We start from the raw sequence: 57,671 nt of genomic DNA on the forward strand, positions 1-57,671 counted from the left end.
TGGCAATTCCCATTACTGACATCGCAATGCCAATCGATTGGGCGTTCCAGTGCAAGGTGGTCAGCAAGTAAATGGCCAGGTAAGGGCCCAATCCATCCCGGACGTCAGCCAGAAAGAAGTTGGCACTGTCCAGCGCTCGCAAACTTGCTTGACCCGAGTTATGGTGTGTGGCTGGGGAGGAGGTTGCTACCATTTCTTGAAAATGAAAAAGACCGCAACAACCATGAAAGCGAAACCGACGATGTGGTTCCAGGCCAGCTTATCGGTTTTGAAAAAATAGACGGTCATCAGGGTGAATACCGTCAGCGACACGGCTTCCTGAATGGTTTTCAGCTCGAAAAGTGAAAACGGTCCGCCCGTCTCGTTAGACCCCATCCGATTGGCTGGTACTTGAAAGACGTATTCAAAGAAAGCGACGCCCCAGCTCAGGGCGATAATTCCAAACAAAGATAGTTTGGCCAGAAAAGGATACTGTTTGAGCTGAAGATGGCCATACCAGGCCAGGGTCATGAACGTGTTGGAGACGATCAACAAGAGGATGCAATACAAGGCTCGCAAGGTGTGATGTGTGTTTGAAGTGGACGAAAGAACAGCGTGTGCGGTTGAATAGCAGGTCTTTAGAGAGGGGCCTGCTGTCGTTAGCTCACGGAAAATCCAACCATAATTACTACGTGGTGTTGCGTCGAAAGGCTCGATTTAATGACGATTTAATACCGGGCGGCAGTCCAGCATGAAGCGTATCGCCAGTGGTTGACTTTAGAAAAATTTTAATGATAAGAGACGTTAACGAACTCTTTTGACCGGAAAGTCCCGAAGTTAGCCCTCTTGTTGGGCTAACCTCGGGAATCGTCCTGCCACTAATTGCTCTTTAGCAACAGGTTTGTCAGCGTCATGCTAAGTTGGGGGGGCTAGCGAACGAGAAAAGTCTGCCCGTTGATGGTTACTTGAGTGGCCTGGACAATGGTTTGCTTTTTAAGTTGCACCTGCCCGTCAGCCAGCGGCTTCAGATACCCGCTCACCGAAATGGAGCTTCCCTTGGGGACCAAACCAACCAATTGATCGGCTACGTGGGGAGGCACTTTGATCAGGGTTTGATCTGTTAGCAGGAGTCCTTTGGTTCGTCCCTGTTTATCAAGCAGAAACTCGGCGACCTTCCCCTCAAACGTTTTGAGGCTGGGAACGGGCAAACCGGCGAGCGGAGTGGGCGGAGTGTCGGTGATTGTTGTTTTACCGGCCGTGAGGTTAATCAGGTGGAAAAAAGATTCTCCCTCGGGCGTTGTTTCCGAAAAACCCGAAACCGTTACCGGGCTGCCCGCTTTGGCAACGGCACTGATCGATTGACCCAGGTGGCTCGGAAAGCGAACAGCTACCGTCGATGAGCCTGTTCCAAGGGTAAAACCGTCGAGAATGGATTCATCATTGCCCGTTAATTGCTGAACGGTTCCTGATACAGTCGATAGCGAGATCATACCCGCATTGGCCGGACTCCGATGAACCAGTCCAGCCCGGGGGCCGGGCGGAACGGGTCCTCGGGCCAGGGGAGATGGTGGTACATCTTGTCCATAAAGCTGCGACAGGCTCAGCAGCAGACTTAAGGCGGTTGTGCTCATTAATTGATTCGTTTTCATAATTGCTTTGTTTTAGTTGCTCGCAAAGTTACCGGGACGGCATAAGGGGGGGCTGAAGATGAAATTAATTTGCCTTAAGCGGATCAAAATCAGAATGGCGAATGCAACAGTGGTCCTGTTTGAGGCCGTGAGCAAGGCATGGGTAGCAGCCAGAAAAATTCCTAATCAAACCCCCTTAAGAAAAGTTAATCTAGATTTAAGGCCCGCTTCAGGGTGAACGTGTAACTTGTTGCTACTAATGGCCTGGCATCTCTTGCATCGACTCATTGCGTTTTGTTTTCCGCTGTTTCTGATCAGCCCGTTTCTGTCAATGGCTCAGCAGACGGGCAGGGTAAAGGCCTACGACGTAAACCGGATCGGCGACTATGAAGGATTTCGTATTCGGACGGCAACGGGTGAAACGAGTGTGCATTTTCCACCCCATGTGGCCGAAGCGGTGCGAAAAGTGGCCCTTGTTGGCCAGCCAATAACGATCTGGGTAGAACCGCATCCGGGACCAGCCGAAGCTGGTTCATTAAACCGGCTTCGGCTGGTAAGTCTACAGCATCCACAAACCGGGCAACGGGTTCGGATAGCGGATTTGCCACCGCCCCCTCCGCAGGCCGGCAAGCGGATCGTGGTCCATGAGCCGCTTGCCGGTACCCTATCTGATGACCGGGGGCAACTAATTGCCATACGGACCGCAACCTACTTGATTGAACTAAAGCCACACCAGAGCGAAGCAATTCGGGCGGTTTTGGCCGGTAGCCGATCACTTCAGGTAGTGGGGTACGAGCGAACCGAGCGGGGGTTTGTCAACCAGACCGGATTACGGCTAATACGCCCTGCAACCTTGACCATTCACGGAAAAACGTTTGCGTTTTAATGAAAATTCTGATCATTGATGATGAGGAAAAATTGGCTCTGCACCTCCAGAAAGGGCTAAGCCAGGCGGGGCACGGGGTCGAAGTGGCCCTGACCGGAGCCCTGGGCATGGAACAGGCTGCGCTGGGCCAGTTTGATCTGATACTGCTGGATCTGATGCTGCCCGGCACGAACGGTTTTGACGTGCTCCGGAATTTGCGTGAATTTGGCATCGACACGCCGGTAATGATCCTGAGTGCCCTCAACCACGCCCAGCATGTCGTTCGGGGACTGGATTTGGGCGCTGTCGATTATCTCCGGAAACCGTTTGAACTGGACGAACTGCTGGCCCGCATTCGCACCGTTCAACGCGGACAGGCGGGCAGTCAGTTGCCTATCTGGCACGTAGGCGACCTGACTATGAACCTGACGACCCGCGAGGTAAGTCGGGCGGGCAAATCCATTGCGCTTACCCCGCGTGAATACCAATTGTTAGAACAATTCATGCGGCAACCGGGCCGGGTCTTGTCCAAGGCGCATCTTACTGAAAAAATCTGGGAATCCGATTTTGATAGAGGAAGTAACGTTGTTGAAGTGCATATGCACCAGCTTCGTAAAAAAATAGATCGGGGTTTCGATACGCCTTTGCTGGAAACAGTGGTGGGGGTGGGATACCGCCTTCGGGGCACCCTTACTGTAAGTGAAAAGCCATGACCTTAAAGCGGCCCACGCACAGCATTCGCTTAAAGATCGGTTTGGTTTTTGGGGCTACTTTTTTTCTGGGATTTGCCGGAGCGGGGAGCTACCTCTTTGGCCGGGTGCGGGCAGTACTCATCGAACAGGATAACCGTACTCTGGTTGACCGGGCCAACCGGCTGGCCGAACGGGTATCGGTTTATCCCCTTGTCATTCCATTGCCCGACCGGGGCGAGGTGCTGGCTCTGTGGTATACCACCGGTTCGTACACCAAACAACTTTATGAGTCGCCCCATTTTCCGGCCCTGGCCGACAGCCCGGCGGGGCAAGCCATCAGCGAGGCCGATACGTTCCGGCTGGCCCGGTTGAACCGCTCGCTGGATGGTGCCGGACAGCTCACGGTAGTAGTTGGGCACAGCAGTTATCCGCTGAATCGGGAAACGAACCGGATTGTCTGGCTGCTTGTGCTGACGTTGGTGGTTAGTGTATCCATATCGGGTTTCAGCGCCTGGTGGCTGAGTGGCTGGTTACTCGCGCCTTTGAGGGCTATTGTTCAGTCTGCTCAGACAGTCAGCCGGGCAGAACAGGCCCCCCCGATTCCGATTCCGGCTTCGGGCGACGAGCTACAGGAGCTGGCCGAAACCATCAATGCCATGCTGACCCGGATCCGGCAGTTTGCGGATACGCAGCACAACTTTTTTTCGGCCGCATCCCACGAACTGCGTACTCCGCTGAGTATTCTCCGAACCGAGATCGAAGTAGCGCTGCGCGAGACGGTAGATGACCGAAAGCGTCAGTTTCTTCATAGCCAACTTACTGAACTCCGCCGATTGAGCCGGCTGGTTGATGATCTGTTGGCGATGAGTCAGTTGCGGGCGGGCACCCTGTTTTTGCGTCCAACCCGGGTTGAATTGGACGATTTGACGCTTCAACTGATTGAACGCTATCAACGGTCGATCAGCCAGCGAGGCCAGTTTTTAACCATTGACCTGGACGATACCGTGGCGGCTTTTCCGGTTTGGGCCGATGCTGACAAGCTCACCAATGTGCTGCTGAATCTACTGGATAATGCGGTGAAATACGCTCCGGTACAGACACCACTTCAGCTGGGTTTGACTCTAGAAGGCGGGATGGTAAGCTGGTCGCTTACAAACAGAACCACAATCTCGTTACCCGATCCGGCGCGGCTTACGCAGGAGTATTACCAGGTTGAACCGAACAACGATGGCTACGGTCTGGGGCTGTGGATCAGCCATCAGGTGGTACATCAGATGAACGGTCAGTTAACGCTGGTGAGTAGTGACGGACACTTTCGAGCCACCGTTCGCTTGCCAATGGCAGAGTGAGGCTTTCTGGCCTACTGCGGTTTTTCGTTTATCGCTCAAATCGCTCCAGGACTTCGGTTCTAATTTTATAAATTTGCCCCGTGAATCTGCCCATACGCATACGCCTTACTGATCTTGACCGCTCCCCCTACCGAGAGCTCATTGAGACCATGATCCGTCAATGGGAAGAGGCAACCCTAGTGAATCAGGCATCGACGGATGTTGATTACTTTACCACCATTTGTACCCTGCTTCTGACGACCCAAAGTCCCGAACGTACACAGACTATTCTCCAGGCCGTTCTGAATCAGGCCATAGCACTTGAGAAAAACTCGGGTTGGGTGGAGCAGGAGCTGAAATTCGAGGGAATGATCGAAGGAGCCGATCGGGCCGACTTTCTCCTGTTTGAGCTTCACCAGGCCGGTGCGATCGATGATCAAATGCTGGACAGCTACAACCTGCGTCTGAATCGTTTTATCGAATGAGCGAGGGAGCAGCCAAGCCTCATTCTGAATCAAATTAGTGAGTGTTTGGGAATCGAGTCTGGCGAAATAAGCGATGTGTGATGAAAAAATTCAAAAATGGGAACCGGTTCATTCATACGGTTTGCCGGTAATAATCCTGCCCCATCTGAATCACAAAACCGGCTTTCTGGTAGAGATGCAGGGCCGATTCATTCGTTGAGTCCACTTCAATCATAATCGTTTTCGCGCGGGCATCATTTCGCAGCAGGCCGACGGTTTGCCATAAAATACGTTTGCCCAGCCCTTTGCCTTGCTGATCAGGTACTACGCCCAGGCCAATAATCCAGGCATTGGACTGCTCAAAATTGACGGCCACCATCCCGACGATCTGACCGTTGAGCATGGCTTTGTATTGAATCAGGTGGGGTGAAGAAAGCGTTGTTTCCAGAATCTGGCGGGCTTCTTCCGGAGTTCCTCCAAAAAGCATACGGCTTAATTCCGTTAAGAAGGGCAGGTCAGTCGTGGTGGCTTCAACCAGTTTCACGGAACTGTCGGTGGCGGGTAATGGAGTCGGTTGCCAGACCAGCTGGTACTCTGTATTGGAATAGGTAGCACCGAGGTGCCGAACAAACGCCTGCCCCGATGGGCAATCCCGCTCCGTAATGAGCAGTCGATGCGGATAGTCATACTTGCGGGCTTCTTCTGCGGCCACATCCAGGAGGGTGGAGAAGCAACCCTTTCGCCGGGCTTTTGGCAGCGTATAGCCACTGTATTCAATCTGGCTGATGGTGGGGGCAAAGGCTGATAACACGCTGATCAGTGCGTCGTCCTGGTACAAAAGAAACCAGTGCGGCATTGATTGAAAATAGTTCATGGACTTATCCCAGTGAATGCAGCCTTTCAACCCGTCTTCTTTTTTACAAAAAACTTCGAGGGCCTGAGCGGCCAGATATTGTTCCTGATTTAACTCGGTTAGCGACAGAATTTTCATGCCGCAAACATACATAAAATAAAAAGCCGGTTTCCAAACCGGCTTTTGCTTACAGGGTGTACGGTTTTAATTCCCGCTCGAAGCGCCCATCGGCGATCGCCCGTTTCGCCAGCCAGGCCAGCGGCCGTTGAATCAGGCTGAAAAAGCCGGGCATGTTCGTATCCGATAAAATGATGAATGTTCCCAGATGCCATAGCTTTTTGGGTTTACCGGATGGAGTCATGTATCCATCCGACGCCAGTCCGTAGGCAATTTTCAGGGTGTTTTCAAAACCGGTATGACCGGGATCGATGATAACCCGAAACCGGGTAGGCTGGGAGCTGGCATTGAAAAACCGGTGAATTGAACCGGCGGGTGCCGTGGCCATTTCGCCGGGCCGGAGTATACTAATTTCCTTGCCAACCTGAACGCTTAATTCACCCTCCATACACTCAAAATGTTCGGCAAAGGTTTTGTGGTAATGAAGTCCGTTGCCACCGCCGGGCTTCAATTCCACATCAATAATACTCTCAGAACTGCCGGATTCGCTGGCAAATTTGGTAAAGTGGACTTTGTCGCCGATCAGTGGGTTTTCAAATGTTCGTTTCATCGGTAGTTTGTTCGTCGTTAGTTGTTGTTTACGAAGCAAAACTAGCCGGTGACGAAGCGACGTGCCTACGCAAGGCGGAATTCAATCTATGCAAAACGGATTTTGTACCTGTTACTCTCCGGCGATGGGGTCCGGATCGCCATCGGGATCACCCGTAACAAAACCGCTCGTGGGAAAATCCCGTCCGCGGATTAATAACAAACCGGCCACGTGGGGAGAGGCCATTGAGGTGCCGGATAACGTGGCGTATCGGCCGTTCAGATACGTCGACGTAATTCGGACGCCGTAGGCGCACACATCAACGCTGGTGCCGTAATTGGAAAAGGAGGCAAACTGACCGCTTTGATCCATCGCCGAAACCGTGAATACATTGGCGTGATTGATGTTGGCGGGGGCGTACTTTTCGGCCGATTCGCTTTCGTTGCCGGCGGCAATCGCAAACAGAATGCCTTTGTTCGCGGCCTGGGTAATCGCCCGTTCGAGCGTAGTAGAGCGGCCTTCGCCCCCAATGCTGATGTTGACCACATCCCCGGCTTTTCCGTTCTGATAAACATGCGAAATGGCCTGAACCAGGGCCGATAACTTGCCTTCGCCCTCGTTATCGAGTACCCGCAGCCCAACCAAGGTAGCCCCCGATGCTACACCCGTTATGCCGATGGTGTTGTTTTTTGCGCCAATAATGCCCGCAATGTGTGTGCCGTGGCCATTCTCATCATCAACGGTTTTTCCGGTAAGAAACGATTGGCTGCGGGTGGCATCGACGTTCAGGTCAGGGTGATCCAGGTCAATGCCGGTATCCAGAATCCAGGCGGTTTTGTCGGTATTCAGGTCGCCCCGGCCGTAGCCGGTTTGCCGCACGTTCCAGGTTAGCGTGGACGTAACGGCGACATCGACGCAACTGCACAGGGAAATAATCCGGTCGGGTTCAACCAGTTCAACACTCGGGTCGGCTTTCAATTGCTGCGCTGCTGTTTCGCTGATGTGCGCCAGAAATCCGGTTTTCTCGCCCGAAAATAGCACCTGGAGGTTCGGGTCATTTACCCCGTGGCGCGTAAGGAGTTGCTGCACCGAGGAAGCTACGCGGGCGTTCGGAATGACCGGCAAGGCGTCGGCGGGTTTGTACGTGATCAGGTACGATCCGGGAATAATCAACCCATTATTGCGGGACGATTTGACCAGGCAGTCGCCCGTGGGACTCAGGTCCCGGTCCAGCTGGCAACCCAGCATGAGTATGAAAACAGCAACATTGAGCAACAATGTCGATAGAGAGGTCCACCGCATGGTAGTTTATCGTAAGAAAGCCGTAAGATGAAAACGTAGCGGTTGGTCGATAGCGATTGATGTAGTTACAATGAAAAGGGCTGTAAATGAAACGAATGTAAAAAACGAAAATTGCGCTGACGGCCGGATGTAAGCAAATTTGACGCAACCGAGCCAAGCTAGTAGAAAAAACCGTTATTTTGCTTTGTTTGTTATACCGAATCTGCATGAAAAATTTAGTAACCGCTGGTTTGATCGTGGTCCTTTGCGGTCTGTTCGCTCCAGCGTCCTTTGCCCAGGATACAACCTTGACCATTAAAGCCCTGGAAGGCTTGAAATTTGACGTCCCCCGCTTTATCATCCGGCCCGGCACACGGGTCCACCTGACGCTGGACAATTACGACGATATGGCGCATAACCTGGTGGTGACGTTGCCAAATTCCCGTTTACGCGTGGTCAACACCTCGTTGGCGCTGGGCGATCAGGCGGTGAAACTCAACTACGTTCCCCGCACCCCGGATGTGGTTGCGCATACGGCGGTGGTCGAACCCGGCAAATCCGAGAAAATTAGCTTCAGGCTCGAACAGGAGGGAATTTACTCCTACGTCTGCACCTATCCCGGACACGGTTTTGTGATGTACGGGGTCATTTACGTGACACGAAGACCGGCGATGGTGCCCGCGTTGGACAAAGACCCCAATGTGGCGGCCAACCGGAAAGACGCAACGGGAGCCCACGCCCATCACATGCCGGATCATCCGTATGAGTTGAAATTTCCGGCGGTTTACCGAACCTTCATGCCCAATTCCGGCCCCGCATCCATTGCCGTCGGCCTGACGCCCAAGCAGGCGTATTGCTGGGATGCGGGGGCGTGTCAGCTCCGGTATGCCTGGTCGGGCGGTTTTATCGATCAGACCGACCACTGGGATGGTAACGGGAAAAAACCGACCCACGTAATTGGCGACGTGTATTTCCGGGATCAGGGTGGTTTTCCGATTCGCCTGGGAACCGCCGATCGGTTGCCGGAAGTCAAGTTTAAGGGCTACCGATTGATCAACCGGTATCCGGAGTTCCGGTATTTCGTCAACGGGATTGAGGTGCGGGAGATGATCAAACCGTTGCCCACTGGTCGCGGACTGGTGCGGCATTTTACACTTGGTCCGGTTTCGGGGCCGGTTTATTTTGTTTGTAAATCGGGCGATGGGGTTAAATACCGGCCATCAGTCGGGAAAATTCAGGATGATATGGTCCGCTTACCGGTAGGAACCCGGAAGTTTACAATAACGATGATTGCCGAATAATGAGAAATGTACCTATAAATCGTACCTGCCTGAAAACGTCTCTCTTCGCATTCCTGGTGGCAGGGTTATCAACGTTAAATGGCTGGGCAACGCCGTTTTTTCCCGCCGATACGATTACCGATTACTACGAAGTAGAAACGATCCAGATGCCCAAAGGGCTGACGGCCGAAACGGACGGATTGGCGGTAATGCCTGACGGTCGGGTGGTGGCCGGTTTTCACCGGGGGGAAATCATGATCTATACCCCCAAAACCAAAACCTGGAAACTGTTTGCCGAAGGTATTCACGATCCGCTGGGCATCATGGCGGTCAGCAACAGCGAAATCCTGGTGATGCAGCGCCCCGAGTTGACCCGCGTGAAAGACACCAACGGCGATGGCGTGGCTGATCTGTACGAAACCGTGACGGATGATTTTGGTCTGTCGGGCAATTACCACGAGTTTGCATTTGGTCCGGTGAAAGACAAGCAGGGCAATATTTTTATCGCTTTAAATACCGCATCGAACGGGGCCGGGATATTCCCGGAAGTGCGCGGCAAACTCGATACGCTGGGTCGGCCAGGCCGGATGTATTCCGCTGTGCCGTATCGTGGTTGGGTCATGAAGCTCACGCCCGACGGCAAGCTGCATCCGTACGCCAGCGGTTTTCGCTCCCCCAATAGCCTCGGTTTTGACGCCAATGGCAACCTGTTTGCCGCTGATAACCAGGGCGACTGGCTGGGCACAAGCAAGCTGTATCACGTGCAGGAGGGCAAGCACTACGGTCATCCGGCGAGCCTGCTCTGGAAAGACGGTTTTCCGCACATCACGCCCATTAAACTGCCGGTGAAGGTGCTGGATAGTTTACGAACCGTCGAAAGTGTGGCCTTTCCGCACAGCCGGATTGCCAACTCGCCCACGCAGCCGGTACTGGACAACACAGGCGGTAAATTCGGGCCGTTTGCCGGGAAAATGCTGATTGGCGAAATGGATCACCCGTATTTGATCCGGCTTATGCTCGAAACCGTTGATGGGCAGATTCAGGGAGCCTGCGCGCCATTTCTGATCGGAGCTGGCTTGAGAAAAGGCAACAACCGGCTGGCGTTTGCCCCCGACGGCAGTTTGTGGCTCGGCCAGACCGACCACGGCTGGGCCGGTGACCGGGGCATGCAGCGCGTTCGCTGGAAGGGCAAAGTACCGCTCGAACTGGCCGATATGAAACTGACGCCGACCGGTTTTGCCTTGACGTTTACCCAACCGCTCGATGCGGCCACCGCCAAGCAAGTTGCTAATTTCCAGTTCAAGCGGTACTATTATGAATACCACGAAGCCTACGGTTCCAAGCAGTTTGATGTACAGCCGGTGGCCGTAACACAAGCCGAGCTCTCGCCCGATGGCAAAACCGTCACGCTAAAGCTGGCTGAATTGAAAGCCGGTTACATTTACGAACTGGAACTCGGCAAACTCCGCTCAACCACCCAGCAAAACCTCATGGGGCGGCTGGTTTGTTATACGCTCAACCGACTCATCAAGGATAAGAAAATATAAGTGTCATTTTCGGGGGATGAATTGGACGCGGCCAGCCACCGGAACCTGCGTTTCGGCAACTGGCTGGCCAAAGCGCAGGTATATTTCTTGAATACAGGCTTTGTCAAGCAAATCTGGATAAAGATTGATGCCCGCAAAGTCATGTTGTCGATAGAGCTGAGTCAGATACGTCCAATCGACGTTCTGGCAGGCGCATTGAACGGTTTCGGATGGGCTCGGACAGTTGCCGGGTAGCACCCTGGACCAGTCGGCTATCAGAAAGGGTTTTATTTGGTCAGAATGAAGCCTTCCTCCGTAATAATGACCAACGGTTTTTTTTCCGTGATACCGGCGGTAGGTAGAAACGGATGCAATTTTAGAATAATACGGACATAGCCCCTGCTTTTGTCCCGTGCCGTTTCCACCCACGATGCAAAAAGGCCAGTCCAGAATGGCTTCTCCGGGTTGCTGGCGAACCCGCTCCATATAGGAATAAAAAGTCCCCGGAATTTTAAAAGAGAGTGCGTTGCCCGACAGGCGGAGCTGATAAACCGTATGGAATTCGACGCTGGCCAGCACCGCCAGCAGCAGTAAATAAGGTGGACGTCTTCCGGAACGATTGGTTAATGGCACGTAAAGCGCCATGATGCCAAACAAAACCGGATAGATCAACGTTGAACGCTCGCCGTTGCGGTGGTAGATGAACCACGGGAATATTTTCAGGGTCGGAATGTGATTGGGGTGGTAAAACAAGCATAACGCAAACAAAACCAGCAACGGAATAAAAATCAGATACTGACGCCGGGCATACCACAAACCCAATAACCCTGCCGTTAGAATAAACCAGCCCGGACTGCCACCGCCATAGGTTTCGTACACATTTTTGATCCAGGGCGAGAGAGGAAATTCCTGCGCGTTGAAACCGGGGAAATGTGGAATTAACAAACGCAATGGATGCGCCCAGGTTTCGTGCTGCGGGGCCATGGTTTTGAAATTGTACTTCGTTGCGGTTAGAAAGATTTCAACCGAGAGCGGAAGGTAGAGATAGGTAAAAAGCAGAATTAGACCCAGTAGCAACCAGACTTGGCCGGTATGAATCCGGTAATTGATCAAAAACCACTCGTTAAGCCTGTTTTTTAGCAGAGGATACTCGCCCCGGTAAGCGCGGTAAGCTGCAACCAATCCCATATACGTTACTGACAGTACTGCCGATGTCAGGGCATAGCCGGTGGTATAAGCAGGTTCCTGACCAAAAGCCAGCACATGGATCAGCAACCAGAGCAGCAGCAACCGCAGCGAAATGCTTTCACGCAGTACAAAACGCTTAACCAGCAGGAAGTCGATGATCAGAGATAACGTTGTGTATTGAACACTGGCGTAGCCGAAATGGACAGGGTATTTAAAAATCGCATAAAAGTTAAAGAACGTAACGATCAGGGCTCCGGCAAAGGATTGAAACTGACTGTAGTTGCGCCGAAACAGCAAAAAAGAACCAAGCGTACTGATCAGCAGGCTAATGACATAATAAATCTGAAGCAAGGGGGCATGATCGAACAAAACGCGAAACAACGCGTAAAAATAATCCCGCTCCCAGGACCAGGGCAAAAAAACATGATCTGTTCCGTAAGGATACAGAACGTCGTTGTTATTCAAATCGAGGTTTGGAAAGGGCGTAAAATGTAGGTTTCGGTAAAAATAGTCCCCCACAAATTCGTACTGGTCGGTGTCCTCACCACCAATCATCGGGCCAGAAAAATTCTGAGCCAGCAAACATCCCATGAGGGTAGTCAACAGGAAAAGAATAATAATGTAAAATGTAGCGTGGAAACGAAATTGGATTGCAAGTGAGGAGAAAAACGATGGACGAGAGAGATTAAAAGGATCATTCATGGCTGATTTAGGAAAGAGAAGGTTTAAAATAAAGATATAAACGGATTGCAATGATTTCCAAACCCTGCGCGAAAATGCTAATTTCGTGCCAGTGTATCGGTGTTTAACGGGTTCGCTGCCGGTTACCGGTCCTTGATGTGTTTAAATTACCTTCCAATGTCTGAATACAATCACCGAAAAATTGAAGAAAGCTGGCGGGCGTTCTGGGAAAAGAACAACACCTATCGCACGACGAACGAAGCTTCCAAACCGAAATACTACATCCTCGACATGTTTCCGTACCCGTCGGGGGCCGGTTTGCACGTCGGACACCCGCTGGGCTACATTGCTTCCGATATTGTGACCCGCTATAAACGGCTGAAAGGCTTCAACGTGCTGCACCCGATGGGCTTCGACTCGTTTGGGCTGCCCGCCGAGCAGTATGCTATCCAGACCGGCCAGCACCCGGCCATTACAACCGAACAGAATATTGCCCGCTACATCGAGCAATTGAAAAATATTGGCTTCAGCTACGACTGGAGCCGGGAAGTCCGTACGTCCGATCCGAAATTTTACCAGTGGACGCAGTGGATTTTCATGGAATTATTCCGCAGTTGGTACAACAAGGAAACCGATCAGGCCGAACCGATTCAAACCCTGATCGCCAAGTTTGAGGCCAATGGTACCAGCGGTATTCTGGCCGTGGCCGACGAAGATGCTCCAAGTTTCACAGCAGAAGAATGGAACGCCAAATCCGAGCGCGAGCAGTACGAGATTACGCTGAAATACCGGCTGACCTACGTGGCCGACGCGGTGGTGAACTGGTGTGCGGCTTTGGGGACGGTGCTGGCCAACGACGAAGTGAAAGACGGGGTGTCGGAACGGGGCGGTTATCCGGTGGAACAGAAACTGATGCGGCAGTGGATGATGCGCATTACGGCCTACGCCGACCGTTTGCTGACGGGGCTGGATACCGTTGACTGGTCGGATTCGCTGAAGGAACAGCAACGCAACTGGATCGGGAAATCGACGGGTGCGGAGGTAAGTTTTCAGATTGAGCACCGCGTTGAACGCATTAAAGTATTTACAACGCGCCTGGATACTATTTTCGGCGTATCGTTTATGGTGCTGGCACCGGAACACGACCTGGTGCCGGAACTGACTACATTGGAGCAAAAAGCCGCCGTGGATGCCTACGTGACCGCGGCCAAAATGCGCTCTGAGCGCGACCGGATGGCCGATGCCAAAACCGTTTCGGGCGTGTTTACGGGTAGCTACTGCATCAACCCGTTCGATGGCGCGCGCGTGCCGATCTACCTGGCGGATTACGTGCTGGCGGGGTACGGAACCGGGGCTGTAATGGCCGTGCCGTCGGGCGACCAGCGCGACTGGGCCTTTGCCAAACACTTCGATTTGCCGATCATTCCGATCCTGGACGCGCAGAAGGAGATTGACCAACAGGCCGATAATACCAAAGAAGGCCGGTACATCAACTCTGGAATAGTGAACGGTTTAACGTATGCCGAAGCCCTGCCGGTGCTGGTTCAGTTTCTGGAAGAACACGGCATCGGGAAAGCCAAAATCAACTACCGAATGCGCGACGCCGTGTTCAGCCGCCAGCGGTATTGGGGCGAACCCGTTCCAGTGTACTTCAAAAACGGCTTGCCTTATTTGCTGGATGAAGCCGAATTGCCGCTGGAATTGCCCGCCGTTGATAAATACCTGCCAACCGAAACCGGCGAACCACCCCTGGCCCGCGCCGAGGACTGGAAATACAAAGGCCAGTACGAGTACGAACTGAGCACAATGCCCGGCTGGGCGGGCTCAAGCTGGTATTGGTACCGCTACATGGATCCGCAGAACGAAAGCGAATTTGCCGATAAAGCCGCCATTGACTACTGGCGTGACGTGGACTTGTACGTGGGTGGTTCGGAACACGCGACGGGCCACTTGCTCTACAGCCGTTTCTGGAACAAATTCTTGAAGGACCGGGGCTACGTACCGGAAGAAGAGCCGTTCAAGAAGCTGGTCAACCAGGGCATGATTTTGGGACGGTCGAATTTTGCGTATCGGGTGAAAGACTCGGTGGGCGAGGGGAAAACGCCGGTTTTTGTGTCGAACGGCTTGAAAGGGCAATACGATGTAACGCCTTTGCACGTTGACGTGAACATCGTCGAGAACGATGTGCTGGAGGTGGAAACGTTCCGGAAAACACGTCCGGATTACGCAGAAAATGCCGAGTTTATTCTAGAGGATGGCGGTCCGTCGCACGGCAAGTACATCTGTGGGGTTGAAATCGAGAAAATGTCGAAATCGAAGTTCAACGTCGTCAATCCCGATACGATTGTAGAACGTTATGGTGCTGATACCCTGCGGTTGTACGAAATGTTCCTGGGGCCGCTGACCGACGCCAAACCGTGGAACACGAACGGCATTGACGGCGTGTACCGCTTCCTGAAGAAATTCTGGCGGCTGTTTTACGAAGAGCCGACCGAAACGCGGCCTGGTCGCTGGCTGGTGACGGACGAAAAACCGACGCCCGCCGAGCTGAAAGTGCTGCACAAAACCATCCGGAAAGTGGCCGAGGACATTGAAAATCTGTCGTTCAATACCTCGGTGAGTGCGTTCATGGTCTGTGTCAACGAGCTGTCAACCCTGAAATGCAATAAAAAGGCGGTGTTGCAGGATCTGGTGGTTCTGCTGGCGCCGTTTGCACCCCATATCACGGAAGAACTCTGGGCGGCACTGGGCAACGAAGCCGGAACACTGAGCTACGCCGAGTTCCCGGTTTTCAACGCGGCTTATCTGGTGGAAGATACCATCGAATATCCGGTGCAGATCAACGGGAAAGTTCGCACAACGCTGGCGTTTCCGGCGGATGCGGCCCCGAAAGATATTGAAAACGAGATTCTGGCGAACGAAGTCGTGCAAAAGTGGCTGGAAGGAAAAACGCCGAAGAAAGTGGTGGTGGTGCCAAAGCGGATTGTGAACGTCGTCGTTTGACCCGGTTGGTAAAACCGTTGCTTTTTCTAAAATAGCTGATTCGATGGAGCATTCTGTGGTACCGGCAACAACCGGCGAAACCGTTAAAATTCTGACGTATAACCTCAATGGCATCCGGTCGGCGCTGAGCAAGGGGTTGATCAACTGGTTGGCACAAAACCCGTTCGACATCCTTTGTTTTCAGGAGGTCAAGGCCACGCACGACGTGGTGGACCTGCTGCCGTTTGAAGCGTTGGGATATAAATACCACTGGCACGCGGCCGAGAAGAAAGGCTACAGTGGGGTAGCGACGTTTGCCAAACTACCGCCCGATCAGGTGGTGATGGGCTGCGGCATTCCGGCCTACGACTGCGAGGGCCGGATTCTCCGCACTGACTTTGGAGACCTCACCCTGCTGAATTGCTATTTCCCGTCGGGCACCACCGGCGACGTGCGGCAAGGCGTGAAGATGCAGTTCCTGGACGACTTTTTCGCGTACGTTCAGGAACTGCGCCAAACGCGTCCGAACGTAGTGGTGGTGGGCGATTACAACATCGCGCACACCGCCATTGACATTCACGATCCGGTCCGCAACAAAAACACAACGGGTTTTCTGCCCGAAGAGCGCGTCTGGATGACCAAGTGGTTTGACAGCGGTTTTGTGGATTCGTTTCGCTACAAAAACCCTGGCCAAGTTGCCTACAGCTGGTGGAGTTACAGGGCGGGCGCAAGGGCCAGCAACAAAGGCTGGCGGATTGACTACATTTCCGTCAGCGAGCCCTACAAAGACCGTCTGGTAGCCGCCGGTCACGAACCCCAGGCTGTTCATTCCGACCACGGACCGGTTTGGGCGGAATTCACGCGATGAAGGAATTTTTCGACATTGATTCGATTTTTTTTACGGTGCTCGGCTACCCGATGAGCTATCTGGAGTTTGTCGGAACCGTCGTTGGAGCACTGGCTACCTGGTGGTCGGCACGGGCCAACGTCTGGAGCTGGCCCGCTGGCCTAATCAGCGTGACCACCTTTTTCTTCCTGTTTTATCAGGTTCAGCTGTATCCCGACATGTTTCTGCAAATCTTCTTCTTTATCACCAATGTGATTGGCTGGTGGGAGTGGACGCACCCTAAAACAGGCGAAGAAGATCAAAAAAGTGAATTAAAAATCAGTCAGTTGTCGCAAAGGCAATTCGGGTTGATTCTGGGGTTTGGAACGCTGGCAACGGTTTTGTTCGGCACCATTGCCGGGAATCTGCACGAATGGTTTCCGATCCTTTTTAACAAACCCAGCGCCTTTCCGTACCTGGATTCGTTCACGTCGGTGATGAGCATTGTGGCCACATTTCTACTGATTCGGAAGAAAGTGGAAACGTGGTACGTCTGGCTGCTGGTCGATGCCATCAGCGCTTACATGTACTTTGTAAAAGGGCTAAAAGTGGTGGGCATTGAGTACGCAGCTTATTGCCTGATTGCTCTCATGGGCGCGTATCACTTCACCCGGGAATACCGGAGTTATCGCCAGCCCGCCGTATGATTGAAGGTGTTAAATTAATCTGTCTCTACGGCCCCGAGAGTGTCGGAAAAACTACACTGACGGAGCAGCTGGCGGCTCATTACCAGACGGATTTTGTACACGAAATAGCCCGCGACCTGATTACCACCAACGATCTGACACTGGACGATTACGTCCGGATTGGCCACGCCCAGACCGAAGCCGTGCTGAACGCCGTTCCAACTGCGAATCGATTGCTGATTTGCGATACGGACGTGGTGACTACGGCCTTGTATTCCGAAATTTACCTGAACGCGGTGCCGCCGGTGCTGGCTGATTTGGAAAAAGCGGTTCCGTACGATCTTTATTTCCTGCTGAACATTGACGTGCCCTGGGTGGCCGATGGTTTGCGGGATCTGGGCCACCGCCGGCAGGAAATCTACCAGCGTTTCAAAACCGCCCTCGACGAGCGTAACATTCCCTATAAGGTTATATCGGGCACCTGGGCCGACCGCTGGGCGACAGTCACCGCCGAGATCGACCGGCTGTTAGCTTAACTTCAGTGAATCGGCCAACTGGAAAACTTCCTTCAGACACTGTGCGGTTAGCACGGCATCTTCCAGGGCGTTGTGGTGGTCGGATTCCCGCTCGAAGCCAAAGTGGCCCGCAATGTCTTTCAGACTCAGCCGGGGCGGAACGGGTTTGCCGTTCTTCTTCAGAATCCGGAACGTGAAATAACCTAGCGTGTGCAAATCGATCAGCGTGCGCGAATACGGCCATTTGAGCTTTTCCAGCCGGTAGGCTTCTTTGAGAAAATTAATATCATTGATGACACTTTGTCCGCAGATGATCACGTCGCGCAGGTACGGTGTATTGTCGGTCGTTTGCTGGGTTTTCCGGATTCCCAACTGTTTCATGATCCATTCTTCCATCTCCGGCAGCACATCGTAAATCATCGGTGCATCTTCCAGGTCGGCCAGCGACAGGTTATGTATTTTCTCGGACGAACTCGAAAACGCTTCCTCGTTTTCGGGGTACACATTGGTCAGGTAGCGGCCTCGTTCGATCCAGTTATCGTCGAACAAAACGGCACCCACCTGAATAATTTCGTTCCAGTCCGGCTCGGGGCCGGTCATTTCAAGGTCAAGGACAAGAAAAGGCATACGGTTTTTGGGTAAATAAAGAGATCATTGGATAACAGTGTGACAAATATATCATTTTGTTATCCACCATACAGGACTGTACCCTACCTTTGCCGCCAGAAGCGCCGGTTAAACCCGCCGGCCACTTTGTTAAAAATCTAACGTTACAGTCTTCAGATGGAATACCGTATTGAAAAAGACACGATGGGTCAGGTGCAGGTACCGGCCAGTGTGTATTGGGGCGCACAAACCCAGCGTTCGATTGAAAACTTCAAGATTGCTCAAGACATCAATAAAATGCCCCGTGAGATCATCCGGGCGTTCGCGTACCTGAAAAAAGCCGCAGCCCTGACCAACCTCGACGCGGGCGTGTTACCGCAGGAAAAAAGTGACCTGATCGGGCGGGTGTGCGACGAAATCCTGGATGGCAAACTGGACGATCAGTTTCCACTGGTGGTGTGGCAAACCGGTTCCGGAACGCAGTCGAATATGAACGTTAATGAGGTGGTGGCTTACCGCGCACACGTGTTGCAGGGCGGCCAACTGACCGATGAAAAGAAAGCGTTGCATCCAAATGACGATGTGAACAAGTCGCAGTCGTCGAATGACACGTTTCCGACGGCCATGCACATTGCGGCTTACAAGATTCTGGTGGAAGTGACGATTCCAGGGATCGAAAAGCTGCGGGATACGCTGGATACGAAGGCAAAGGAATTCAAAAACGTGGTAAAAATTGGCCGGACGCACTTTATGGACGCGACGCCGTTGACGGTGGGTCAGGAGTTTTCGGGCTACGTATCGCAGTTGAACCACGGCTTGCGGGCGATCAACAACACGCTGGCGCACCTGAGCGAGCTAGCCCTGGGCGGAACCGCCGTTGGGACAGGCATTAACACGCCCCCGAACTATTCTGAAAATGTTGCCAAACACATTGCCGACCTGACGGGGCTGCCATTTGTGACGGCCGAAAATAAATTCGAAGCGCTGGCTGCCCACGATGCCATTGTGGAAGCGCACGGCGCGCTGAAAACCGTAGCGGCCAGCCTGATGAAAATTGGTAACGACATCCGAATGCTGTCGTCGGGACCGCGCGCGGGAATCGGCGAATTGTTTATTCCTGACAACGAACCGGGTTCGTCGATTATGCCGGGCAAGGTAAACCCCACCCAGTGCGAAGCCATGACGATGGTGGCCGCGCAGGTGATGGGCAACGATGTGGCCATCAACTTCGGCGGAGCAATGGGGCATTTTGAGTTGAACGTGTTCAAACCGGTGATGATCTATAACTTCCTGCATTCGGCCCGGCTGATTGGCGATGTATGCGTGTCGTTCAATGACAAATGCGCCGAAGGCATCCGTCCAATTGAAGAAAACATCACGAAGCACGTCAACAATTCGCTGATGCTAGTAACGGCGCTGAACACCAAGATTGGATACTACAAAGCGGCCGAGATTGCCCAAACCGCACACCGCGAAGGCGGCACCCTGAAAGAAACCGCCATCAAGCTGGGGTACCTGACCGAAGAAGAATTCAACGAGTGGGTAAAACCGGAAGATATGGTGGGCGATATCAATGTGTAATAAAGTCCATAACAAGCCTGCCCGGTTTTAAAAAACTGGCAGATAAAGGTAAAACCGTGCCTAAAATTGGGCACGGTTTTAAATTTTACACTTCACAACATGAAACGTTTTTTACTGCTTGGGCTGGCCATCAGCCTGTTGGCGGGTTGTGCCCCCAAAACCGTCATCAATACGTACCGCGTTCCGGCGGGTGGTTTATCAACCTTTTTCAAACACACACCCGGCCGAACAGCGATGGTGAGTGCCCACCGGGGCGGGGGCGACATCAAGGGGTACCCCGAGAACTGCCTGGAGTCGTTTGAATACCTGGCTCAAAAAATGCCTGTCATCATCGAATGCGACATTGACCTGACGCGTGATAGCGTGCTGGTGATGATGCACGACCAGACGCTCGATCGCACCACGACGGGGACCGGCAAACTGATTGAGAAAACCTACGGGGAAATCGAACAATACCGCCTGGAGGACAACTTCGGTAACGTTACCAACTTCAAAATTCCGACGCTCGAGCAGGTGCTGCGGTGGGGAAAAAACCGGGTGGTCTATACGCTGGACGTGAAGAAAAACGTGCCATTTGCTAAAGTGGTCGAGATGGTTCAGCGCACCGGGGCGGCTGATTATTCCGTGATTATCACGTACAACGCCACCCAGGCGGCTGAGGTTTATCGACTCAACCCTAATTTAATGCTATCCGTAACTATTTTGAAGGAAGAGGATTACCAGCGGCTGCACGATCTCGGCATTCCGGACCGGAACATGGTCGCTTTTGTTGGTGTTAAAGAACCGCGCCCCGAGCTGTACAAATTTCTGCATGCCAAAGGCATTTCGTGTATTCTGGGAACACTCGGTAACCTCGACAAACAGGCCATTGCCAAAGGCGATCAGCTTTACAAGAAGTTCGCCGAAAATGGGGCGGATATCATGTCAACCGACCGGCCTGTTGAAGTGTATCAGGTTGTGAGATAGGTACGCCCGGTAACAAAAACAAACCCGTCCGGTTTGTAAAATCAGACGGGTTTTAGCACAAAAAAACCGCTAATCCACCACACTAATTGGGGGAGCAATTTTCTGCTCTTCTTCGCTCGAAATCTCCTTTTTCTTTTCCGGTTTGGTGCGTGCCGAACGTTTCACGGTTACGTCGTAGAGGTCGGTTCGTCGGTCTTTCAGAATTTGGACCGAGCCTTGTTCGTGTAGCTCTTTCAGCAACGACAAGTCGACGTCCGTGAGCAGCACCATTTCAGTGTTGGCTGTCGATTCCGCTTTGATGGCGTTGTTGGGGAACTGAAAATCGGAGGGCGTAAATACGGCCGACTGCGCGTAATGGATATCCATGTTGGCTACGCGGGGCAGGTTGCCTACACAGCCCGAAATCGCTACGTAGCACTCGTTTTCGATGGCGCGGGCCATAGCACAGTTCCGCACGCGGGTATACCCGTTCTGGGTGTCGGTCAGGAAGGGTACAAATAGAATCTGCATGCCCTGATCGGCCAGAATCCGGCTTAGCTCCGGGAATTCCACGTCGTAGCAAATCAACAAACCGATCTTTCCGCAGTCGGTGTCGAATGTCCGGATTTCATTGCCACCGACCATTCCGTAATGCCGCACTTCGTTGGGGGTAATGTGAATTTTCCGGTATTCTTCATAGGAGCCGTCGCGACGGCAAAGGTAGGCCACATTATACAACTTACCGTCTTCCATCAACGGCATACTGCCGCCAACAATATTGACATTGTACGAAATAGCGAGTTCCGAAAGACGTTGACGAACTTCGTGCGTTACATCGGCCAGTTTCCGAATGGCTACCGGACCGGGTAAATCGTTGTAGTCCGCCATCAGGGGGGTATTGAAAAATTCCGGAAGCACCAGGAAGTCGGCTTTGTAATCGCTAACGGCATCAGCAAAGAACTCTACCTGTTCGAGCAGCGCCTGCATATTCGGGAAAAGGCGCATCTGCCACTGCACCACACCGAGCCGGATAATGGCGTCTGTGTGCGGTTTTTTCTTCTTCTCGTCGACGTAATAGATGTTGTTCCACTCCAGCAGCGTCGCGTACTCCAGCGATTCGCTGTCGCCCGGCAGGTAGCCGCGCAGTACTTTCTTAACGTGGAAGTCGTTGGATAGCTGGAAAGTCAGCGTCGGGTCATAAATTTCCTTTTGCTTTACCTTGGCAATGTATTCGCGGGGCGACATTTCACCGGCATACCGCACGTAGTTCGGAATCCGTCCGCCCGCCATGATGCCTTTCAGGTTTAAACTCTCGCACAACTCTTTGCGGGCGTCATAGAGCCGTCGGCCCAGCCGCAGATCCCGGTATTCCGGATGCACAAACAGTTCAATGCCATAAAGCCAGTTGCCTTTCGGGTTGTGCGTATCAAATGTATAATTTCCGGTGATTTCCTGGTAGGTATGATTATCGCCGAAATCGCTGTATTTCACCCGAATGGCCAGCGCACAGGCCACCACCTTGCCGTCTACTTCCACGCAGAACTGACCTTCGGGAAAGGCTTTCAGCAGTTTATCAATTAAGTTTTTCTCCCAATAATCTCCGCCAATACCGCTGTAGACCTCCAGCATGGCTTCTTTCAGATCGGCGTAATCCGACTTCTGTAATGTTCTGGTTTGAATATGCATAGGTTGTATGATGAGTATAAGCTGTTACACAGGGGGATTTAACCCTGAGAAATAACAAAACCCGATTCTTCAACATAAATGGTTTCCAAGATGTTCGGATACCGCAAAGAAAACAAAAAAGCCGTCTCCTAAAAAAGGGACGGCTTTCCAAACAGTAACAACAAATACTACTCTACTCTCACTTGTACCTGGAATTAAAAGTTTTTGGAGATGCCAAATCCAGCGCCATCGCCAAAGTTGAAATCAAAATTTGTCGTGCTGGCTGAAGCTCCTTTGGTTTTCTGCGAAGCAAAGCTTAAACCGCCGAAATTGAAGTTCAGGGCAAATCCATTTTTCATATTAACACCAATTGCCGGGAATAAAGTGCCCCGAAAGCCGTTGGTTTTCAAATCGCCCGCTTTTCCGGACAGAACATCGGCGTTAAATTGGCCGTAAACCGCGAATATATCGGATAAGGGTACGGCATAACGAACGAAAGGTCCAATACCAAAAAACGATGATTTGGTTTCCGTATTTGCAATTTTGGTTGTTCCGCTCTGGGTCGATGCAGTCAACCCGGCAGTCCAATTGTCGTTAAATTGATAGCCCACGGCGGGCGAGAAATTAAAGCTGGTTGTTTTGGCGTCGTTGGCTAGCTTTTGAGAAGTGGCCCCCACCGAACCGTATACCAAAACCGTATTTTTTTGCGCAAACACGCTGGCCGTCGTTGCGATCAGTACCAGCAGACTCATCATTCCTTTTTTCATTTTCTTTAATGCGGTTGGTAAAAAGTTGCTCTCTTGTGAGATTTTACCTTGAGACGTGGAAAATTTTGAAAGGTAGCGGGAGGGGCCGGAAAATCGGGTTGGGCGGCAAAAAAGTCAGATGCACGGACGGTTTTGATGACCACAGTTTGCAAACCTTATGCTCAATAAAGTGGATAAAAATGTATCTTTGGATAGGTTGTTGCTATCCCACTCGCTATGGAGAATCTGATTCATTATGCGATTCCTGCTTTTGTCGTTCTGTTATTGACGGAGGTGACCGTGACGGCCGTTCAGCAGAAAGACTACTACGAAACCCGGGATACCCTGAGCAGTTTGTCGATGGGAATCGGGAATGTTATTATTGGTCTGGCCGGCAAAATCGTAATGTACGCTGCTTATGCGCTGGTGTATGAATACCGGTTTTTTACGGTTGACATGACAACGTGGTGGGCCTGGCTGTTGCTCTTTTTTGCGGATGATTTCTGTTATTACTGGTTCCACCGAATTAGCCACAGCAGCCGGTACTTCTGGGCATCGCACGTGGTGCATCATTCGTCACAGAAGTACAATTTAAGCACTGCCTTGCGGCAAACCTGGACGGGAAGTCTGAGCGGGGCGTTTCTTTTCTGGATCTGGTTGCCATTACTCGGTTTTCACCCGGCGGCCATTCTGACCATGCAGTCTGTCAGCCTCTTATACCAGTTCTGGATTCATACCGAACACATCCGTAAACTGCCTGGCTTTCTTGAAGCGGTTTTGAATACCCCATCGCACCACCGCGTTCATCACGGTTCGGATTTGAAGTACCTGGATAAAAATCATGGCGGGGTGCTGATCATCTGGGATCGGCTGTTTGGAACATTTCAAAGCGAAGAGGAGCGTCCAACGTACGGGTTAACCCAAAATATCAATTCCCACAATCCGGTCCGCATTGCTTTTCACGAGTGGGCTGCTATAGGTCGGGATGTAAGCCGATCGGGATCATTAATGCAGGCAATCCGGTATGTATTTGGCCCGCCTGGCTGGAGCCACGACGGAACCCGTAAAACCACCCGGCAGTTGCGCGAAACGACCAACACCGAAAGCCGTTCAGAAATTGAGCCGGCTAAAAGTATGCATTAGAAATAGGAGAGACTCGGTAATGAAACGGGCTGGCATTAATCTAATGCCAGCCCGTTTCATTAGGCAATCACTATGTCGGTCAAATTCACAAAGGCTGTCTGTACTCGGCACTGACCAGTGAATGGTATTCGGGATGCCGTTTGATGAAGGCGGCTACCAATGAGCAAAGAGGAATGAGTTTGAGCTTGTTTTTTTTAATATAGTCCAGCGTACCCATGATCAAGTGCAAACCGGCGTCATCGTTCCGTAGACTGGGATGGATTTCGGTGTGGATCAACACCAGCGTCCGATCGTCTTTAGGGACGTATGTCATGAAAGAAAGTTTTTCGTCGACCTCGAGTTCAAAACGGTTTTCTGCCCGATTTATGAAAACGGTCATTTCCTGTGTGTTCATGTTGAGGAGTTTTTGGTTCTACCTGCCTAACTGCATAAAATCTAATATGTTCTGATTTAGCTACAATTTCCGAATATTAATGTCGTTCGTCGATAATTGTGAGCGTACGGCCCTGATCGTTTGTCAAAGTCCGTGGTTTTTGTGAACTTCAAACACTCAAATTTCTGCTACCTATGGCAACTGTTACGTTAACGATTAATGAAAAAAAGCAGACCATTACGGTCGACCCGCAAATGCCTTTACTCTGGGCGATTCGCGACGTGGTAGGGTTGAAAGGCACCAAGTTTGGCTGCGGAATGGCGCAGTGCGGAGCCTGTACAGTTCACCTCAACGGAAGCCCCATCCGGTCGTGCTCGACGCCCGTTTCTGCCGTTATCGGGAAAAAAATTACGACCATTGAAGGCATCAGTACACCCACCCGACTGCATCCGGTGCAGCAAGCCTGGATTGACGAACAGGTACCGCAGTGCGGCTACTGCCAATCGGGTCAAATCATGTCGGCCATTGCTCTTTTGCGCGAAAAACCCAGTCCGACTGATGCCGACATTGACACGGCCATGAGCGGTAACCTCTGCCGGTGTGGCACGTATACCCGAATCCGGAAAGCCATTCACGCAGCCGCTCAGATGACTGCTCAGTCGGTTTCGAGCGGAGGGAAAGAGTAAGAGAAAAATGAATAATTGAAAGTAACCGGTTCTGCATCAGTCGGTTTCTTGATTGTTATTCATCATCCGTCAATTTTAATTCATCATCCAATGTCTTCTTCCTCTATAAACCGCCGGTCGTTCCTAAAAGCGGCCGGACTGACCGGAACGGGCTTTTTGCTGGGCTTTACGGCCAGCGGATCAGCTTTTCAGATTGTTAATCCTGCAATGGCGGAACCAGCAGGCACCGCACCCCATGCCGTTTTGTCGTTCGAACTGAATCCATTTATCATCATCGACAATACAGGCAGTATCACGCTCATCAACCACCGACCTGACATGGGACAAGGGTCCTGGCAGGCGGTTCCGACGATGATCGCCGAGGAACTGGAAGTATCGCTCGACAAAATAACCGTCAAGCAATCGAACGGTTTGCGGAAGTACGGCAACCAATTATCCGGCGGGAGCAGTACCGTTCGGGGCGGCTGGAAAAAACTTCGGGAGGTGGGAGCCGCTGCTCGCCAGATGTTTACCACCGCAGCCGCCAACCGCTGGCAGGTACCGGTCGAAGAATGTTACGCCGAAGATGGCACCATCCGGCACAAACCGTCGGGCAAAAGCCTAACATACGGCGAACTGGCCGACGACGCATCGAAACTGCCGGTTCCCGAAAAAGTGCAACTCAAGGATAAAAAGGATTTTAAACTCATCGGAAAACCGCTTCGTCGGGCCGATATTCCGGCAAAGGTAACGGGACAGGCCGTATTCGGGATGGACATTACGGTGCCAGGTATGCTCTACGCCAGTGTTGAGCACTGCCCGGTTTTGCACGGAAAAGTGGTGTCCATCGACGATGCGCAGACCAAAAAGATACCCGGTGTGAAGGCGGTTTTCAAAGCCGAACGGCCAATGCCGCACCGGACGTCGGAGGCCGTGGCGGTTTTGGCGACTACTTACTGGGCTGCTTTGCAGGGACGCCGAGCACTGAAAGTAACCTGGGATAAAGCAGGTTATGACCAGTCGATGACCACTCAGCAGTATTTCGACGAACTGCGGGAAAAAAGCAAACAGGACGGTATTCCGTACTATACGACCGGCGACTTCAAAACGGCCTACGCGAATGCCCCCCAAAAACTGGAGGGTTTTTACCAAACTCCGTTTCTGGCACATGCGCCGATGGAACCCGAAGTGGCCGTGGCCCACGTCAAAGACGACGGAAGTTGTGAAATCTGGGCGTCGGTACAGGGGCCCGACGGTGCTATTATGGACGTATCGCGGTACCTGAAAATTCCGGCGGAGAAAGTAACGGTCAATGTCCCATTCCTGGGGGGCGCATTTGGCCGGAAAGCCTATCTGGATTTTGTGCTGGAAGCGGTTCACCTTTCCAAACAAGCCAAAGCGCCGGTAAAACTCATCTGGACGCGAGAGGACGATATTACCCAGGGACCGTTTCGGCCCGGCATGCTGAGTGCCATGCGCGGAGGAGTTGATGATCAGGGAAATGTCGTGGCGTTTGAACATAAATTCATTGGCGAGTCCATTCAGCGGCAGGTATTTCGGGCATCGCTGGAAGGAAAAGCGGACGATTGGGGCAAGGAAGGAATCGGAAAAGAAGAAAGCCCGTATGCCTTCCCGAACGCTGTGGTTAGCAATATCAATGTAAAAACGGACATTCCGATTGTGTGGTGGCGCTCCGTTTATACGTCCAACAATGTGTTCGGGCATGAATCCTTTTTGGATGAACTGGCCCATGCCGCCCGTAAAGATCCGTTGATGTTTCGGATCGAACTGCTGGAGAAAGCGGGGGATGATGCCATTGCCAAACGGTTTTTGACCGTGCTCCGCTTGTTGAAAGAAAAAGCTGACTGGGACAAACCGCTGCCTGCGGGTCATGGAAAAGGCATCGCCATTGCCCGTTCGTTTGGAAGCCAGTGTGCCCATGTGGTTTTTGTTGAGAAAGCCGGAAAAGGCGTAAAAGTCAAGAAGGTGGTCGCGGTGATGGATTGCGGCATGTACGTGAATCCAGACAATGTGCGGGCGCAAACCGAAGGCAACATTGCGTACGGCTTAACGGCCGCCGTGAAAGATGGCATTACATTCACGAACGGTCAGGCGGATCAGACGAACTTTCACAATTATCAGGTGATTCGGATGGACGAGATGCCGGAAGTCGATATTCACATCGTGGAGAACCGGGAAGAGCCCGGGGGCGTGGGAGAGCCGGGTTTACCGCCCGTAGCACCGGCCTTGTGTAACGCCATTTTTGCGGCAACGGGCAAGCGAATCCGGGCGCTGCCGGTTGACCTGACAAAAGTTTAAGTGCTTTTGCGGCTTTCATCATTCGGGAACGGTTTGTTATTTCGCGTACCGTTCCCAAAACCATTTTTACTAAACTGTTTAAACCCGAACCATACCATGAAATTAAAATCCCTGCTTCTGCTTTTAGTGACGGTTTGTCTCACTACGGCTTCCCGTCAATCCGCCCCGTCGCTCGCCGGTGCCTGGCGCCAGGTCGACAGTGGTAACGCGACGGCGGTCTTCGTTTTGTCAGAGGGCTACATGATGGGTGGTTTCCACGAAAATGGACGGTTTCTGGGCGCTCAGGGCGGTACGTACCAATCGGATGGCAAGCAACTGAGAATCAATCTGGAATTCAATACGGAGGATAGTACCGCTGTGGGAACCACGCAGACGCTGACAATCGACTCGTTTAAAGGAAACAAACTTGTTCTGAGTAGTGCCGACGGCACGGATACGTACGAGCGGATCGACCAACCATCGGCCCAAACGCCGATGGCCGGGCTTTGGCGCATTACCGGCAACATTGACGACAATGGACAGGTAAAGACCCGGCAACGGACGGCCCGAAAAACGCTGAAGTTGCTGACCGGCGATCATTTCCAGTGGGCGGCCATTAACCCCGAAACCAAGCAGTTTATGGGAACGGGTGGCGGCAAATACGCGTACAAGGATGGAAAATATACCGAAACCATCGAATTCTTTTCCCGTGACAACAGCCGGGTTGGTCGTTCACTGCCGTTCAATGCGGAACTGAAAGGCAACGACTGGTACCACCGGGGCCAAAGCTCGACGGGCGGAAAAGTGAGTGAAGTCTGGAGCCGGGAAAAATAACCGGTTGATTAATTGTTATGCGTTATTGACTGAATTGCTATGTTTTTGATTGACGCCCACCTCGATATTTCTCTAAATGCCATTGAATGGAACCGGGATTACCGGCTGTCGGCCCACGAAATCCGGCAGCAGGAAGCTGGAATGACCGACAAAATTGACCGGTCGCGCGGAACGGTTTCGCTGCCAGACCTGCGCCGGGGCGAAATTGGCCTGGTGGTGGCAACACAGATTGCCCGGTTCAACCAGAGCAATGGAAATTTGCCGGGAGCGGGCTGGAACTCCCCCCACCAGGCCTGGGCTATGACACAGGCGCAGCGTGCCTGGTACGAAGCGATGGAAGATGCGGGCGAGATGATTCAGATTCGGGACCGGGCCGGTCTGGAGCGTCATGTGGCGCTGTGGCTTGATGAAGCCGTTCCGAATGAGCGCAAACCCGTGGGCTATATCCTAAGCCTGGAAGGTGCGGATTCGCTTGTCAATCTTTCGTACCTGGAAAAAGCATATGCTTACGGTTTGCGGGCATTGGGGCCCGCTCATTACAGCACTGGCCGGTACGCACCCGGAACGGGCTTAAGCGGACCGCTGACGGCGCAGGGCCGCGAGCTGGTGTTGGAAATGGACCGACTAGGCATTATTCTGGACGTGACCCACCTGACCGACGAAGGATTTACGGAAGCTCTTTCGCTGTATAAAGGACCGGTTTGGGCCAGCCACCACAATTGCCGAACACTGGCTCCCCACCAGCGCCAACTTTCCGATGATCAGATTCGCCAGCTGGCAGAGCGGGGCGCTGTGATTGGTGGGTGCTTCGATGCCTGGATGATGAAGCCCGGCTTCACGCAACGGACGAGCAACCCGGCGGATTTCGGAATCACCATTGAAACCATTATCGACCATTACGACCACATCTGCCAGCTTACTGGTAGCAGCCAGCACATTGCCATCGGAAGTGATCTTGACGGAACGTATGGCACGGAGCAATCGCCCACCGATCTGGATACAATAGCCGATCTGCAAAAACTGATCGGTATGTTAGCCACGCGAGGTTATGCACCGGAAGATATAGAAAATATATTCTATAAAAACTGGCTACGGTTTTTGCGAAACGCGTGGCAGTAAACCGCTAGGCGGTTTGTTGAGGTTGTCGCCGTCGGGTTACCAAAAGTCGGATAAAGAAAATGACAATCAGCAGCACCACAAACGCGGTGACCAGTGGGAGTAGAACGGCCAGGAATGAAAGGCCAAAGGAGGCAATGTTCTCGGCACTGGCCACCACGGGGTTTCCCAAACCGCCCGTTGTGGCTGTTGAACCGATTCGCAGCAGGGTGGTACCGGCCTGAATCAGACTGGCGGTACCACCGCCCGCAATGAGACCCAGGCCCCATTTAAGCATGGGGATGTCTACCTCCACAAAAGACGTGGTGAGCAGCGTACCGGCTGCGACAGCAACGGGTGTGGCAACGGTATCGAACGCGTTGTCGAGCCACGGAATGTAATAGGCCCCAATTTCGAGAATACTGGCCGTTGCCAAAGCGAACAGGGCCGTCCAGCTTCCCATCCATTCGAAACCGGGGGTGACCGAAATCCAGCCGAGCTTCAGCGCTACCGAAGCCACCAGCATGGGCGCGAAAATTCGAAATCCGCAACACGCACTGAGGGCAACCCCCAGGCAAAGACTAATGATCCACTCCATGAGTTTTGAATTAAGCGTTAATAGGTATGAATATAAGAGCAAATTTTCGTCACTTAGTTGGGTCAGTAAGCCGGGGAAAATTCATTTTAACTCATAGCCTTTACACTAAACTCTTAACTTCTATTTTCTGTTACACCACTAACCTTCCAACTAACTTGATTCTGTGAATACCGAAACTAAGAGCGGACAGATATTTGACTGGATTACTCTCCGACGGCTTTATGCATTTGTTAAACCGTATCAGTTGCATTTTTACGCACTGATCCTGATTATAGTGCTGAGCGCAGTGCTGGCTCCGTTGAGTCCGCTATTGATCCGGTATACCATCGACTCCAAAATTGCCACGGGCGATTACGCCGGATTAACCAGTATGCTGCTGGTGATGATTGGGGTGCTGGTCATACAGGGCATTATTCAATTTTTTAACACGTATTTATCGGGTTGGCTGGGACAACACGTTATTCGTGACATCCGGGTGCAGCTTTACCAGAAGGTGCTCAACTTGCGCCTGAAATTTTTTGACAATACGCCTATCGGCCGGTTGGTGACCCGCACGATTTCGGACGTAGAAACGCTGGCCGATGTGTTCAGCGAGGGCATGGCCGCAATTGTGGGCGATATTCTGCAACTGGTGCTGATTATTGCCGTTATGTTTTATACCGACTGGCGGCTGGCGGCCATTAGTTTGTCGATGATTCCGCTGATGTTGCTGAGTACGTACATCTTCAAAGAGAAAATAAAGGTATCGTTTAATGAGGTCCGAACGGCCGTTGCCAACCTGAACTCGTTCGTCCAGGAGCACATCACCGGTATGAATATCGTGCAGATTTTCGGGAGCGAAAAAATTGAGGCCGAGAAATTCAAAGCGATTAACGACGAACACCGGAAAGCCAACATCCGGTCCATCTGGTATTATTCCGTGTATTATCCGGTTGCCGATATTCTGGCGGCTGCGGCAACGGGGCTGGTGGTCTGGTACGGTGCCAAGGAAATCCTGAATCAGGAAGTTACTTACGGGACGGTAACGGCGTTTATCATGTTTATTAACCTGTTTTTTCGGCCTATCCGGATGCTGGCTGACCGGTTTAACACCCTGCAAATGGGCATTGTGAGCACGGATCGAATTCTCAAACTGCTGGACAGTGACGATTTTACGCCGAACAACGGAACGTACGATCCTGCTATGATCCGGGGGAATGTTGACTTTAAAAATGTATGGTTTGCTTACAACGACGATAATTATGTCTTAAAGGATATTAATTTCTCCGTAAAAGAAGGCGAAACCGTTGCTTTTGTCGGGGCTACCGGAGCGGGTAAGTCCTCCATCATCAATCTCTTGAGTCGATTTTACGACATCAATAAAGGTGAAATTCGAATCGATGGCGTTGAGGTGCACGACTATAACCTGGACGTGCTTCGAAAAAGCATTGGCGTCGTATTGCAGGATGTTTTTCTGTTTTCGGAGACCATTGAAAATAACATTACACTGGGCAATAAAGCCATCAGCCGGGAACGCATCATTGAAGCGGCCAAACTGGTGGGCGTGCACGAATTTATTGAACGGTTACCGGGCGGATACGACTACAACGTAATGGAGCGTGGTTCAACCCTATCGGTGGGGCAACGGCAGCTGATTTCATTTGTGCGGGCCATGGTTCACAACCCCCGCATTATGGTGCTCGATGAAGCAACGTCGTCGGTAGACACAGAAACGGAAGGCTTAATTCAGAATGCCATCGGTAAGCTGATGAAAGGCCGAACGGCCATTGTGATTGCGCACCGGTTGTCAACCATTCGGGAGGCTCATAAAATTATTGTGGTCGACAAAGGTCAAATTGTTGAACAGGGATCGCACGAAGAATTGCTCCAGCGGGGCGGAGCTTACGCCAATCTGTACCGCATGCAATACAAAGAAATGGTTTAAGAGAATGATGAGTGATGAATTAACGTCGCTGTATTAAAATAATGGCAGCGCCAATTCATCACTCTTAACACATACCTATTTTCTGGGTTCTGCTCCGAGCAGGGCGTAGGCTATCTTCTCGTTCAAATTCTCATCCTGCGCCGGATCAGCCTCCTGTTGGGAGGGGATTCGGCCAACCGTACTGTCGTTGGGCTGCAATTCCGTTTTGTCAGCACTGGCATCCGGGCCGGTCTGATCGATAATTTCCTCATCCGCATTCGGGTCGTTGTCCATCCCCGATGGAATATCCTGCAAAGGGGTCTTTTCTTCAACAGGATGGAGGTTCGGATTTTGTGATGGTGTCATAAGCGTGCGTTGATGGTATTCGAATATAACCATCGCCCCGTAGCGCTTGTTTCTAAGGTTCCAGTAAAAAGGCCAATCCGAATTCGGATTGGCCTTTTTACTGAAACCTTATTGGGCTCGCTGGCTGGTATCAGCTGGTTCGATGGGGTCGGGAGCCGACGGTTCGATAAAGAGCGAATCCGACGGCATGTCGGCGTCCGTCGAATCCGATTCCATTTCGTTCTCCTCTGGATCGCCACCCGGGCAGCCGAGGTAATCTTTCGTGATCTTAACGGTCGGTTTATCAAAGGGCCCCTGGTACAGCTTCAGTGATTTGTCGCGGTACACTTTCTCCAAAAACCGTCCGACCAGTGGCAGGGCTGTTTTGGCTCCCTCGCCCATATCTGTAGTACGAAAGTGAATACTTCGATCGTCGCCACCCACCCAGGCACCAACCACCAGATCGCGGGTAACGCCCATAAACCAGCCGTCGGAGTTGTTGGACGTGGTGCCGGTTTTACCACCAACCTGGTTGCGGTTTTTGAACAAATCGTATGACCATAGATTTTGAGAGGTACCCCCCGATTCTTCGAGACCTCCGCGGAGCATATGAATCATCAGAAACGCTGATTCTTCACTAATAGCCCGTTTCTTTTCCGGTACAAACTCCTGGATGACTTTCCCGTCAGAATCTTCAATGCGGGTGACGATGATGGGATCGGTATGAACGCCGTTGTTGGCAAAGGTGCAATAAGCCGTTACCATTTCATAGAGGGAAACATCCGACGAACCCAGGCCGACGGAAGGGACGGCCGCCAGCGGGCTCGTAATACCCATACGGTGGGCGTATTCCACTACGCGCTGGGGCGTGGCGACGTCATTGGTCAACTGGGCCGTAACCGAGTTGATGGATCGGGCCATTGCCCGGCGCAAGGTCATATTGGAATACGAGAAGGTGCCGGTTGAGTTGCGGGGAGCCCAGTAATCCTGTTCCCCTTTTTCGTTGATGTATTCCTTGCGGAAAGGTTGATCGCGCCGGCGGTCGCAGGGCCCCAGATTAATAGTGGAATCATCGATAACGGTGGCGTATACGAACGGCTTGAAGGTGGAGCCGGGTTGCCGCTTACCCTGTTTGACGTGGTCGTATTTAAAAAACTCGTAATTGAGACCGCCTACCCAGGTACGTATGAAACCCGTATGCGGGTCCATCGCTACCAGACCGGCCTGCAAAAACCGTTTGTAGTAGGCAATGGAGTCCATTGGGGTCATGTATTTTTTTTGCGGACCATTCCAGGAAAATACCGTCATGCTGTCTTTCTTGACCTTCATGTAGTAGTTGACCGAGTCGGGCTGGTTCGGGAATTTCTGCTGGAGTGCTTTGTAGCGTTCGGTCCGTTGGGCCACTTTGTCCAGAAAGTCCGGAATTTCTTTCCCGTTTTCGTCCGTCCATGGATTTCGCCCGGTCCAGTGGTTGTCAAAAATACGCTGCAACTGCTTCATTTTTTCAGCCATTGCTTCCTCCGCCAGGGCCTGCATGCGTGAATCGACGGTGGTGTAAATCCGCAAACCGTCCGTATACAGATCATAACCGTTTTCTTCCCCCCATTTTTTTACTACGTCGACCACGGCATTTTTGAAATAATTGGCCGGGCCAGAATACGGGTTGTCGGGGCTAAACCGGGTTACCAGCGGAAGTTTGCTGATCGAGTCGGCCTGCGGTTTTGTCAGATAACCATACTTGGCCATCTGCGCAATAACTACGTTCCGGCGATTGAAGGATTTCTGAAAATTTCTTTTGATCAGGGGGTTATACGTTGTCGTTGCCTTTTGTAAACCCACTAGAACGGCCGATTCCTGCACGTTCAGGCTATCGGGCGATTTGCTGAAGTACGTACGGGCTGCGGTTTTGATCCCGTAGGCATTACTTCCGAAATCAACGGTATTGAAATACATAGTCAGAATTTGCTCTTTCGAGAAATTCCGCTCCAGCTTGATTGCCATCAGCCATTCCTTGGTTTTGAGAATGATCGTCCGGACCAGCGGAATATTATACAACAAACCCCGCGACTGCCGACGCCGGGTTTTGAAGAGGTTTTTGGCCAACTGCTGGGTAATGGTACTGCCTCCACCCGAACTGTTGCCAGTTAGCACTCCGTAAGCAACCCGCCCCAGGCTCCGGGTGTCGATCCCGGTATGTTTGTAGTAGCGTACATCTTCGGTGGCAATCAGGGCATCAATGAGCGGTTTAGGTAAGTTATTATATTCGATGGGGGTTCGGTTTTCGGTGTAAAACCGACCGATCATGACTTTGTCGTAGGAGTAAATTTCGGAAGACTGAGATACTTTCGGGTTTTTCAGGTCTTCGACACTGGGCATCTCGCCGGTAAGGTATAAAAAGTTTGTTTCGAGGACAAAAACGTAAAATAAGGCGAAGAGGAAGCCAAAGATTAACGTTTGAATTGTGTGGTAAGCAATCCGGAAAGAGAGCGACCGCGTTTCGAAACGTTCATTGAGCCAATTCTGATACCGTTGCCGGATGCTCCGATTCCAATTGGCCCACGAATCGACTCGCTCTTTTCCGAAAAGGCCCGACATCAGGCGGTAGATCAGTTGCCTAAAACGGTTTCTCAGAGAACCGAAAAAGCCGGTGATGCCTTGCCAAAGGGTACGAAGCTGCCCCCAAAATTTACTCATGCCTGGTATTTTGACGGTTAATAATCGTATGACGGAACCCGTTTTCCATCGTGCCATTCGGGCGGTGGCGGGGTTCACCGTCGGTTCAGAAAACAGCAAATGAATGCTTTACGCAAAAAAGACGGATTGGGAAATCCGTCCTTCCAAGCAAATATAACGGAAATTTAAACGATTTAATATGAAGCAGGCCCGCCAGACCATCACCCCGGCTTAAAATCAAGGAGTTAGATTTCGCTTATTTCTTTTCAAACTCCAGCGCTACGCCGTTCATGCAATAGCGCAACCCCGTAGGCTTAGGCCCGTCATTAAATACGTGTCCTAAGTGCCCACCGCAGACTCCACATTCCACTTCGGTCCGAACCATGCCGTGGCTGCGATCGACTTTCTCAGCTACATTTTCTTTGGAGAGGGATTTGTAAAAACTAGGCCAGCCCGTTCCTGATTCAAACTTGGTTTCGGAAGTGAACAGGGGTGTTTTGCAACCTGCACACTTGAAAATGCCTTTTTCGTGGTTATCGATTAGCGGACTGGTGAAGGGGCGTTCGGTGCCTTGTTGACGCAGAACGTAAAATTGCTGCGGAGTTAAAATCTTCTTCCACTCCGCTTCAGTTTTGACCACCCTGGAGTGTTTTCCGTCGTCCGTGGTGCCGCGTACTGAAATAAAAGCCACCGAGCCGATGAGCATCAGCCCACCCAAAGCTCCAAGAAACAGTCTACGATTCATACTTAAAGAACAACAAATTTGAACGGATAGTTTGCCGGCAGCACGGAACCTGAGATAGTATTGAAAATGGGCCGGAAGCGTTCCCAAACCCTTTTTTACCGGATGATTTGTGCGATTAGGAAGTAACCTTGCCCATCACCACCATTGCCGTCAACGTCGGGGTCGGGCTGCCTCCGCGTTGTTCCAGTGTAATGGCAAATGCCTGCGCCTGGGGGAATGTTTTGATTTGCTGCACGACGGGTTTTCCTTCCTCCATCTCGAAAACACCGGCATCGACGGGTTTTCCGTCAACGATTGCCCAGAGCTGGTATTGCTGGGTTTCCGGTGGCTGGACGAGCGAGTCAATTTCCAGATTGACCTGGCCGGTCGTGGAGTTCCAGTAGACGGTGGCCAAGTTGGCGGTTGTGCTGTCGGTCGGATTCAGGCGGATCACCTTCATTCCGGGTTCTTTCAGCAACGCTAACGTGCGCTCCGATTGAGCCTGCTGATTACGCAGCCCCCTGACTTCTTCGGTTAATTCCTGATTGGCGTTCCGCAGCGAACTCAGCGTTTGTTGGCTATTCTGCAATTGTGAATAGAGAAAATAGGCAAAAAACAGGACCAGCAACCCTAACGAAGCTGCAACCATCCAGGTGACCCGATAGGTCGGTCTTGAGTTGGAAAAGTCATATTCCGGGTTAAGCGGCTGGATGGGGGCTTCGACAGGCTTTTCGATTAAAGGCGTTTCAATGCTGGTTGATTCGTTACTGATATTATCTTCCGGATTGCTAAAATCCAACTCGTTAAGAAGCCAGGTTTTAACTTCAGAAGGGGGATCATGACGCAAAGTCAAGGCATATTCCTCCAGGGCTGCCGACAAATTATCCAGCTCCTGACGAATCTCAGGGTAAATGCTCGACAGGCATTCGACCTCCCGTTTTTCCTGTGGGCTGACCGTGCCAAGCACATACTCTTCCAAAATGCCAGACTCTATGTATTCCTTTGTGTTCATGAGCCGAATAACTTCTTCAAGTCCTGTAAAGCAGACCGCACCCGCGTTTTGACCGTTCCCAGGGGCAGATTGAGCTTTTCTGCCACTTCTTCATGCGTATACCCGTAAAAATAAACCAGATCAATCACCGTACGGCGATCCTGATTTAGTTGATTGACCTTTTCGGCTAAGTCAAGTGTTTCAACCGCAGGCTGATGGGTCTGCTGCTTTTGATCTATTATATCTACGATATCAGCTCCTGTTTGGATTGACTGCCCTGAATGACGGGTACGAATAGAATCTATGGCCGTGTTGCGGGCAATGTTAAGTAACCAGGTAAAAAGCCGTCCCTTCTGGGCGTCGTAGGATGGAATATTTCGCCAGATTTTAACAAAGGAATCTTGTAGAACGTCGCGGGCTACTTCTTCATCACGAACCACTTTCAGAATCACACCATACAAAGCCGGTGAATACTGGTTATACAGCAAGTGAAAGGCTTGTTCTTCGCGCTGCTGGAGTTTTCGAACCAGTACGTCTTCCGTAAATGGGAGGTTAGAACGCTTCAAGGTAGTGGAGTAATTCAGTAACCAAATGGGTCGAAGTCAAAAATACAAATTACAACGATGCAGGCAAGCAATTTAGGATTGATTTAACCGCTAATTCATAAAAAAAGCTACTCCAGTTGCCAGAAATAGCTTTTTTTAATCGGTTTCTAATGACAGACCACCCATTATTCGGGGGTGGTGTCCGGTTTTTTCTTAACGGTTTTTGTCGTTTTTCTTTTCACGGTCGTTTGTTTCGTTGTGGTGGCGGCCTCCGAACGGCGGGCATTACGACTCGATTGCGTATTTTTGATCAATTTGCTTTTCATGGAATCCGTCCGGGCCGTTGGATCTCCCTGGGGGAAGGTTTCTGAAGGTTGTTCCGGAGCGTGGGCGTTAGGCGACGGAGTTTGGGCGTAGGCCTGCACCGAAATCCAGAACAGGGCAGCCCCTAAAACAGCTATCTTTTTCATAATCGTTGGAATCTGCGTGAGTAAGGATTTAACCCGAAAAACCGCAAATTGTTTGGGATGCCTTCCAAATCCGTTTGCCGGAAGTGGGACAAAATCGCTTATATTTGCACCTTAAAATTTGCTGACAATACTGCTTATGCAGATCGATCAAAACCGTTATCAGATTCAGGGGGTTGACGTCCTGGACATGGCCCGCGAATTTGGCCTTCCTTTGTATGTATACGACGCCGAGAAGATTGGCGAAAAAATAGCCGCGCTTCAGTCGGCTTTTCAGGGCGTTCAGCTGAAAATAAAATATGCCGCCAAGGCCCTTACGAACGTGTCGATTCTGAAATTGATGCGTAGCCGGGGCATCGATATCGAAGTGGTTTCGGTCAACGAAATCAGGATGGCCCTGCTGGCCGGTTTTGAGCCCCGGCAGATTATGTACACGCCCAGTGGGGTGTCATTTGCTGAAATTCAGGAAGCGCTGGATCTGGGTGTTCGGCTTAACGTGGATAGCCTGCCGCTGTTGAAATGGATGGGCGAAACGTACGGCAGCAACCGGGCGGTGGGCATTCGGATCAATCCGCACATCGCCGAAGGCGGCAACGTGAAGATTCAGACGGGACACGTTGATTCCAAATTTGGCATTTCCATTGCCCAACGGAATGAAATTCGGGTGGTGGTTGAGCAATACGCCATTCCCATCATTGGATTGCATATTCATACCGGCTCGGACTTCAAGAATGCTGATGCCTTTTTGAAAGGGGCAGAAGTGCTGTTTGAACTGGCCAGCGATTATCCCCACCTCGAATTTCTTGATTTCGGGAGCGGTTTTAAAGTAGCCTACCGGGAAGGCGATCACAGTACCGATATTGTTGAGCTGGGCCGGAAGGTGACGGCGGCCTTCCAGGATTTTTGCCGTACTTACGGCCGGGAACTCGAACTGTGGTTTGAACCCGGTAAGTTTCTGGTTAGCGAAAGCGGAAGCTTGCTGGTCAATGTTAACATCGTAAAGGAAAACCCCGCCCGGACTTTTGTGGCCGTTGACTCAGGACTGAATCACCTGATTCGGCCGATGATGTACGACGCTTACCACGAAATCGTCAATGTCTCGAATCCAGCGGGTGAAAATCAGACGTACAGTATTGTTGGATATATTTGCGAAACCGATACTCTGGGTTGGGACCGCTCCCTGAATGAGGTTCGTCCGGGCGATGTGCTGGCGCTCAAAAACGCGGGAGCCTACGGTTTTAGCATGAGTTCCAATTATAACTCACGGTTTCGCCCCGCCGAGGTGCTGGTCTACGAGGGAAAACCGTACCTGATCCGTCGGCGCGAAACGTTCGAAGACCTGGTTCGTAACCAGATTGAAGTCAATTTTGAAGAAGAAATAAGTATTAGCAAATAATGATGAGTGATGAACCAGGAACGATGGATGAAAAGCTGACGGAGTAATTCATCATTCATAACTGATCATTCATAACTTAATAAAGATGGGACGCGCATTCGAATACCGAAAAGCTAGAAAATTCAAGCGGTGGGGGATGATGGCCAAGACCTTCACCAAGATTGGGAAAGATATTGCTCTGGCCGTTAAAAGTGGTGGGGCTGATCCTCACACGAACGGGCGACTACGGGCTATCATTCAAAATGCCCGGGCGGCCAACATGCCGAAGGAAAACGTGGAACGGGCCATCAAACGGGCTACTTCCAAAGAGCAGGAGGATTTTAAGGAGATCACCTACGAAGGATACGGCCCACACGGTATTGCCATTGTGATTGAAACCGCAACGGACAACATCAACCGGACGGTAGCCAACCTGCGGAGCTATTTTACCAAATGTGGTGGGGCACTCGGTACGTCCGGAATGCTCGACTTCATGTTTGACCGCAAATCGGTGTTCCGTATTTCGGCGGTAGACATTGACTTGGACGAGTTTGAACTGGAAATGATTGACTACGGGGCTGACGAAATTTCCCTGGACGAAGAAGCGAACGAAATTGTGATTTACGGCGAGTTCACGGCTTTCGGTGCGATCCAGAAACACCTCGAAGAGAAAGGTCTTGAATTGAAACAGGCCGAATTTGAACGGATTCCGAACGACACAAAGGAGCTGAGCGAAGAAGAAATCGCCGATGTAGACAAGCTCCTGGAGCGGATTGAAGAAGACGAAGACGTCCTGAATGTATTTCATAACATGCGGTAAGTGGGCTATTCCCAGTTACCGCATCTTTTCCAGCAATTGCTGCCGGGTAGGACGTTCGCTGACTACTTCGTAGGTAATTCCTTCCAAATCAAGCATATCGACAAACGAGCGGTACTGCTCAACCTCGAACAGGTACAAATTGTCGTATGGTTCATTGAAAATTTCCACTTCCGTCAACACCGCATTTTTCTGCAAGAGCTGGTACTGATCGTGGGTTATGTCATTTTGACGGACGGTAAAATACCACATAGTTTCTAAGAGTAACGAGAAAAGACAGGAGAAGAAAACCGTCTATTGGCGTTTTTCTTCTCCGGTTCAAAAACCTCTTATTAAATTTAATTAATTCGTTCCACCTGATTCGCGGAGCAGTTCCACCCAGCCTTTGTAGGTTTGCGCGGGAGCCGAGCAGTCAACGCCGATGAATTTAACGCTGATCTGGTACAGATAAAGCCCACCCGGAACGTCTTTCCCCTGCGTATTTTTTCCGTCCCATTGCAGGGCGGGGTTGCTGCTTTGGTACACTTTAACGCCCCAGCGGTTTACGACGGTTAGCTCAGCGGTTTCAATAAACCGGGGACAGCGCGTTGGCTGAAAAATATCGTTGCGGCCGTCGCCGTTGGGCGTAAACACGTTCGGCATGTTCAAGTAGGGGCAATTGTCCTTGCAAACCCGGTTGGACGGGGCACTTTCCTGTCCGTTACGGCTAACGGCCCGTACTTCGTAACAACCCGCAAAAGAAGCAAGGTTTTCGTGTTTGTAGGTCATCAAAGGCGCATTGACGGAATCCAGCAACACAGGGTCCTGCCCGGCGCACGGGCTGTAGTAAATCCGGTATTTGACAATATTTCGGTCACAGTTACCGGTCGCCGGATTTTGCCAGGTAAGGGTATTCGCAAAGGTAGTCTGGTCGCAAAACGCTTCGGGCGTCAGGCTGGCGCAATTGAGCGTATCGACCGCCAGTTGCGGAGGGCAGGGCCGGGTGGTATCAATAGGCATGGCACAAACTCCCTGCGAATAATTATACAGAAGTATCGTGGTAAGCGGTGCGGCATATTGCCCGACGGTTTCGACCCGGTAGCAATAGTTACTATCGATGGACATCGTGGCGATCTGCACGCCATCGGCGGCATAGGTATCCGTTCCGGTATCAGTGAACGTGTACGTGTTAGCTCCCTGCACGGTCACATCGGCGATGCGGTTGAAAGGACCGTTGGGTCCTGTCTTACTGCGGTAAATGCGGTGTTGTTTGTTGTCGTTGCTCCAGGGAACATTGGCCTGCCAGTTGAGCTGAATGCGCCGAACACCGGCGGTGGCCGTCAGACGAACGGAGCTGGCATTGTCGGTGGCATCGAGCCGTTGCAACTGGCCTGTTGCTGGATCAGTATAGAAGAACTCGATCCGGTAGCGGTAAGCATTGGCCACAGTGTTCAGACCGCGGTCTGTATAAACCGTATCGGCTGCGCCCGGCTGAAGCGTGGTATTGATGGCCGCTATCTGGGTAAAATTGGTACCATCCAGCCCCGTTGCCCGCAGCAGCCGGTATTGGAACGGACCGGTGCCGTCGTTCGGATTGATGCCGGGAGGGCGGGTCCAGCGGACGGTAATAACCCCGCGGGTATCGTAAGTGCTGTCAACGGTTACGTTTGTAATCAGGGGTACCTGTTGTGGCAGATTCACACAGACCTGCTCCGATATGACGCTCTGTCCGTTGTTGGGGCGGGGCAGTACGACCACGATTCGGTAGCTGTATTGCACTCCTCGCTTCAGCCCCTGGTTGTTGTTATTGTCGGTATACGACGTCTGGCTGATTCCCACTGTGTCAATTCGGGTATAGCCGTTGGCGGTCAGCTGGTTGGCGTCACCGCACGGATCAAAATTCGATGGGTCGCACCCTTCTTTGCGGTAGATGGCCATCTTAGCACCCGCGGGCAGGGCTGCGGGGCCGCAGGCATAGGCTGCCCAGTTCAGCAAAATAGCGCGTCCGGCAGCATCGGCGGCAGGGCGGGCGGTGAGGCTCTTGGGCTGGGGGGCATAAATCCGGATACGGAATGACTCCAGGGTGGCCAATTGCGTTTGCCCGGCTCCGCGTGGAATATCAATTACCCGAAAGATAACATCGTACGGTTCGGCCCGGACGTGGGCACAGCTGGTTTGCCAGCGAAACGTTCCCGTAGCCGGACTATTCTGGGCCGCAGTGGGCGAGAACGTAGCAAAGGCGCGCGGAATCAGGGGGGGATTGTACTGTAACCCGTCAGGAGTCACGTTAAAAGGACCACCGTAGGCCGACAGTTCTACCCGATTTCCGTCGGGGTCGGTAGCGGTAACGTTTTGCTGAATCAGCGTACCAGCCTCCACACAGATGTCAGGAGGAGCCACCAGGGCCGGGCGTCTATTGGGCGAAGCCGTGACAATAATCTGCATATCCCGGATAATTTCACCGATTTTGACCCCATCGCGCCACTCCTCCACAATGAAGGCAATGTTGTATTGCCCCTGTTCGGCGGGTGCATCCCAACAGACATCCCCGGTGATGGCGTTGACCGTCAGGGTGGCCGGACCGGTACCGGCTTCGTTGACCCGATTGGCACCAATGGCCGTGGGGTCGGAATAGCCAGCCACCGAGCGCAGCGTACAGTTCCCCTGTTCGTCGCCCGCTCTTCCCGAAGGAACGTACAGCCGGTAAGCAAGGCTGTCGCCGTCAGCATCGAAAGCTGCGGGATTGTGGCACCATTTCTGACCGACCCGGGCCGAATCCAACGGCGGGTTCAGCAGAACGGGGGTACTGTTCAGTCCCAGTGCGGCATTGACAACAATCGTGGTCTGAAGTTGAAAGCTGACCTGGATGGAGTTCGGGATATTGCGGACGTTTTCGTTCCGGTTGGTGATTGTACAGGAGATTCGGTACGTGCCGGGGCCGGGATACGTGAAAGTGGCTACGTAAATGTTGACCGAGGTTGCCCGGTTGATGAGCCGATTGGAAGCCCGGGGAACCTCCACGGCGGGGCCAACGCCAAAGCAAAAGACGGCGGAGTTTTGTTGTTCACTGGCTGCTCTTCCTCCAATTTCATCGTGGTAGGTGGTCATTGTAACCTCATACGTGAGTGACGTACTGGAAACTCTTCGGGTGGTTATTTCACCGGCCCGCAAGTGAGTGGCTTGCGCTTCCGTAATGACAAGTAACCCAAGAAACAATACCCACCAAAACGTGCGGAAATATGTTTTCATAACTGATTAAAATCTATCCTTAGCAAGAACGTACAATGGCTCAGGTTGTGTATACGAATGAAGGCTTACAGAGCAATAATAGCGATAATAATTGGGAGTTATCGGGTTGTATGACTGCTGCTGAAGATTTTGCTCATCCGGCCCATGTGTTTGGGTATTCGTGGTGGGTTAAATTTTATAAAACCCCGGTCGATTGAACAACGTTTTCCAGAAGAAACGCAAAAAAACGCCGACCTGCTTGGCAAAGGCCCGCTGATTTTCCAACTCGAAAAAAGGGGAGCGGAACTTCAGCAGATTAACCCCAATTTTCCAGCCAAAAACAACGGGTACCATCGTTACATAATGCAGGATCAGGATCAGGTAAGCACCTATACCGTATTGCTTCCGGACCCAAAGCAGGTTCGAAACGTGCATCTGCGGTTTGAATCGATTGATATGGGTAACTTTTTGTTCCTGATAATCGGTGCTGCTGCCGTATTCCAGGTGAACATAAAAGGCGTCGCGTAGGAGCAGCATTTTTCCCTGTTTCCCCAACCGATAACACCACTCTACATCTTCGGCATACATAAAAAAGTTTTCGTCCAGCCCACCGGATTTCCGTACCGTTTCCCGGCGGGTCATGATGAAAGACCCCACCAGCCAGTCAACCTGATTCGGGTCGGAGTACTGGTAGTCGGGCAAAAACCGATACAACATTCGCTTGAAAAAGCCGGAGGTCGGAAGAATAAAAAAATACCGTCGCAGTTGCGAAAAACCGTCATAAGCCTCTGTATGCACTTTGCCGTCGCGGGTTAGCTGCCGGGGGCTGACCGCGGCTACGTCCGGATGGTGATCCAGGATGTCGGCACACCGTTTCAGCACATTGTCGACCAGCAGGGTGTCGGAGTTCAGCAGCAGCACCAGTCGCCCTGTAGACTCAGCGATACCCCGGTTGTTGGCCCGGGAAAAGCCGGAGTTGTAGCCCATTTCAATCCATTGGGTCTCCGGAAATGCCTTCAAGACAATAGCCTGCCCCGATGGGTCCGGATCATTATTGACCACCACTACCTCGTACGTCAGGTCGGAAGTATGCTTTTGGATGGAATGCAGGCAATCAATAATTAGATGCGGGGTTTTGTAATTGACCAGAATGATGGAGACGTCGGGCTGTTGCATATGGCTGCAAAAGTAAACATTAAGCCTGAAGCGCAAGTAAAGTGTTTAGCGGCAAGCTATAAAAATACACCCTGTCGATTTGTAAAACCGCCGGGTCATTAGCGGGCGTTTACGTCTCAAGAGCATCGTGTGACGTTTCGGTGGGTAATGGTGGAGAGGTTAATTAAATTGTTGGCGATCTTACGCATAAACAGGTTGTTTTCGTAAATCTTGCAGTATACTTGGATAAATATTTGGTGACTTATGCCCTGGTTTGTGATTTATACAAAGTCCCGTTCTGAAAAGTTGGTTGCGGACGGGATTCAGAAAAAAGGAATTGAAGTGTATTGCCCACTCCGAAAGGTCAAACGAAAGTGGTCCGATCGCTACAAAATCATCGAAGAACCGTTGTTTCGGTCTTACTGCTTTGTCAAGCTCGAAGACCGGGAGCGCAGCCAGGTGTTTGGCGTGCCCGGGTTCGTACGGTATTTGTTCTGGCTGAACAAACCCGCTATCGTCAGGGAAGAGGAGATTGAACAAATCAAAAAAATGCTGAATGATTTCGACCACGAAACAATTCAGGTTCATCAGTTTGAAGTGGCGGATAAAGTGCGGATCGATTCCGGCGCTTTTATGAAACAGGAAGGCGAAATTGTGGCACAGCAGGGCAAAAAGCTGACTCTGCATCTGGAATCGCTGGGCATCTATCTTTCAGTTGACGCCAGCAAAACCAAAGTCGATCGGTTGCCTAAAAGTGATTAGAAGAAACGGCTACAGAACGCGAGGCTGTTGCGCAGAACCCGCGTTCTGTAATCGGTTTAATTAATACAGCACCCACGTATCTTTTCCTCCTCCTCCTTGCGAAGAGTTTACCACTAGCGAACCTTTGCGGAGCGCAACCCGGGTCAAGCCGCCTGGAATAACATTAATGCCATCACCGTATAGGATATAAGGGCGGAAGTCGACGTGGCGGCCTTCCGTTTGGTCGCCGACAATAGTTGGAACCCGCGAGAGCGAAATCGTGGGCTGGGCGATGTAGTTGCGCGGATTGGCCTTGATCTTCTTTCGGAATTTCTCGTGCTCGGCCTTGGTTGCCTTCGGACCGATCAGCATACCGTAACCTCCCGCTTCGTTCGCTTCCTTAACAACCAGTTTATCAATGTTTTCCAGAACGTATTTGCAATCTTCCTCCTCCCGGCAAATGTAGGTTTGCACGTTGGGAATGATGGCTTCTTCGCCCAGGTAGTATTTGATAATACGGGGAACGTAGGCATAAATGACCTTATCGTCGGCCACCCCGGTACCGGGAGCGTTGGCCAGGGCGACCCGTCCCTTTTTGTAAACTTCAAAAATACCCGGAATTCCAATGAGCGACTCAGGGTTGAAAACGTGGGGGTCCAGGAACGTATCGTCGATCCGGCGGTAAATCACATCGACGGTTTGAAACCCTTTGGTGGTTCTCATTTTAACGTAACCACCCGAAACCACCAGGTCGCGGGAGTCGACGAGCTCAACCCCCATTTGTTGGGCCAGGTACGAATGCTCAAAGTAAGCAGAGTTGTAAATGCCAGGGGTGAGCACCACCACGGTTGGATCGGGCCGGTCGGCAATGTGTTGCAGCAGTTGCAACAGCCGGGTCGGGTAATCGGAAACCGGTCGAACGCCCGTCCGGGCCAGTACTTCCGGGAATGTTTGTTTCAATAGTTCCCGGTTTTCGATCATGTAGGAAACGCCCGACGGACAGCGGAGGTTATCTTCCAACACCATAAACTGGCCGTCGTCGCCCCGAATGAGGTCTGTACCGGTAATGTGGCACCAGATATTTTTCGGCGGATTCAATCCCATGCAAGCGGGTAAAAAACACTTACTCGACTCAATCAGATCCCGGGGTACAACGTTATCGTTCAGAATGTGTTGATTATTATATACATCGTGAATGAATAAGTTGATGGCCTGAATCCGCTGCGTGAGTCCGCGTTCGAGCTGATTCCACTCATTCGATGGAATAACGCGCGGAATGATGTCAATCGGCATGATGCGTTCGGTGCCTTCCCCTTCAGAATACACATTAAACGTAATGCCCATCGACATTAACGACCGTTCTGCTGCGTGTTGACGACCAATGACATCCTCGCGGCTGAGCTGCTCCACCCGTTGCTTAAACTGTTCATAACCAGAGCGAACCTGCCCATCTGCCGTGAACATCTCATCAAAAAAGTTATCAGTACGGTAGTCGGCAAATGAGAATGAGTTTCCCTGCGATTGCGACTGCGTTTGGTTTCCTTGTGTTTGTGACTGAAACTGCATAGGTGGGTAACTATTATTGGCGAATAAAGCGTTAGAATTGCAATAATATACAAAATTATATATGGTTGTCTGCCCGTTGGAGTAGTTTATTATTTAGAGTAATAAATCATTTCCTTACTTTTCAGATATGAACACTCGCTTCATTTCCGTAAACATCCTGTATATTTAGAAGCTCAACGGCACAAGAAAGGTTTGCACACGTTTATTAGTAATTGAATGAGAGGAAGATACGGTCAGCTCTATCTGACGCTGGCCCTGCTGGGGGTAACTTTGCCCACGATGGGTCAATATCTGACGGGAATTGTAAACAGCAATTACGCGGGTACACAGTCGATTTATCGGCATCCGTCCGACGTGGTCGATTCGCGTTACCGAGTATATATCAACCTGGCGGCCACGGATTTATACGCATCCAACAACCACGCCCGGTGGGTGGCTCCTTTTCCCTTTGCCAATTACATAACGGGTACCACACCGGCCCAATACCGCCGGGAACGGGGGCGTAGCCTGGGCCGAATGGGCTACATGGAAGAGAACCTGAACGGGAAAGATAAGCGATTGACGGCCGGTGGAGAGTTACGCGGTCCATCCGTTCTTGTTACGTTGAACGATCGTTTTGCCGTAGCATTTTCGACCCGGGCCCGGGCTGGAGTTTCTTACCGGAACACCTCGGAGCAAATGGCTCGTCTAATGATTTATGGGACGCAAATACCAGAGAGCCAGCGGGTACTGAATGAGGGCCAACATGGAATGGCCAATGTAAACGGCTATGGTGAGCTGGCCGCAACCTTTGGCGCAGTATTGCTCGACAACGATGATCAATTCTGGAAGGCAGGCATTACCCTCAAACGCGAAGTAGGATTTTACAACGCGCATATTCGGGTGATTGACGCCACGCATCAGATCGTACGGGATCCTGATTTGCCCGGTTTTCAGGCGTTGAGCATTCGTAAAGCTACCGGTACGTATGGGTACACCAGCGAGCAGGCTTTTCAAAACGCGGGGCTGTCACCGGGCTGGCTTTTCGGAAGGCAGTCGGCCGGTGGGGGCTGGGGGCTGGATCTGGGAATGACGTACGAGTATCGTCCGGATTACCGCAAGTACACCTACCGCGATAAAGGCGAACTGCGCCGTGATCCGACTAAAAATAAGTACCTCTACCGTATTTCCGCATCGCTGGTCGATATCGGAGGGGTTCGGTTCAAGAATCCCGAAATGGTTAATCTCTACCAGGTATCGGTCGAAAATAAAATGATTACCAGTACGGCTTTTCTGGGGGCCAAGACGCCCGATGAGATCAATAACCGGATCGTCGATGCCTTGGATCTGCCGTTGATGGAACGGCAAACTTCCTACCGTTCGGGATTACCGACAGCCTTGAATGTGAGCGCCGATTACCGATTCAAAGAAAATGTGTACGTTGGCGTGCTGTGGACCCAGAGTTTGGTTTCACCGAATGCCGTTTCCATGATCACGCCTTCCATGCTGGCGGTGGTGCCCCGCTGGGAGAGTCGCTGGGCGGAAGTGTCCGTGCCGGTGGCCCTACAGGATAATTATACCATGCCGACCATCGGGCTGGCCGTTCGGCTCGGACCGGTATTTGCCGGAACCGATCATTTGGGTGGGCTGGCCAACATCGGCAAGCCGCGGGGCGCCAACTTCTACGCCGGAGCCGCCATTCCATTGTTTCGTCGCGGACCGCGTAACCCGAATGAATGTTTTTTTCCCCCACAGGAGGGCGGTTACTGGAAACGTTCGGGGCGTCGGCGCTAGCCGAACGAAGAGCTACTTTTTCAGCAAATACTTGAAAAAGAACGAATCTCGTTTGCCCACATACTGCACGGCATAATCCGTTTCGGCATCGATGGCTTCGTGGGGGCGCATCTGCGTCATGTCCCTTTCGCCAAAGTTGGTCGTGGCCCGGGCAATGGATCGTTCGATGGGTTGCGGAATCCGGATCGACCAGAGTTTATAGGCCAGAACGCGTAGCGGAGCATACAATCCAATCAAGAGCCAGGTCACAAAGAACCAGCCGGAAACGGAGCGTTTTGGAGTGTGGCACCAGTGAACAAAACCGTTGGCCAGAATGAGGTAATACACAAACTGCGCCGGGATCATCGTCCGGTTCTGAAAGTCATTCCAGCGCCCCATATAAATGACACTGAGAAGCTGAATCGAAACCGCAGCTACCAAAACCGTTCGGTCCCAGGGTCTGTTCTCGGGATAAAAGCGGTTATACCAGCGAAAGAGCACCACGCCCACCCAAAGCTGAAGTCCCCAGAAGAGCAGATACAAAGCCACATCCACCGGTTTGTCAAAGGCTTCCGTTATGACACCCGCGTATGGAATGGGGTAATGCGCCTGGTAAAAACTGCCCATCAACGCGGTCCAGATCAGGCCGAAAGCTAGAAACACCGGCTGTAGCCAGGTCGTCGGCTTAAAAACCGTCCGTTGGGTAAAGACCAGCCACAGCCCCAAGCCAATGCTGACAAATGGCGACCAGAACAGGGTGGCTGCAATGACAAACGCGAGGGCCGCCGGTGACGGTTTTCGAGGCTGCCAGTAAAGAATCAGGCCAATGGCAATCCATCCACCCAGCGCGTGTTGTGGCACAGCCTGCAATTGCATCACAAGCGGAGCGGGATCAATGCTCTGGGAAAAGTTCTGATTACTGAACGCTAGCCGAGGGGTTTCGTAACGCGTATAACCCGGAATCTGGTTTGTGAACACCGCCGACCACCAGCGAGCAACCTGCCAGTCAAAATCTGTATGCAGCGACCAGAACAGGCGAACCATTACCTCGACGCCGGACAGGAAAGGGAGACAAACTGCAACCCAGACCCGTTTTTTTTTGCTTAACCGGGCCGCCCAGCAGAACGCCAGCAAAACGCCAAGCCCTCCCCAGACGAATGACACCCATTCCGTTTGCGGAAACGTCAGGGTAAAGAATTTGGCAAGGGCGGCTGTTGGTAGGTAGTAAGCCAGGTAGTAGCAAAGAAAAGGATCGTTGAAGCGAGAATTCTGGTAAATCACCGGCCATGGTCGGGTGATGAGGTCGTGGAAAACCAGGTTGTGTTTATCGTAATCGCCGTACTGAGGCACGAACGCCCCAATCCCGCTGACCCACGTCCAGAACAAAGCCCCCAGTCCCAAAATTGCCCATTCCGCTGGCGAAAAACCGAGGGGAGAGCCGGTGGACAAGCTGGGCTGCCGGATAAACTGCCAGATGCCAACGGCCAGCAGAACCGTCAGCGGAACGGCTATCAAGGGCCGAATCCAGAACATTAAAAAAAGGCCGACTGGTATATACAGGTAACCGAGCGAAGCAAGGGTGAGTCGGTCAATCTTCATCGAATTATCGGATCGCTAGTCGGGTGTGGCAGAGAAAAGTTGCATTAAAACAAATGTAAAAAAGGCCGGGAGATTTTCTCCCGGCCTTCTGAAAAAAAGCGGTTTTACGAGAATGCTTTACAGGATAAACTGACTTAAATCACGGTTTTTGACCAGCGAGTTGAGTTTCTCAGAAACCATTTCTTTTGTGATAATTACCTGAGAGTTGGCACCAATGGCATCCGGAATATCGAACATGAAATCGTTCAGTAAGTGACTCATCACGGTTTGTAACCGGCGGGCACCGATGTTTTCTACCTCCGAATTCACCTGGAAAGCAATGCGGGCAATTTCGCGCAGGGAGTCTTCCTCAAACGTCAAGGTTACATTTTCCGCATCCAGCATGGCCACGTATTGTTTCGTTAGGGCATTTTTTGGCGCTTTCAGGATCTGGAAAAAATCGTCTTCCGACAGGCTTTGCAATTCCACCCGGATCGGAAAACGGCCCTGAAGCTCCGGAATCAGGTCCGACGGTTTCGACACGTGAAAAGCACCCGCGGCCACGAAAAGAATGTAGTCGGTGTTGATACTGCCGTATTTGGTGTTGACCGTGCTGCCCTCCACAATCGGGAGCATATCGCGCTGAACCCCCTCGCGGCTGACATCCGGTCCACCTGAGCCACCACTTCGGCTCGACGCAATTTTGTCGATCTCGTCAATAAAAATAATCCCTGTGTTTTCGGCTTTCCGGATGGCCTCTTCCTTCACCTCGTCCATATCGATGAGTTTGCCAGCTTCTTCTTCCAGCAAAATCTTCTTCGCTTCGGCAATTGTAACCTTGCGTTTTTTGCCGCGCCGGGGCATCATGCCGCCAATCATTTCCTGGATGTTCATCATCGACAGCTCATCCACCGTGCCACCGATCATGCCGATATTAGGGGCCTGATTCTGCTGCACATCGATTTCGATTTTTCGGTCGTCCATCTCGCCTTTGCGGATCTTTTCCCGAAACCGTTCCCGGGTCCGTTCATTCAATTCGGCGTCAGTCTCAGGAACTTCGTTCTTGGGTTCGTCAATGGCAAATCCTGAAGGCTGTTTGATGGGCGGAATCAGAATGTCCAGAATCATGTCCTCTACAATCTGCTGAGCCCGGTTTTTTACCTCCTCTTTTTTGGCCGCTTTGACCATGTTCACCGATTGTTCGACCAGGTCACGAACCATGCTCTCCACGTCGCGGCCCACGTAACCCACCTCCGTAAATTTGGAGGCTTCTACTTTCGTAAACGGAGCGTCGGCAATCTTGGCCAGCCGCCGGGCAATTTCAGTTTTACCAACCCCGGTGGCCCCAATCATCAGAATGTTGTTCGGGGTGATTTCCTGTTGCATTTCAGGAATACTGTTCATGCGTCGCCAGCGGTTGCGGAGGGCAATGGCGACGTTGCGTTTGGCATCGTGCTGGCCGATGATGTATTGGTCTAGTTCTGCGACAATCTGCCGCGGAGTCAAATCTTTTAGATCTTGCTGTGGAGTCATAGATACGGTTTTTGCGTAGGGCAGGGGGCAGAGGGGAAAAGACAAAAGAAAATCTTCTTTGCCCCAATCCCCTGCCCTCTGCTCCTACAAAGAAACGGAGGAAAGCGCAATTTGTCCGCTGATGTACTTTTTTTTTTGCGCAGAGTAGCAGGCAGTGGGGAAAGGGAACCCGGTCTTTATCAAAGCTTTGTCCAGTACCATCTGCACCGGGCGGAAACGCCGGCGTGTTAATGGTATTTTTGGGGTAAGATTCGCGTAAGATCAATGCGAAACGACAGCTGGCTGCTGCCGCCCACGGCCGGAGTAGCCAGCGCCCGCGCGTAGGTCAACTGGAAACTCTTGGCCTGAACCGCAATGCCAAACGAGAAACCGGCGGCTCCCGACCCCGTCGTCAGCCGGGCTTCTTGCCGACGCAGGTGGTTGTAGCCTGCCAGTAAATTGACGTTTCTGTGAATCAGAAATTCCAGCCCGACGGCCAGGTGCCGCATGATTTTCTCCGGAACGGCAATTTTCTTCGGAATGGGGTTGCCATCCAGGTCATAGCTCACATTCAACGCCGGGTCGTTGTAGACGATGTCGAACTGGTGGAGGTGATGGGCCGTAAGCGTAGCGCGAATGGGCAGGTGCTCCGGTTTGATGGTCACGCCCGCTTGCAGATCGAAAGGCAGGTCCGGCGACCCGGCAGCCTGTCCGGGAAAATACGTTTTCAGGCGAAATCCGGCATTTTTCGCGACCAGACCAAACATCAGTTCTTTTTCGGGGTGCCGCCACGTTCCGCCCAGATCAAACAAAACCGCAAAGGCCGAGTACGTTTCAATGGACGAGCCAACGGCCTTCAGGGTGGCTCCGAGGGTAAAGTTACCCTCGGTTCGGGCGTGTGTCAGGCTTAGTGCAAAATCATTGGCGGTAAACGTACCAACGGTATTTCCCAGAAAGTCGGTTTGGTCAAACGAGCCGTAGCTAAGGTATTGCAACCCGGCGGCCCAATGGCCTTTACTCTTGATCGGCAATCCGTATTGAAGCACGTAAAAGCGGGCATCGGCAAAATAAGGCACGAACGTGAGCGCCAATTGATGATAGCCCGACGAGTCGAGCAGGGCGGGATTTTGCAAAAAAAACTGGCCCTGTGGCTGGGTATTGGAAGCGGCCATTCCGCCCAGAGCCGCCACGCGGGCGTTCGTCGGAATCGTCAGAAAGAGAAAGCTATCCTGACCGCCGGGCGGCTGCCCCACTGCAAAAATAGCCACCAGAAACAGTAAGGCCGTTAAAGATGCTTTCAAAGGAAACGGGGTTAACGTTGACAGCTGGGCCAGGCAGAGAATGCCTGGTCGGAACCGTTCTGCGTAAAGCTACAAAACATAGCCTAATTTCAACCCCACTGTACCGCTGGGCCGGACGCCTTCTTCCCGAACGGTTAATCGCCCGATCGTGAAATCCGTGAAGCGAATAATATCTTCGTTTGGGGGTCTTCTGAACCGATAGGGCGTGAGGTAGCGGAAACCAAGCCCCCAGAATACATCGAGCAACAGCCGGTTTTTGCCGGGCATACTCAGGACAAACTGCCGGCCAAATTTGGCGTGAATACCCCAGACGGTCCGGGAAACGGGATAGGTTCCGCGCTCAAAATACGCACAGGTCCCGTCAGCACATTCACGGCCGATGGCCGTGGTAGTCACGGCTGATACCTGCTTGTAAAAGGTTTCTACGGCGAAATACCGGCCAATGGGTGGGGTGGCAAAATGGGGTTGGCGACTGGCGCGATAACGACCGGAATACCGTCGCCACTCGAACCGGCCGCGCCAGACTTCAAAGTTGTCGAAATCGCTGCGCCGGTACGCGTACATATTTAGGGCCTGCCATCCGTATCCCAGCTCGCCCTGAAGCGAATGCCGTCTGTGGGTACCCAACAGCATTTCGGCCCCCGCCTGAATAGTGTTATCAACATCAAATAAAGCCAGGGGTGCAAACTTGATGACCCAGCGCGGAGGGTGGTCAAGGAAGGGCGTGAGGGTATCGGGTAGGAAAAATTGCGCCATCCCGTTCAGCGGAAAAAACAGCAGGAAGCAGATTACTTTCGAAAAACGGGTGATCATCATTTTTCGACCGGAAGTTTACTGAGCAATGTAAGTTGTTGGGAGGCATCGTACCGGTATTGGAAAATACCGTCTTTGCCGGTGACAATCAGCACCGAGCGGTTTGGAATCACGTCGTAGGTTCGGATGTCGGTGAAGGTTTTGATCAGTTTCAGGTTGACCGGATCGCTGGCGTCGAAAACTTTCAGACCAGAATCGCCTTCGGAAACAAACAGCAGGTTGCCGTCGATGCCCAGCCCGTGCGGGTTGATCATCGGAATCATGTTCACCTGTCTCGGGTTGGCCGGGTTGCTGATGTCGACAACTTCCAGGCGGTTCTGGCCGGTGTTGCAGGCGGTACCACTCCGGAGCGTTACGTAAGCATAATTGCCCTGGGCCACCACCGGGTCGCAGCTAAAGATGTGCCGGTACAACGCGGTTTGCCGGGGATTGGCCGGATTGTCCAGATTCAGGATGTACATGCCAGTCTGGGTGCCGATAAACAGGTGATTATTGTATGGGAAAATGGTCTCAACACCGAAACCCAGCGGTACTTTTTTCAGGTTTTTAGGGTCGGCGTTCTGTTGGACATTGTACACTTGCAGGCTGTTGTGGTTGACCACGTACAGGTAATTTCCGGCCACGGCAAAGCGGGCCATTGAGCCGCCTGTACCCCCACCGCTGGGATTTACATTGGCGCTGTCTTTGCTGCCCATTTCGCAACTTGCCAGCGTCACCACGCTGATCAGGAGCAGGAGTAATTGTTTTTTCATGCTACAACGGGTCAACGATAACATTTAGGGTTGGTCAACATTGTGGTTTCCCAACCGACGACTATGCCTTTTTTGGGATCGGCGCATTCAAACTGTACATTGCGTTCCTGGGGATACGCCGGATATGGATACGCGTCTTTGACCCGTTTCAAAACCGTTACTTTGCGGGGGTCGGAAATGTCAAGCGCGACCAGATCGACGGAATTATCGACGTACATCACCCGATCCTTGATCGCCATATCGATGTTGCCCGGTACGGCAACGAAAGAAATTTTCTGCGGATTGGCCGGATCGTGGTTGTCGACAATATGGATGCCCCTGCCTTGTTCGTTAATGAACAAAAAACCGTCTTTAATGTATATCTTTCCGGGATTCTTGAGCGGTTGGGGCGATTCGGTTTTAATCGCGCTGACTTCCTCGTACGAAGCATAAACCGGGCGCAGCCCCTGAACCTGTCGCGCCGTGTCAACGTCGCGATCGTTCTCGCAGCCGAAGCCGATTCCTAAAAGGAGCAGGAAGGTCCAACGCTGAAAAGGATAGGAGAATTGTTTCATAAAAGTCGTCGGTTTTGCAACAATGATACAAATTCGACGAAAACCGTTGGATTCAGGAAGAAAAATTATTTTTGTCGCACTACATTCAACTAAACCCGCGCGCATGGACGCAGAAATTAAGTCTACCAAAACCGACATTCTTGATCGTAAAAATGCCGAAGCCGAACTGGGTGGTGGCCAGAAGCGCATCGATGCCCAGCATAAAAAAGGAAAGCTGACCGCCCGCGAGCGTATTGCGCTGCTGGTCGACGAAGGCTCTTTTGAGGAGATCGGCAAATTTGTCATGCACCGTACGCGGGATTTTGGACTGGACAAAGAGCACTACCTGGGCGATGGCGTGGTAACGGGCTATGGCACCGTCGACGGCCGGTTGATTTACGTTTTTGCCCAGGATTTTACGGTTTTCGGTGGTGCCTTGTCGGAGACGCACGCGGAGAAAATCTGCAAAATCATGGATCTGGCCCTCAAAAATGGGGCGCCGGTGATTGGGCTGAACGATTCCGGCGGTGCCCGGATTCAAGAGGGCGTGTTGTCACTGGCGGGGTATGCCGATATTTTTTACCGCAACACGCTGGCGTCGGGCGTTATTCCGCAGATTTCGGCGGTGATGGGGCCGTGTGCCGGGGGAGCCGTTTATTCACCGGCCATTACGGATTTTATTCTGATGGTTGAAAATACCTCGTATATGTTCGTGACAGGGCCGAACGTGGTTAAAACCGTTACGCACGAAACCGTGACGGCGGAGGAACTGGGCGGAGCCAGCACGCACAGCACCAAATCTGGCGTGACGCATTTTGCCTGCGCCAACGAGCTGGCTTGCATTCAGTACATTAAAAAACTGCTGAGTTATATTCCCCAAAATTGCGAAGATGAGCCGGTTCGGTTGCCTTACGAAGCAGCCGACGAACTGCGTCCGGATCTGAATACGCTGATTCCCGAAAACCCGAATCAACCGTACGACATGCGCGAAGTCGTGGAAGAACTGGTCGATGCGGGTAGCTTTTTCGAGGTTCACCAGGCATTTGCCGAAAACATCGTGGTCGGATTTGCCCGGCTGGCGGGACGAAGCATCGGGGTGATTGGCAACCAGCCTGCGGTTCTGGCGGGGGTTCTCGACATCGATGCCAGTACGAAAGCGGCCCGATTTGTGCGGTTTTGCGATTGCTTCAACATTCCGTTGCTGGTGTTGGAAGACGTTCCCGGTTTTCTGCCGGGCACCGATCAGGAGTGGAACGCCATCATCACCAACGGGGCTAAGCTACTGTACGCTTTTTGTGAAGCGACGGTGCCGCGCGTAACGGTGATTACCCGGAAAGCCTACGGGGGCGCTTACGATGTGATGAATTCCAAACACATCGGTGCCGATCTGAATTACGCCTGGCCGACGGCCGAAATTGCGGTGATGGGAGCGAGCGGTGCCGCTGAGATCATCTTCAAGCGCGAAATCGCCGAAGCCGACGATCCGCAGGTGCGCTTGCAGGAAAAAGTGCAGGACTATACTGAAAAGTTTGCCAATCCGTACCGGGCTGCACACCGGGGCTATATCGATGAGGTAATTTACCCCGACCAAACCCGCCAGAAGCTGATTCGGGCGTTTCAGATGCTGGAAAATAAAGTGGCGACATTACCCAAGAAAAAACACGGAAACATTCCGCTGTAAGAAGATAAGGCTCAACCCATTTGCTTTTTGCTTGCTCGTTACCGTTCAGAAAATAAATTCGCTGTTCTGTGGGGGGATTGCCTCAATTGAGTGTCATATCCCCAGTTGCAGTAGAGCGGGTTAAAAAAAGTATGGTAGATTTGCCAAAAATTGACGCAACTACGTGCAACTGACCGATCAGGAACTGATTCATGCGATACGACTGGGTAACGAACCCGCGTTTGAGGCCGTCTTCCGGCAGCATTACGCGTCGTTGTGCCAGTACGCCCGCACGTTTCTACACGATTGGGATGATGCCGAAGAAGCCGTTCAGGCGGTTTTTCTGGCGGTTTGGGAAAAGCGCGACACCCTGGCAATTACGGTTTCGCTCAAATCCTACCTCTATCGGTCGGTGCATAACCGCTGTTTGAACCGAATCCGGCATTTGTCGGTGCAGGCCGAACACCGGGAGCAGGCCGCTTACGAAGTCGAACTGTATCAGTCGAGTTCGGAGGCTCCCATGCAAAGCCTGATGGCGGATGAACTGTCGGACCGGTTGCAGGCGGCTATTCAACGCCTGCCGGAACAGTGTCGGCTGATCTTTTCGATGAGCCGTTTTGAAGAACTGAAATACCAGGAAATTGCCGATCAACTGGGGCTCTCCGTCAAAACCGTGGAAAACCAGATCGGGAAGGCACTGCGGATCTTGCGAACCGAATTGGCCGATTATTTGCCGATTTTGTTGTTATTGTGGATAGAATGAGGAAACAGAAGTAAGACAATTGAAAAAGACTTCTGTCGATAAGATCAACGGAGTTTACCCTTTCACTATTGTCTTACCGCTATAGGCTATAAAAAGTAAATGCCAGATCAACCTGAAAACCGAATCGACGACGACCTGCTGGGTAAATACCTGGCCGGGGAGACCGATGCTGCCGAGTCGGAACGGGTACGGCGTTGGCTGGATCAGAATAATTCGGAGCGGCAGGAGTTTGATCGCTTCGAACGCATTTGGGAAACGGCCGGCAAACTAAGCCAGCAGCCGAGTACGCGTTCGGCGCCGGTGGATACCGATGCGGCCTGGCTGAAAATGCGGAGCAAGATGCGGGCGGCCCCCGCAACGGAAACCGGGGTAGTAACGCCCCCGCCGGAACCGGTTGCTCCGGAGCCCATCGTAAAACCGTTGCCGGTCGGTTCATCCCCGACGATCCGGAACGTAAATTGGTGGCGGT

53 protein-coding genes (2 of these 53 only partly in view) are annotated in these 57,671 nt (G+C 52.0%); 25 read left to right on the forward strand and 28 right to left on the reverse strand.

Translation table 11 applies throughout. The features are described 5' to 3' along the window. From ACYVH9_RS10365 to ACYVH9_RS10375, 3 genes are all read right to left on the reverse strand, one after another. On the reverse strand, positions 1-142 hold the 5' end (the start) of the coding sequence (locus ACYVH9_RS10365; protein ID WP_460636239.1) for an MFS transporter. It extends 1,052 nt beyond the left edge of the window; only the first 142 of its 1,194 coding nucleotides appear in the window; the start codon lies at positions 140-142; its stop codon lies off the left edge, out of view. A 44-nt stretch (positions 143-186) separates the two neighbouring features. After that, complete coding sequence (locus ACYVH9_RS10370) at positions 187-558, reverse strand: DMT family protein (protein ID WP_460636240.1); 372 nt, start codon at positions 556-558, stop codon at positions 187-189. A gap of 350 nt (positions 559-908) precedes the next feature. Beyond that, positions 909-1,628: a hypothetical protein gene (locus ACYVH9_RS10375; protein WP_460636241.1), complete on the reverse strand. Its 720-nt coding sequence runs from the start codon at positions 1,626-1,628 to the stop codon at positions 909-911. Between the two features lie 238 nt (positions 1,629-1,866). On the opposite strand from ACYVH9_RS10375, the gene ACYVH9_RS10380 reads away from it, so the two are divergent. From ACYVH9_RS10380 to ACYVH9_RS10395, 4 genes are all read left to right on the forward strand, one after another. Next, positions 1,867-2,493, forward strand: a complete 627-nt coding sequence (locus tag ACYVH9_RS10380; RefSeq protein ID WP_460636242.1) for a hypothetical protein — start codon at positions 1,867-1,869, stop codon at positions 2,491-2,493. Further along, positions 2,493-3,185, forward strand: a complete 693-nt coding sequence (locus ACYVH9_RS10385) for a response regulator transcription factor (protein WP_460636243.1) — start codon at positions 2,493-2,495, stop codon at positions 3,183-3,185. The genes ACYVH9_RS10380 and ACYVH9_RS10385 overlap by 1 nt, the downstream gene beginning before the upstream one ends. Further along, positions 3,182-4,513: a HAMP domain-containing sensor histidine kinase gene (locus tag ACYVH9_RS10390; protein WP_460636244.1), complete on the forward strand. Its 1,332-nt coding sequence runs from the start codon at positions 3,182-3,184 to the stop codon at positions 4,511-4,513. Before ACYVH9_RS10385 ends, ACYVH9_RS10390 begins: the two co-directional genes overlap by 4 nt. A 149-nt stretch (positions 4,514-4,662) precedes the next feature. After that, positions 4,663-4,977, forward strand: coding sequence for a hypothetical protein (locus tag ACYVH9_RS10395; RefSeq protein WP_460636245.1), 315 nt, complete (start codon positions 4,663-4,665; stop codon positions 4,975-4,977). A gap of 112 nt (positions 4,978-5,089) precedes the next feature. Here ACYVH9_RS10395 and ACYVH9_RS10400 read toward each other — a convergent pair whose 3' ends face one another. The 3 genes from ACYVH9_RS10400 to ACYVH9_RS10410 form a co-directional block, all read right to left on the reverse strand. Then, positions 5,090-5,947, reverse strand: coding sequence for a GNAT family N-acetyltransferase (locus tag ACYVH9_RS10400; RefSeq protein ID WP_460636246.1), 858 nt, complete (start codon positions 5,945-5,947; stop codon positions 5,090-5,092). Between the two features lie 49 nt (positions 5,948-5,996). Next, positions 5,997-6,536, reverse strand: a complete 540-nt coding sequence (locus tag ACYVH9_RS10405) for a cupin domain-containing protein (protein WP_460636247.1) — start codon at positions 6,534-6,536, stop codon at positions 5,997-5,999. A gap of 111 nt (positions 6,537-6,647) precedes the next feature. Next, positions 6,648-7,817 carry a S8 family serine peptidase gene (locus ACYVH9_RS10410; protein ID WP_460636248.1) on the reverse strand — a complete coding sequence of 390 codons (1,170 nt, stop codon included), beginning with the start codon at positions 7,815-7,817 and terminating at the stop codon, positions 6,648-6,650. Between the two features lie 206 nt (positions 7,818-8,023). Here ACYVH9_RS10410 and ACYVH9_RS10415 point away from each other — a divergent pair, with 206 nt between their 5' ends. Together ACYVH9_RS10415 and ACYVH9_RS10420 are read left to right on the forward strand one after the other, a co-directional pair. Next, the gene (locus ACYVH9_RS10415; protein WP_460636249.1) at positions 8,024-9,097 is read left to right on the forward strand and encodes a plastocyanin/azurin family copper-binding protein; all 1,074 of its coding nucleotides are present in this window, start codon (positions 8,024-8,026) and stop codon (positions 9,095-9,097) included. Between the two features lie 56 nt (positions 9,098-9,153). Then, positions 9,154-10,623, forward strand: a complete 1,470-nt coding sequence (locus tag ACYVH9_RS10420) for a DUF7133 domain-containing protein (RefSeq protein WP_460636250.1) — start codon at positions 9,154-9,156, stop codon at positions 10,621-10,623. Between the two features lie 3 nt (positions 10,624-10,626). Here the strand turns inward: ACYVH9_RS10420 and ACYVH9_RS10425 are convergent, their stop codons facing one another. Continuing rightward, positions 10,627-12,381, reverse strand: coding sequence for a GlyGly-CTERM sorting domain-containing protein (locus ACYVH9_RS10425; protein WP_460636251.1), 1,755 nt, complete (start codon positions 12,379-12,381; stop codon positions 10,627-10,629). A 267-nt stretch (positions 12,382-12,648) separates the two neighbouring features. Here ACYVH9_RS10425 and leuS point away from each other — a divergent pair, with 267 nt between their 5' ends. From leuS to ACYVH9_RS10445, 4 genes are read left to right on the forward strand one after another with little or no spacing between them, the layout of a single operon-like run. After that, entirely contained in the window at positions 12,649-15,474 is a 2,826-nt protein-coding gene (gene leuS, locus ACYVH9_RS10430; RefSeq protein ID WP_460636252.1) for a leucine--tRNA ligase, read from the forward strand. Positions 15,475-15,517: 43 nt separating this feature from the next. Beyond that, complete coding sequence (locus ACYVH9_RS10435) at positions 15,518-16,321, forward strand: exodeoxyribonuclease III (protein ID WP_460636253.1); 804 nt, start codon at positions 15,518-15,520, stop codon at positions 16,319-16,321. Continuing rightward, complete coding sequence (gene pnuC / locus ACYVH9_RS10440) at positions 16,318-16,986, forward strand: nicotinamide riboside transporter PnuC (protein ID WP_460636254.1); 669 nt, start codon at positions 16,318-16,320, stop codon at positions 16,984-16,986. The genes ACYVH9_RS10435 and pnuC overlap by 4 nt, the downstream gene beginning before the upstream one ends. After that, positions 16,983-17,501 carry an AAA family ATPase gene (locus tag ACYVH9_RS10445; RefSeq protein ID WP_460636255.1) on the forward strand — a complete coding sequence of 173 codons (519 nt, stop codon included), beginning with the start codon at positions 16,983-16,985 and terminating at the stop codon, positions 17,499-17,501. Before pnuC ends, ACYVH9_RS10445 begins: the two co-directional genes overlap by 4 nt. Here ACYVH9_RS10445 and ACYVH9_RS10450 read toward each other — a convergent pair. Next, positions 17,493-18,107 (reverse strand): 3'-5' exonuclease, encoded by a 615-nt coding sequence (locus ACYVH9_RS10450; protein ID WP_460636256.1) that lies wholly within the window; start codon positions 18,105-18,107, stop codon positions 17,493-17,495. The genes ACYVH9_RS10445 and ACYVH9_RS10450 overlap by 9 nt on opposite strands. Positions 18,108-18,263: 156 nt before the next feature. Between ACYVH9_RS10450 and fumC the strand changes: the two genes are divergently transcribed. Further along, positions 18,264-19,667 (forward strand): class II fumarate hydratase, encoded by a 1,404-nt coding sequence (gene fumC, locus ACYVH9_RS10455; protein ID WP_460636257.1) that lies wholly within the window; start codon positions 18,264-18,266, stop codon positions 19,665-19,667. A gap of 99 nt (positions 19,668-19,766) precedes the next feature. Further along, entirely contained in the window at positions 19,767-20,633 is an 867-nt protein-coding gene (locus ACYVH9_RS10460) for a glycerophosphodiester phosphodiesterase family protein (protein ID WP_460636258.1), read from the forward strand. Positions 20,634-20,702: 69 nt separating this feature from the next. Here the strand turns inward: ACYVH9_RS10460 and ACYVH9_RS10465 are convergent, their stop codons facing one another. Together ACYVH9_RS10465 and ACYVH9_RS10470 are read right to left on the reverse strand one after the other, a co-directional pair. Beyond that, positions 20,703-22,298 carry a GNAT family N-acetyltransferase gene (locus ACYVH9_RS10465; RefSeq protein ID WP_460636259.1) on the reverse strand — a complete coding sequence of 532 codons (1,596 nt, stop codon included), beginning with the start codon at positions 22,296-22,298 and terminating at the stop codon, positions 20,703-20,705. A gap of 194 nt (positions 22,299-22,492) precedes the next feature. Then, on the reverse strand, positions 22,493-23,044 hold the full coding sequence (locus tag ACYVH9_RS10470) for an outer membrane beta-barrel protein (RefSeq protein ID WP_460636260.1): 552 nt from the start codon (positions 23,042-23,044) through the stop codon (positions 22,493-22,495). A 216-nt stretch (positions 23,045-23,260) separates the two neighbouring features. On the opposite strand from ACYVH9_RS10470, the gene ACYVH9_RS10475 reads away from it, so the two are divergent. Then, positions 23,261-24,166 (forward strand): sterol desaturase family protein, encoded by a 906-nt coding sequence (locus ACYVH9_RS10475; RefSeq protein WP_460636261.1) that lies wholly within the window; start codon positions 23,261-23,263, stop codon positions 24,164-24,166. An 85-nt stretch (positions 24,167-24,251) separates the two neighbouring features. Here ACYVH9_RS10475 and ACYVH9_RS10480 read toward each other — a convergent pair whose 3' ends face one another. Next, positions 24,252-24,560, reverse strand: a complete 309-nt coding sequence (locus tag ACYVH9_RS10480; RefSeq protein WP_460636262.1) for a GNAT family N-acetyltransferase — start codon at positions 24,558-24,560, stop codon at positions 24,252-24,254. A 173-nt stretch (positions 24,561-24,733) separates the two neighbouring features. Between ACYVH9_RS10480 and ACYVH9_RS10485 the strand changes: the two genes are divergently transcribed. The 4 genes from ACYVH9_RS10485 to ACYVH9_RS10500 all read left to right on the forward strand — a co-directional run bounded on the left by ACYVH9_RS10485 (position 24,734) and on the right by ACYVH9_RS10500 (position 29,455). After that, positions 24,734-25,225: a (2Fe-2S)-binding protein gene (locus ACYVH9_RS10485; protein ID WP_460636263.1), complete on the forward strand. Its 492-nt coding sequence runs from the start codon at positions 24,734-24,736 to the stop codon at positions 25,223-25,225. 90 nt (positions 25,226-25,315) lie between these two features. After that, complete coding sequence (locus tag ACYVH9_RS10490) at positions 25,316-27,523, forward strand: xanthine dehydrogenase family protein molybdopterin-binding subunit (protein WP_460636264.1); 2,208 nt, start codon at positions 25,316-25,318, stop codon at positions 27,521-27,523. 96 nt (positions 27,524-27,619) lie between these two features. Beyond that, complete coding sequence (locus ACYVH9_RS10495; protein ID WP_460636265.1) at positions 27,620-28,336, forward strand: membrane or secreted protein; 717 nt, start codon at positions 27,620-27,622, stop codon at positions 28,334-28,336. A 39-nt stretch (positions 28,337-28,375) separates the two neighbouring features. Beyond that, complete coding sequence (locus ACYVH9_RS10500; protein WP_460636266.1) at positions 28,376-29,455, forward strand: dipeptidase; 1,080 nt, start codon at positions 28,376-28,378, stop codon at positions 29,453-29,455. A 4-nt stretch (positions 29,456-29,459) separates the two neighbouring features. Here the strand turns inward: ACYVH9_RS10500 and ACYVH9_RS10505 are convergent, their stop codons facing one another. After that, on the reverse strand, positions 29,460-30,029 hold the full coding sequence (locus tag ACYVH9_RS10505; protein WP_460636267.1) for a DUF4126 domain-containing protein: 570 nt from the start codon (positions 30,027-30,029) through the stop codon (positions 29,460-29,462). Positions 30,030-30,192: 163 nt separating this feature from the next. Between ACYVH9_RS10505 and ACYVH9_RS10510 the strand changes: the two genes are divergently transcribed. Continuing rightward, positions 30,193-31,953 carry an ABC transporter ATP-binding protein gene (locus ACYVH9_RS10510; RefSeq protein ID WP_460636268.1) on the forward strand — a complete coding sequence of 587 codons (1,761 nt, stop codon included), beginning with the start codon at positions 30,193-30,195 and terminating at the stop codon, positions 31,951-31,953. Between the two features lie 75 nt (positions 31,954-32,028). Here the strand turns inward: ACYVH9_RS10510 and ACYVH9_RS10515 are convergent, their stop codons facing one another. The 6 genes from ACYVH9_RS10515 to ACYVH9_RS10540 form a co-directional block, all read right to left on the reverse strand. Next, the gene (locus tag ACYVH9_RS10515; protein WP_460636269.1) at positions 32,029-32,298 is read right to left on the reverse strand and encodes a hypothetical protein; all 270 of its coding nucleotides are present in this window, start codon (positions 32,296-32,298) and stop codon (positions 32,029-32,031) included. 108 nt (positions 32,299-32,406) lie between these two features. Continuing rightward, on the reverse strand, positions 32,407-34,971 hold the full coding sequence (locus ACYVH9_RS10520; protein WP_460636270.1) for a penicillin-binding protein 1A: 2,565 nt from the start codon (positions 34,969-34,971) through the stop codon (positions 32,407-32,409). A 235-nt stretch (positions 34,972-35,206) separates the two neighbouring features. Then, a complete protein-coding gene (gene msrB / locus ACYVH9_RS10525; protein WP_460636271.1) occupies positions 35,207-35,695 on the reverse strand; it encodes a peptide-methionine (R)-S-oxide reductase MsrB in 489 nt (162 codons plus the stop codon). Positions 35,696-35,810: 115 nt separating this feature from the next. Further along, complete coding sequence (locus ACYVH9_RS10530) at positions 35,811-36,686, reverse strand: anti-sigma factor (protein ID WP_460636272.1); 876 nt, start codon at positions 36,684-36,686, stop codon at positions 35,811-35,813. Further along, on the reverse strand, positions 36,683-37,231 hold the full coding sequence (locus ACYVH9_RS10535) for an RNA polymerase sigma factor (protein ID WP_460636273.1): 549 nt from the start codon (positions 37,229-37,231) through the stop codon (positions 36,683-36,685). Before ACYVH9_RS10535 ends, ACYVH9_RS10530 begins: the two co-directional genes overlap by 4 nt. A 164-nt stretch (positions 37,232-37,395) precedes the next feature. Further along, positions 37,396-37,680: a hypothetical protein gene (locus tag ACYVH9_RS10540; RefSeq protein WP_460636274.1), complete on the reverse strand. Its 285-nt coding sequence runs from the start codon at positions 37,678-37,680 to the stop codon at positions 37,396-37,398. Between the two features lie 136 nt (positions 37,681-37,816). On the opposite strand from ACYVH9_RS10540, the gene lysA reads away from it, so the two are divergent. Together lysA and ACYVH9_RS10550 are read left to right on the forward strand one after the other, a co-directional pair. Next, on the forward strand, positions 37,817-39,073 hold the full coding sequence (gene lysA, locus ACYVH9_RS10545) for a diaminopimelate decarboxylase (protein WP_460636275.1): 1,257 nt from the start codon (positions 37,817-37,819) through the stop codon (positions 39,071-39,073). An 85-nt stretch (positions 39,074-39,158) separates the two neighbouring features. After that, the gene (locus ACYVH9_RS10550; protein ID WP_460636276.1) at positions 39,159-39,872 is read left to right on the forward strand and encodes a YebC/PmpR family DNA-binding transcriptional regulator; all 714 of its coding nucleotides are present in this window, start codon (positions 39,159-39,161) and stop codon (positions 39,870-39,872) included. Positions 39,873-39,887: 15 nt separating this feature from the next. Here ACYVH9_RS10550 and ACYVH9_RS10555 read toward each other — a convergent pair whose 3' ends face one another. From ACYVH9_RS10555 to ACYVH9_RS10565, 3 genes are all read right to left on the reverse strand, one after another. Further along, positions 39,888-40,121, reverse strand: coding sequence for a hypothetical protein (locus tag ACYVH9_RS10555; RefSeq protein WP_460636277.1), 234 nt, complete (start codon positions 40,119-40,121; stop codon positions 39,888-39,890). A gap of 90 nt (positions 40,122-40,211) precedes the next feature. After that, complete coding sequence (locus ACYVH9_RS10560; protein ID WP_460636278.1) at positions 40,212-43,097, reverse strand: T9SS type B sorting domain-containing protein; 2,886 nt, start codon at positions 43,095-43,097, stop codon at positions 40,212-40,214. A gap of 168 nt (positions 43,098-43,265) precedes the next feature. Further along, entirely contained in the window at positions 43,266-44,252 is a 987-nt protein-coding gene (locus ACYVH9_RS10565; protein WP_460636279.1) for a glycosyltransferase family 2 protein, read from the reverse strand. A gap of 243 nt (positions 44,253-44,495) precedes the next feature. Here ACYVH9_RS10565 and ACYVH9_RS10570 point away from each other — a divergent pair, with 243 nt between their 5' ends. After that, positions 44,496-44,993 (forward strand): UpxY family transcription antiterminator, encoded by a 498-nt coding sequence (locus tag ACYVH9_RS10570; RefSeq protein ID WP_460636280.1) that lies wholly within the window; start codon positions 44,496-44,498, stop codon positions 44,991-44,993. A gap of 60 nt (positions 44,994-45,053) precedes the next feature. Here ACYVH9_RS10570 and ACYVH9_RS10575 read toward each other — a convergent pair whose 3' ends face one another. Beyond that, positions 45,054-46,538, reverse strand: a complete 1,485-nt coding sequence (locus ACYVH9_RS10575; RefSeq protein WP_460636281.1) for a circularly permuted type 2 ATP-grasp protein — start codon at positions 46,536-46,538, stop codon at positions 45,054-45,056. A 216-nt stretch (positions 46,539-46,754) separates the two neighbouring features. Here ACYVH9_RS10575 and ACYVH9_RS10580 point away from each other — a divergent pair, with 216 nt between their 5' ends. Next, positions 46,755-48,311 (forward strand): DUF5723 family protein, encoded by a 1,557-nt coding sequence (locus ACYVH9_RS10580; protein ID WP_460636282.1) that lies wholly within the window; start codon positions 46,755-46,757, stop codon positions 48,309-48,311. Positions 48,312-48,323: 12 nt separating this feature from the next. Here the strand turns inward: ACYVH9_RS10580 and ACYVH9_RS10585 are convergent, their stop codons facing one another. The 6 genes from ACYVH9_RS10585 to ACYVH9_RS10610 all read right to left on the reverse strand — a co-directional run bounded on the left by ACYVH9_RS10585 (position 48,324) and on the right by ACYVH9_RS10610 (position 54,800). After that, positions 48,324-49,889, reverse strand: coding sequence for a hypothetical protein (locus ACYVH9_RS10585; RefSeq protein ID WP_460636283.1), 1,566 nt, complete (start codon positions 49,887-49,889; stop codon positions 48,324-48,326). 117 nt (positions 49,890-50,006) lie between these two features. Beyond that, positions 50,007-51,401, reverse strand: a complete 1,395-nt coding sequence (gene hslU, locus ACYVH9_RS10590) for an ATP-dependent protease ATPase subunit HslU (protein ID WP_460636284.1) — start codon at positions 51,399-51,401, stop codon at positions 50,007-50,009. A gap of 227 nt (positions 51,402-51,628) precedes the next feature. Further along, entirely contained in the window at positions 51,629-52,681 is a 1,053-nt protein-coding gene (gene porQ / locus ACYVH9_RS10595; RefSeq protein ID WP_460636285.1) for a type IX secretion system protein PorQ, read from the reverse strand. Between the two features lie 69 nt (positions 52,682-52,750). Then, on the reverse strand, positions 52,751-53,494 hold the full coding sequence (locus ACYVH9_RS10600; RefSeq protein ID WP_460636286.1) for a hypothetical protein: 744 nt from the start codon (positions 53,492-53,494) through the stop codon (positions 52,751-52,753). Continuing rightward, positions 53,494-54,246 carry an LVIVD repeat-containing protein gene (locus ACYVH9_RS10605; RefSeq protein ID WP_460636287.1) on the reverse strand — a complete coding sequence of 251 codons (753 nt, stop codon included), beginning with the start codon at positions 54,244-54,246 and terminating at the stop codon, positions 53,494-53,496. The genes ACYVH9_RS10600 and ACYVH9_RS10605 overlap by 1 nt, the downstream gene beginning before the upstream one ends. 11 nt (positions 54,247-54,257) lie before the next feature. After that, a complete protein-coding gene (locus ACYVH9_RS10610; RefSeq protein WP_460636288.1) occupies positions 54,258-54,800 on the reverse strand; it encodes a hypothetical protein in 543 nt (180 codons plus the stop codon). A gap of 103 nt (positions 54,801-54,903) precedes the next feature. On the opposite strand from ACYVH9_RS10610, the gene ACYVH9_RS10615 reads away from it, so the two are divergent. From ACYVH9_RS10615 to ACYVH9_RS10625, 3 genes are all read left to right on the forward strand, one after another. Then, positions 54,904-56,460 (forward strand): acyl-CoA carboxylase subunit beta, encoded by a 1,557-nt coding sequence (locus ACYVH9_RS10615; protein WP_460636289.1) that lies wholly within the window; start codon positions 54,904-54,906, stop codon positions 56,458-56,460. A gap of 163 nt (positions 56,461-56,623) precedes the next feature. Beyond that, the gene (locus ACYVH9_RS10620) at positions 56,624-57,202 is read left to right on the forward strand and encodes an RNA polymerase sigma-70 factor (RefSeq protein WP_460636290.1); all 579 of its coding nucleotides are present in this window, start codon (positions 56,624-56,626) and stop codon (positions 57,200-57,202) included. A 99-nt stretch (positions 57,203-57,301) separates the two neighbouring features. After that, positions 57,302-57,671, forward strand: the 5' portion of a protein-coding gene (locus tag ACYVH9_RS10625) for a FecR domain-containing protein (protein WP_460636291.1). It continues 725 nt past the right edge of the window; the window shows 370 of its 1,095 coding nt (coding positions 1-370); the start codon lies at positions 57,302-57,304; its stop codon lies off the right edge, out of view.

The sequence above is a fragment of the Larkinella harenae genome (genome assembly GCF_054780515.1).

Bases quoted from the DNA above. Each gene is read 5' to 3' on its own strand.
- ACYVH9_RS10375 (WP_460636241.1), bottom strand. From the start codon at position 1,628: ATGAAAACGAATCAATTAATGAGCACAACCGCCTTAAGTCTGCTGCTG.
- ACYVH9_RS10380 (WP_460636242.1), top strand. From the start codon at position 1,867: ATGGCCTGGCATCTCTTGCATCGACTCATTGCGTTTTGTTTTCCGCTG.
- ACYVH9_RS10385 (WP_460636243.1), top strand. From the start codon at position 2,493: ATGAAAATTCTGATCATTGATGATGAGGAAAAATTGGCTCTGCACCTC.
- ACYVH9_RS10390 (WP_460636244.1), top strand. From the start codon at position 3,182: ATGACCTTAAAGCGGCCCACGCACAGCATTCGCTTAAAGATCGGTTTG.
- ACYVH9_RS10395 (WP_460636245.1), top strand. From the start codon at position 4,663: ATGATCCGTCAATGGGAAGAGGCAACCCTAGTGAATCAGGCATCGACG.
- ACYVH9_RS10400 (WP_460636246.1), bottom strand. From the start codon at position 5,947: ATGAAAATTCTGTCGCTAACCGAGTTAAATCAGGAACAATATCTGGCC.
- ACYVH9_RS10405 (WP_460636247.1), bottom strand. From the start codon at position 6,536: ATGAAACGAACATTTGAAAACCCACTGATCGGCGACAAAGTCCACTTT.
- ACYVH9_RS10410 (WP_460636248.1), bottom strand. From the start codon at position 7,817: ATGCGGTGGACCTCTCTATCGACATTGTTGCTCAATGTTGCTGTTTTC.
- ACYVH9_RS10415 (WP_460636249.1), top strand. From the start codon at position 8,024: ATGAAAAATTTAGTAACCGCTGGTTTGATCGTGGTCCTTTGCGGTCTG.
- ACYVH9_RS10425 (WP_460636251.1), bottom strand. From the start codon at position 12,381: ATGGGATGTTTGCTGGCTCAGAATTTTTCTGGCCCGATGATTGGTGGT.
- leuS (WP_460636252.1), top strand. From the start codon at position 12,649: ATGTCTGAATACAATCACCGAAAAATTGAAGAAAGCTGGCGGGCGTTC.
- ACYVH9_RS10435 (WP_460636253.1), top strand. From the start codon at position 15,518: ATGGAGCATTCTGTGGTACCGGCAACAACCGGCGAAACCGTTAAAATT.
- pnuC (WP_460636254.1), top strand. From the start codon at position 16,318: ATGAAGGAATTTTTCGACATTGATTCGATTTTTTTTACGGTGCTCGGC.
- ACYVH9_RS10445 (WP_460636255.1), top strand. From the start codon at position 16,983: ATGATTGAAGGTGTTAAATTAATCTGTCTCTACGGCCCCGAGAGTGTC.
- ACYVH9_RS10450 (WP_460636256.1), bottom strand. From the start codon at position 18,107: ATGCCTTTTCTTGTCCTTGACCTTGAAATGACCGGCCCCGAGCCGGAC.
- fumC (WP_460636257.1), top strand. From the start codon at position 18,264: ATGGAATACCGTATTGAAAAAGACACGATGGGTCAGGTGCAGGTACCG.
- ACYVH9_RS10460 (WP_460636258.1), top strand. From the start codon at position 19,767: ATGAAACGTTTTTTACTGCTTGGGCTGGCCATCAGCCTGTTGGCGGGT.
- ACYVH9_RS10465 (WP_460636259.1), bottom strand. From the start codon at position 22,298: ATGCATATTCAAACCAGAACATTACAGAAGTCGGATTACGCCGATCTG.
- ACYVH9_RS10470 (WP_460636260.1), bottom strand. From the start codon at position 23,044: ATGAAAAAAGGAATGATGAGTCTGCTGGTACTGATCGCAACGACGGCC.
- ACYVH9_RS10475 (WP_460636261.1), top strand. From the start codon at position 23,261: ATGGAGAATCTGATTCATTATGCGATTCCTGCTTTTGTCGTTCTGTTA.
- ACYVH9_RS10480 (WP_460636262.1), bottom strand. From the start codon at position 24,560: ATGAACACACAGGAAATGACCGTTTTCATAAATCGGGCAGAAAACCGT.
- ACYVH9_RS10485 (WP_460636263.1), top strand. From the start codon at position 24,734: ATGGCAACTGTTACGTTAACGATTAATGAAAAAAAGCAGACCATTACG.
- ACYVH9_RS10490 (WP_460636264.1), top strand. From the start codon at position 25,316: ATGTCTTCTTCCTCTATAAACCGCCGGTCGTTCCTAAAAGCGGCCGGA.
- ACYVH9_RS10495 (WP_460636265.1), top strand. From the start codon at position 27,620: ATGAAATTAAAATCCCTGCTTCTGCTTTTAGTGACGGTTTGTCTCACT.
- ACYVH9_RS10500 (WP_460636266.1), top strand. From the start codon at position 28,376: ATGTTTTTGATTGACGCCCACCTCGATATTTCTCTAAATGCCATTGAA.
- ACYVH9_RS10505 (WP_460636267.1), bottom strand. From the start codon at position 30,029: ATGGAGTGGATCATTAGTCTTTGCCTGGGGGTTGCCCTCAGTGCGTGT.
- ACYVH9_RS10515 (WP_460636269.1), bottom strand. From the start codon at position 32,298: ATGACACCATCACAAAATCCGAACCTCCATCCTGTTGAAGAAAAGACC.
- ACYVH9_RS10520 (WP_460636270.1), bottom strand. From the start codon at position 34,971: ATGAGTAAATTTTGGGGGCAGCTTCGTACCCTTTGGCAAGGCATCACC.
- msrB (WP_460636271.1), bottom strand. From the start codon at position 35,695: ATGAATCGTAGACTGTTTCTTGGAGCTTTGGGTGGGCTGATGCTCATC.
- ACYVH9_RS10530 (WP_460636272.1), bottom strand. From the start codon at position 36,686: ATGAACACAAAGGAATACATAGAGTCTGGCATTTTGGAAGAGTATGTG.
- ACYVH9_RS10540 (WP_460636274.1), bottom strand. From the start codon at position 37,680: ATGAAAAAGATAGCTGTTTTAGGGGCTGCCCTGTTCTGGATTTCGGTG.
- lysA (WP_460636275.1), top strand. From the start codon at position 37,817: ATGCAGATCGATCAAAACCGTTATCAGATTCAGGGGGTTGACGTCCTG.
- ACYVH9_RS10550 (WP_460636276.1), top strand. From the start codon at position 39,159: ATGGGACGCGCATTCGAATACCGAAAAGCTAGAAAATTCAAGCGGTGG.
- ACYVH9_RS10555 (WP_460636277.1), bottom strand. From the start codon at position 40,121: ATGTGGTATTTTACCGTCCGTCAAAATGACATAACCCACGATCAGTAC.
- ACYVH9_RS10560 (WP_460636278.1), bottom strand. From the start codon at position 43,097: ATGAAAACATATTTCCGCACGTTTTGGTGGGTATTGTTTCTTGGGTTA.
- ACYVH9_RS10565 (WP_460636279.1), bottom strand. From the start codon at position 44,252: ATGCAACAGCCCGACGTCTCCATCATTCTGGTCAATTACAAAACCCCG.
- ACYVH9_RS10570 (WP_460636280.1), top strand. From the start codon at position 44,496: ATGCCCTGGTTTGTGATTTATACAAAGTCCCGTTCTGAAAAGTTGGTT.
- ACYVH9_RS10575 (WP_460636281.1), bottom strand. From the start codon at position 46,538: ATGCAGTTTCAGTCACAAACACAAGGAAACCAAACGCAGTCGCAATCG.
- ACYVH9_RS10580 (WP_460636282.1), top strand. From the start codon at position 46,755: ATGAGAGGAAGATACGGTCAGCTCTATCTGACGCTGGCCCTGCTGGGG.
- ACYVH9_RS10585 (WP_460636283.1), bottom strand. From the start codon at position 49,889: ATGAAGATTGACCGACTCACCCTTGCTTCGCTCGGTTACCTGTATATA.
- hslU (WP_460636284.1), bottom strand. From the start codon at position 51,401: ATGACTCCACAGCAAGATCTAAAAGATTTGACTCCGCGGCAGATTGTC.
- ACYVH9_RS10600 (WP_460636286.1), bottom strand. From the start codon at position 53,494: ATGATCACCCGTTTTTCGAAAGTAATCTGCTTCCTGCTGTTTTTTCCG.
- ACYVH9_RS10605 (WP_460636287.1), bottom strand. From the start codon at position 54,246: ATGAAAAAACAATTACTCCTGCTCCTGATCAGCGTGGTGACGCTGGCA.
- ACYVH9_RS10610 (WP_460636288.1), bottom strand. From the start codon at position 54,800: ATGAAACAATTCTCCTATCCTTTTCAGCGTTGGACCTTCCTGCTCCTT.
- ACYVH9_RS10615 (WP_460636289.1), top strand. From the start codon at position 54,904: ATGGACGCAGAAATTAAGTCTACCAAAACCGACATTCTTGATCGTAAA.